Origin of the sequence: Roseobacter sp. MH60115 (assembly GCF_015644665.1) — a bacterium.
Classification (GTDB): domain Bacteria; phylum Pseudomonadota; class Alphaproteobacteria; order Rhodobacterales; family Rhodobacteraceae; genus Roseobacter.
In genome coordinates this window covers 568,928-626,598 of record NZ_JADOBQ010000002.1, presented here as the reverse complement: position 1 = coordinate 626,598, position 57,671 = coordinate 568,928, and the positions used below count along the sequence as shown (strand labels likewise).

General features: G+C 58.1%; 51 protein-coding genes (2 of these 51 running past the window's edge). 23 read left to right on the top strand and 28 right to left on the bottom strand.

Going from position 1 to position 57,671, the window contains the following annotated elements:
• The 3 genes in view from ISX84_RS08655 to ISX84_RS08645 are tightly spaced (each overlapping or abutting the next) and all read left to right on the top strand, a layout consistent with a single transcriptional unit that may run on beyond the window.
• Positions 1-1,044, top strand: partial view of a recombinase family protein gene (locus tag ISX84_RS08655; protein WP_326838728.1) — the 3' portion only. It extends 501 nt beyond the left edge of the window; 1,044 of the gene's 1,545 nt are visible here — the last part of the coding sequence; its start codon lies beyond the left edge, outside the window; it ends in the stop codon at positions 1,042-1,044.
• Positions 1,044-1,949 carry a plasmid partitioning protein RepB C-terminal domain-containing protein gene (locus tag ISX84_RS08650; protein WP_195819934.1) on the top strand — a complete coding sequence of 302 codons (906 nt, stop codon included), beginning with the start codon at positions 1,044-1,046 and terminating at the stop codon, positions 1,947-1,949. The genes ISX84_RS08655 and ISX84_RS08650 overlap by 1 nt, the downstream gene beginning before the upstream one ends.
• Positions 1,940-2,839 (top strand): plasmid partitioning protein RepB C-terminal domain-containing protein, encoded by a 900-nt coding sequence (locus ISX84_RS08645; RefSeq protein ID WP_195819933.1) that lies wholly within the window; start codon positions 1,940-1,942, stop codon positions 2,837-2,839. Before ISX84_RS08650 ends, ISX84_RS08645 begins: the two co-directional genes overlap by 10 nt.
• Before the next feature lie 292 nt (positions 2,840-3,131).
• Here ISX84_RS08645 and ISX84_RS08640 read toward each other — a convergent pair whose 3' ends face one another.
• The 7 genes from ISX84_RS08640 to ISX84_RS08610 all read right to left on the bottom strand — a co-directional run bounded on the left by ISX84_RS08640 (position 3,132) and on the right by ISX84_RS08610 (position 10,850).
• Positions 3,132-3,920, bottom strand: coding sequence for a metallophosphoesterase (locus tag ISX84_RS08640; protein WP_195819932.1), 789 nt, complete (start codon positions 3,918-3,920; stop codon positions 3,132-3,134).
• Positions 3,917-5,710, bottom strand: coding sequence for a TniQ family protein (locus ISX84_RS08635; protein ID WP_195819931.1), 1,794 nt, complete (start codon positions 5,708-5,710; stop codon positions 3,917-3,919). Before ISX84_RS08635 ends, ISX84_RS08640 begins: the two co-directional genes overlap by 4 nt.
• 50 nt (positions 5,711-5,760) lie before the next feature.
• Positions 5,761-6,762 carry a TniB family NTP-binding protein gene (locus ISX84_RS08630; RefSeq protein WP_195819930.1) on the bottom strand — a complete coding sequence of 334 codons (1,002 nt, stop codon included), beginning with the start codon at positions 6,760-6,762 and terminating at the stop codon, positions 5,761-5,763.
• Positions 6,759-8,900: a Mu transposase C-terminal domain-containing protein gene (locus ISX84_RS08625; protein WP_195819929.1), complete on the bottom strand. Its 2,142-nt coding sequence runs from the start codon at positions 8,898-8,900 to the stop codon at positions 6,759-6,761. Before ISX84_RS08625 ends, ISX84_RS08630 begins: the two co-directional genes overlap by 4 nt.
• Positions 8,897-9,670: a TnsA endonuclease N-terminal domain-containing protein gene (locus tag ISX84_RS08620; RefSeq protein WP_195819928.1), complete on the bottom strand. Its 774-nt coding sequence runs from the start codon at positions 9,668-9,670 to the stop codon at positions 8,897-8,899. The genes ISX84_RS08625 and ISX84_RS08620 overlap by 4 nt, the downstream gene beginning before the upstream one ends.
• A 180-nt stretch (positions 9,671-9,850) precedes the next feature.
• Positions 9,851-10,084: a helix-turn-helix domain-containing protein gene (locus tag ISX84_RS08615; protein WP_170674715.1), complete on the bottom strand. Its 234-nt coding sequence runs from the start codon at positions 10,082-10,084 to the stop codon at positions 9,851-9,853.
• 220 nt (positions 10,085-10,304) lie between these two features.
• Positions 10,305-10,850, bottom strand: a complete 546-nt coding sequence (locus ISX84_RS08610) for an RNA 2'-phosphotransferase (RefSeq protein WP_195819927.1) — start codon at positions 10,848-10,850, stop codon at positions 10,305-10,307.
• A 497-nt stretch (positions 10,851-11,347) separates the two neighbouring features.
• On the opposite strand from ISX84_RS08610, the gene ISX84_RS08605 reads away from it, so the two are divergent.
• The 7 genes from ISX84_RS08605 (at position 11,348) to qatD (ending at position 19,417) form a co-directional block, all read left to right on the top strand.
• On the top strand, positions 11,348-12,370 hold the full coding sequence (locus tag ISX84_RS08605) for a hypothetical protein (RefSeq protein ID WP_195819926.1): 1,023 nt from the start codon (positions 11,348-11,350) through the stop codon (positions 12,368-12,370).
• A gap of 621 nt (positions 12,371-12,991) precedes the next feature.
• Entirely contained in the window at positions 12,992-13,183 is a 192-nt protein-coding gene (locus ISX84_RS08600; RefSeq protein ID WP_195820303.1) for a hypothetical protein, read from the top strand.
• 22 nt (positions 13,184-13,205) lie between these two features.
• Positions 13,206-14,543 (top strand): reverse transcriptase domain-containing protein, encoded by a 1,338-nt coding sequence (locus ISX84_RS08595; RefSeq protein WP_195819925.1) that lies wholly within the window; start codon positions 13,206-13,208, stop codon positions 14,541-14,543.
• A gap of 331 nt (positions 14,544-14,874) precedes the next feature.
• Entirely contained in the window at positions 14,875-16,635 is a 1,761-nt protein-coding gene (locus ISX84_RS08590; RefSeq protein WP_195819924.1) for a KAP family P-loop NTPase fold protein, read from the top strand.
• A complete protein-coding gene (locus ISX84_RS08585) occupies positions 16,635-17,393 on the top strand; it encodes a hypothetical protein (protein WP_195819923.1) in 759 nt (252 codons plus the stop codon). The genes ISX84_RS08590 and ISX84_RS08585 overlap by 1 nt, the downstream gene beginning before the upstream one ends.
• Positions 17,386-18,702, top strand: coding sequence for a Qat anti-phage system QueC-like protein QatC (qatC, locus tag ISX84_RS08580; protein WP_195819922.1), 1,317 nt, complete (start codon positions 17,386-17,388; stop codon positions 18,700-18,702). The genes ISX84_RS08585 and qatC overlap by 8 nt, the downstream gene beginning before the upstream one ends.
• Before the next feature lies 1 nt (position 18,703).
• Positions 18,704-19,417 carry a Qat anti-phage system TatD family nuclease QatD gene (gene qatD, locus ISX84_RS08575; RefSeq protein ID WP_195819921.1) on the top strand — a complete coding sequence of 238 codons (714 nt, stop codon included), beginning with the start codon at positions 18,704-18,706 and terminating at the stop codon, positions 19,415-19,417.
• 204 nt (positions 19,418-19,621) lie between these two features.
• Here the strand turns inward: qatD and ISX84_RS08570 are convergent, their stop codons facing one another.
• Positions 19,622-21,916 carry an adenosylcobalamin-dependent ribonucleoside-diphosphate reductase gene (locus tag ISX84_RS08570; RefSeq protein ID WP_195819920.1) on the bottom strand — a complete coding sequence of 765 codons (2,295 nt, stop codon included), beginning with the start codon at positions 21,914-21,916 and terminating at the stop codon, positions 19,622-19,624.
• A gap of 145 nt (positions 21,917-22,061) precedes the next feature.
• On the opposite strand from ISX84_RS08570, the gene ISX84_RS08565 reads away from it, so the two are divergent.
• On the top strand, positions 22,062-22,493 hold the full coding sequence (locus ISX84_RS08565) for a DUF1489 family protein (RefSeq protein WP_195819919.1): 432 nt from the start codon (positions 22,062-22,064) through the stop codon (positions 22,491-22,493).
• A 3-nt stretch (positions 22,494-22,496) separates the two neighbouring features.
• Here ISX84_RS08565 and hisG read toward each other — a convergent pair whose 3' ends face one another.
• The 3 genes from hisG to hisS are packed head-to-tail and all read right to left on the bottom strand — an operon-like array spanning position 22,497 to position 25,872.
• Positions 22,497-23,189: an ATP phosphoribosyltransferase gene (gene hisG, locus ISX84_RS08560; RefSeq protein WP_195819918.1), complete on the bottom strand. Its 693-nt coding sequence runs from the start codon at positions 23,187-23,189 to the stop codon at positions 22,497-22,499.
• On the bottom strand, positions 23,186-24,265 hold the full coding sequence (locus ISX84_RS08555; protein WP_195819917.1) for an ATP phosphoribosyltransferase regulatory subunit: 1,080 nt from the start codon (positions 24,263-24,265) through the stop codon (positions 23,186-23,188). The genes hisG and ISX84_RS08555 overlap by 4 nt, the downstream gene beginning before the upstream one ends.
• The gene (gene hisS / locus ISX84_RS08550; RefSeq protein ID WP_195819916.1) at positions 24,262-25,872 is read right to left on the bottom strand and encodes a histidine--tRNA ligase; all 1,611 of its coding nucleotides are present in this window, start codon (positions 25,870-25,872) and stop codon (positions 24,262-24,264) included. Before hisS ends, ISX84_RS08555 begins: the two co-directional genes overlap by 4 nt.
• A gap of 105 nt (positions 25,873-25,977) precedes the next feature.
• On the opposite strand from hisS, the gene ISX84_RS08545 reads away from it, so the two are divergent.
• On the top strand, positions 25,978-26,172 hold the full coding sequence (locus ISX84_RS08545; protein ID WP_195819915.1) for a SlyX family protein: 195 nt from the start codon (positions 25,978-25,980) through the stop codon (positions 26,170-26,172).
• 15 nt (positions 26,173-26,187) lie between these two features.
• Here ISX84_RS08545 and dnaE read toward each other — a convergent pair whose 3' ends face one another.
• Positions 26,188-29,739 (bottom strand): DNA polymerase III subunit alpha, encoded by a 3,552-nt coding sequence (dnaE, locus tag ISX84_RS08540; RefSeq protein WP_195819914.1) that lies wholly within the window; start codon positions 29,737-29,739, stop codon positions 26,188-26,190.
• 223 nt (positions 29,740-29,962) lie between these two features.
• Between dnaE and xdhA the strand changes: the two genes are divergently transcribed.
• The 7 genes from xdhA to ISX84_RS08505 all read left to right on the top strand — a co-directional run bounded on the left by xdhA (position 29,963) and on the right by ISX84_RS08505 (position 39,103).
• Complete coding sequence (gene xdhA, locus ISX84_RS08535; protein ID WP_195819913.1) at positions 29,963-31,336, top strand: xanthine dehydrogenase small subunit; 1,374 nt, start codon at positions 29,963-29,965, stop codon at positions 31,334-31,336.
• Positions 31,333-33,630, top strand: coding sequence for a xanthine dehydrogenase molybdopterin binding subunit (xdhB, locus tag ISX84_RS08530; RefSeq protein ID WP_195819912.1), 2,298 nt, complete (start codon positions 31,333-31,335; stop codon positions 33,628-33,630). Before xdhA ends, xdhB begins: the two co-directional genes overlap by 4 nt.
• Positions 33,627-34,385, top strand: coding sequence for a xanthine dehydrogenase accessory protein XdhC (gene xdhC / locus ISX84_RS08525; RefSeq protein WP_195819911.1), 759 nt, complete (start codon positions 33,627-33,629; stop codon positions 34,383-34,385). The genes xdhB and xdhC overlap by 4 nt, the downstream gene beginning before the upstream one ends.
• Positions 34,382-35,896, top strand: a complete 1,515-nt coding sequence (locus ISX84_RS08520) for an ABC transporter ATP-binding protein (protein ID WP_195819910.1) — start codon at positions 34,382-34,384, stop codon at positions 35,894-35,896. Before xdhC ends, ISX84_RS08520 begins: the two co-directional genes overlap by 4 nt.
• Before the next feature lie 72 nt (positions 35,897-35,968).
• Entirely contained in the window at positions 35,969-37,051 is a 1,083-nt protein-coding gene (locus ISX84_RS08515; protein WP_195819909.1) for an ABC transporter permease, read from the top strand.
• Entirely contained in the window at positions 37,051-37,971 is a 921-nt protein-coding gene (locus ISX84_RS08510; protein ID WP_195819908.1) for an ABC transporter permease, read from the top strand. Before ISX84_RS08515 ends, ISX84_RS08510 begins: the two co-directional genes overlap by 1 nt.
• 52 nt (positions 37,972-38,023) lie before the next feature.
• Positions 38,024-39,103, top strand: a complete 1,080-nt coding sequence (locus ISX84_RS08505; RefSeq protein WP_195819907.1) for a BMP family ABC transporter substrate-binding protein — start codon at positions 38,024-38,026, stop codon at positions 39,101-39,103.
• Positions 39,104-39,219: 116 nt separating this feature from the next.
• Here the strand turns inward: ISX84_RS08505 and ISX84_RS08500 are convergent, their stop codons facing one another.
• From ISX84_RS08500 to ISX84_RS08480, 5 genes are all read right to left on the bottom strand, one after another.
• Positions 39,220-40,137 (bottom strand): LysR substrate-binding domain-containing protein, encoded by a 918-nt coding sequence (locus ISX84_RS08500; protein ID WP_195819906.1) that lies wholly within the window; start codon positions 40,135-40,137, stop codon positions 39,220-39,222.
• A 272-nt stretch (positions 40,138-40,409) separates the two neighbouring features.
• Positions 40,410-41,780, bottom strand: coding sequence for a glutamate--cysteine ligase (locus tag ISX84_RS08495; protein ID WP_195819905.1), 1,371 nt, complete (start codon positions 41,778-41,780; stop codon positions 40,410-40,412).
• A gap of 67 nt (positions 41,781-41,847) precedes the next feature.
• Positions 41,848-42,375 carry a hypothetical protein gene (locus tag ISX84_RS08490; protein WP_195819904.1) on the bottom strand — a complete coding sequence of 176 codons (528 nt, stop codon included), beginning with the start codon at positions 42,373-42,375 and terminating at the stop codon, positions 41,848-41,850.
• Positions 42,372-43,229, bottom strand: a complete 858-nt coding sequence (locus ISX84_RS08485; RefSeq protein WP_195819903.1) for a GNAT family N-acetyltransferase — start codon at positions 43,227-43,229, stop codon at positions 42,372-42,374. Before ISX84_RS08485 ends, ISX84_RS08490 begins: the two co-directional genes overlap by 4 nt.
• Positions 43,226-43,945, bottom strand: coding sequence for a 16S rRNA (uracil(1498)-N(3))-methyltransferase (locus ISX84_RS08480; RefSeq protein WP_195819902.1), 720 nt, complete (start codon positions 43,943-43,945; stop codon positions 43,226-43,228). Before ISX84_RS08480 ends, ISX84_RS08485 begins: the two co-directional genes overlap by 4 nt.
• 24 nt (positions 43,946-43,969) lie before the next feature.
• On the opposite strand from ISX84_RS08480, the gene ubiA reads away from it, so the two are divergent.
• The 3 genes from ubiA (at position 43,970) to ISX84_RS08465 (ending at position 47,220) form a co-directional block, all read left to right on the top strand.
• Positions 43,970-44,932, top strand: a complete 963-nt coding sequence (ubiA, locus tag ISX84_RS08475; RefSeq protein WP_195819901.1) for a 4-hydroxybenzoate octaprenyltransferase — start codon at positions 43,970-43,972, stop codon at positions 44,930-44,932.
• A 61-nt stretch (positions 44,933-44,993) separates the two neighbouring features.
• Positions 44,994-46,901, top strand: a complete 1,908-nt coding sequence (locus ISX84_RS08470; protein WP_195819900.1) for an OmpA family protein — start codon at positions 44,994-44,996, stop codon at positions 46,899-46,901.
• Positions 46,894-47,220, top strand: a complete 327-nt coding sequence (locus ISX84_RS08465) for a hypothetical protein (protein ID WP_195819899.1) — start codon at positions 46,894-46,896, stop codon at positions 47,218-47,220. The genes ISX84_RS08470 and ISX84_RS08465 overlap by 8 nt, the downstream gene beginning before the upstream one ends.
• A gap of 2 nt (positions 47,221-47,222) precedes the next feature.
• Here ISX84_RS08465 and ISX84_RS08460 read toward each other — a convergent pair whose 3' ends face one another.
• From ISX84_RS08460 to ISX84_RS08410, 11 genes are all read right to left on the bottom strand, one after another.
• Entirely contained in the window at positions 47,223-47,669 is a 447-nt protein-coding gene (locus ISX84_RS08460; RefSeq protein WP_195819898.1) for a universal stress protein, read from the bottom strand.
• A gap of 80 nt (positions 47,670-47,749) precedes the next feature.
• On the bottom strand, positions 47,750-48,193 hold the full coding sequence (locus ISX84_RS08455) for a molybdenum cofactor biosynthesis protein MoaE (RefSeq protein WP_195819897.1): 444 nt from the start codon (positions 48,191-48,193) through the stop codon (positions 47,750-47,752).
• A gap of 5 nt (positions 48,194-48,198) precedes the next feature.
• Positions 48,199-48,444 carry a molybdopterin converting factor subunit 1 gene (gene moaD, locus ISX84_RS08450; protein ID WP_195819896.1) on the bottom strand — a complete coding sequence of 82 codons (246 nt, stop codon included), beginning with the start codon at positions 48,442-48,444 and terminating at the stop codon, positions 48,199-48,201.
• Positions 48,445-48,450: 6 nt separating this feature from the next.
• Positions 48,451-49,116, bottom strand: a complete 666-nt coding sequence (pgsA, locus tag ISX84_RS08445) for a CDP-diacylglycerol--glycerol-3-phosphate 3-phosphatidyltransferase (protein WP_195819895.1) — start codon at positions 49,114-49,116, stop codon at positions 48,451-48,453.
• A 162-nt stretch (positions 49,117-49,278) separates the two neighbouring features.
• Positions 49,279-51,162, bottom strand: coding sequence for an excinuclease ABC subunit UvrC (gene uvrC / locus ISX84_RS08440; protein WP_195819894.1), 1,884 nt, complete (start codon positions 51,160-51,162; stop codon positions 49,279-49,281).
• A 283-nt stretch (positions 51,163-51,445) separates the two neighbouring features.
• Entirely contained in the window at positions 51,446-52,225 is a 780-nt protein-coding gene (locus tag ISX84_RS08435) for an SDR family oxidoreductase (RefSeq protein ID WP_195819893.1), read from the bottom strand.
• Between the two features lie 12 nt (positions 52,226-52,237).
• Complete coding sequence (locus ISX84_RS08430; protein WP_195819892.1) at positions 52,238-53,182, bottom strand: calcium/sodium antiporter; 945 nt, start codon at positions 53,180-53,182, stop codon at positions 52,238-52,240.
• Positions 53,183-53,360: 178 nt separating this feature from the next.
• Entirely contained in the window at positions 53,361-54,158 is a 798-nt protein-coding gene (locus ISX84_RS08425; protein ID WP_195819891.1) for a S49 family peptidase, read from the bottom strand.
• Positions 54,159-54,227: 69 nt separating this feature from the next.
• Complete coding sequence (locus ISX84_RS08420) at positions 54,228-54,989, bottom strand: ABC transporter permease (RefSeq protein WP_195819890.1); 762 nt, start codon at positions 54,987-54,989, stop codon at positions 54,228-54,230.
• A complete protein-coding gene (locus tag ISX84_RS08415; RefSeq protein ID WP_195819889.1) occupies positions 54,986-55,924 on the bottom strand; it encodes an ABC transporter ATP-binding protein in 939 nt (312 codons plus the stop codon). Before ISX84_RS08415 ends, ISX84_RS08420 begins: the two co-directional genes overlap by 4 nt.
• A gap of 140 nt (positions 55,925-56,064) precedes the next feature.
• Positions 56,065-56,574, bottom strand: coding sequence for a CoxG family protein (locus ISX84_RS08410; protein ID WP_195819888.1), 510 nt, complete (start codon positions 56,572-56,574; stop codon positions 56,065-56,067).
• 122 nt (positions 56,575-56,696) lie between these two features.
• On the opposite strand from ISX84_RS08410, the gene ISX84_RS08405 reads away from it, so the two are divergent.
• Positions 56,697-57,671, top strand: partial view of a DMT family transporter gene (locus ISX84_RS08405; protein WP_195819887.1) — the 5' portion only. The gene runs 3 nt beyond the window's last position; the window shows 975 of its 978 coding nt (coding positions 1-975); the start codon lies at positions 56,697-56,699; the stop codon falls past the right edge of the window.

The following is a 57,671-nucleotide window of genomic DNA, read 5'->3' as shown; positions in this document are numbered from 1 at the left end:
CCTGGGTTCGGGCTGCGACGCATGTTGATCGATGAAGCGGGTCTTACCAAGGGCATCCTGTCGCGAGGAGAGCACAAGAGTATTCAAACCGACCGGGTTACGCTTGTTCCGGGTCCGGCTGATGAAGTCGCTATAGTAAACCAGATCTTCTTGAGGTTTGTGAATGATGGTTGGTCTGAAGCTGAGATTGCGTCAGACCTGAACCGACGCGGCATCCGAACTGATCTGGATCGGGACTGGTCACCAGCGGTTGTACGTCAAATTCTGACCAACGAAAAATACATCGGGAACAATCTCTGGAACCGCCACTCCTTCAAACTCAAGAAACGCCATGTCCAGAACGATCCGGAAAACTGGGTCCGCGCCGTTGGTGCCTTTGAAGCAATTGTTGACGCCAACCTGTTCAACGCTGCCGGAGCAATCATTGCAGCTCGTTCACATGTGTTGTCCGACGATGAAATGCTGGATCGGCTAAAGGAGGTACTGGAAGAAAACGGCTACCTCTCAGGCTTTGTCATCAATGAAGCGCCAAAGCTTCCATCAAGCGGCGCCTACCAGAACAGATTTGGTAGCCTGTTGCGCGCTTACAGCCTCGTCGGCTTCAAACCTGACAGAGATTACCGTTACATTGAGATCAACAGACGATTGCGCAGCCTGCATTCCGACATCGTCCGGGACATCATCGCCGGGGTCGAAGCCGTTGGCGGAAACGTCGCTCAAAGCCACAATGCAGATACTCTCATCATCAATGACGAGTTCACCGTTTCCATTGTCATCGCACGCTGCATGCAAACAGACGCGGGCGCGTATCGCTGGAACATTCGCCTGAGCACCGGCCAACTTCCGGACTTGTCCATCGTCGTCAGGATGGGACAGGCCAATACCGCGCCCCTCGACTACTACTTGCTGCCCACCTTTGACATGACCAAATCAAAGCTACGCTTGGCGGAAAACAACGGCTTGTCCCTGGATGCATTCCGCTTCGACAACCTGGCGCATTTCTTCGACATGGCTGCACGTGCGCCGATACTGGAGGTAGCGTGATGAACTACGCCCCAGTCGAGCACACTGTTCTTGTTCCCGTCGATGCAATCACTGTGGTCAACCCAAGGCTCAGGAACAAAAAGGTGTTCGATGAGATCACTGCGAACATTGCAGAGCTTGGGTTGAAAAGACCCATTACGGTTGCGGCGCGTGAGACTGAAGACGGAGACAAGCCGGTATACGAATTGGTCTGCGGCCAGGGCCGACTGGAAGCATTCAAGGTTCTTGGCCAATCTGAAATCCCGGCAATCGTCATCAATGCCAGCAGCGAAGACTGCCTTGTAATGAGCCTGGTAGAAAATCTGGCGCGCAGGCAGCACCATTCGCTGGATTTGCTCCGAGATATTGGGCGCCTCAAGGAAAAGGGATACTCTGAAGCTGAAATCGCCGCCAAGACCCAGCTGTCCAAGAAGTATGTCCACGGCGTTATTAAGCTTCTGGAAAGTCATGAACATCGCCTGCTGCGTGCAGTGGAGAGCGGTAAGATTCCGGTCAGTGTTGCCGTTGACATTGCGGACGCGGATGACGTCGGCGTGCAACGTGTTCTCCGGCAGGCTTATGAGAAAAAGCTCCTGCGCGGCGGAAGACTCCTTGCAGCCAAGCGTCTTGTTGAAGCGCGCCAGAAACACGGCAAGGGTCGCGCGAACAGTGTCGAACGGCCACGCAAGAGTCTATCTGTCGAGACACTGCTTAAGACCTATGAAAACGATGTCGAGAAAAAGAAGGTGCTGCTGAGAAAGGCAGGCGCAACGCGGAGCGAATTGCTTTTTCTGACACAAGCGCTCAAGACGCTGATGGCTGACGAAAACTTCGTCACATTGCTTCGCGCCGAAGGGTTGGCCAGTCTGCCAAAACAAGTTGCAGACCGCCTAACTCAGTCCGAGGAGGCGTCCGCATGTCGGTGACCCGGGAAGAACGGACGGTTGCAGCTGCTTTTGAACAGGAGCTGGTAACGCTTCCATTCGAGGAGATCGCGCCACTCTACGTGGTCACCCCGCAAAAGAAGGCCAGCATTAAGTTCAAACAGATCGCGGCATCTGTTCTGGAAATTGGCCTTGTTGAACCTATTGTCGTGTCCCGCGACCCTTACAACGCTGGTCAATATACATTGCTTGATGGGCATCTGCGCCTTGAGGTTTTGAAGGACCAGGGTCAGACACATGCGCGATGTCTTGTCTCCACCGACGATGAAGCCTTCACCTACAACAAACGCATCTCTCGTCTCGCGACCATTCAAGAGCACAAGATGATCCTGAGAGCCCTCTCTCTTGGCGTGCCGGAGGCCCGTCTGGCGAGCGCGCTCAATGTCAACATCAAGACCCTGAAACAGAAACGCCAGCTTCTGGATGGTATCTGCGACGAGGCGGCGGAACTGTTGAAAGATAAACAAGTGGCTTTGACTGGGTTTCAGATTCTGAAGAAAATGAAGCCAATTCGCCAGATTGAAGCGGCGCAACTCATGGTCGCCATGAACAAGTTCACGATCAACTACGCCCGATCGCTTCTGGCCGCGACGCCCGAAAACCAGTTGGTGTCGGCAGCAACGCCGAAAAAGATCAAAGGTATTTCGCGCGAGCAACTGGAGCTTATGGAGCGCGAGTCTGCCAATCTGGAACGCGAGGTCCGCCTTGTCGAAGATAGCTACGGAGCCGATCATCTCAATTTAGTCCTGACCCGTGGTTACATCGCGAAATTGATGCGCTGCGAGCGGATCACACGTTACATATCGCTGCACCATGACGCGTTCTTACCCGCATTTGAAAAGATCACCGAGAACGAAGCCTTCACATCATGATCTCTCGCGGCTGATTGAAACGGCTATTGGGGACCCGGACCCATCAAGCGCGGGGACCGCAGGAGACGCCGCACTGTGGGGCGGATCGAGTGCGGCGATGGGAAGGACGGCGGACCCGTCGGGGCCCATCATGCCGGGCCAGACGCCCGGCGAAGCGACATCAATCAGTCTGCGCGCGCTTCTTTTGGTGGGCGTGCGCAGACAGCTTTTGGTTGAAGCACTACATCGTAACGAACCGGGAACGTCGTTGAACGGGTGTTATGTAAACCGACTTCAGGTTGAGTTCAGCCATTCAGATCTCAAAAATCAGATCTCTGATCCGCGCTGCAGGGTCCACAATTTCGTCGGGATATCCGAGGGACACATTGATCAGCTGCGTATCGCCAACACTTGAATTTCTAACCCCGTGACAATGGCCGAAGAACCAGCGTTCAGGTCGATGCTTCAGAATAATCTCACTCAGATCGCTGGCATATGCAGCAGCGATGTTGCCGTCCTGGTTCTCAAGCACGGAAGGATGAGGGGCGTGATGGGTTGCCACGAAGGTTTGTCCGTCAAAATCCTCGCCGAGAGCGCCGCTCAGCCAATCGAGTTGATTGCGATGGGCTAAAACAAGGTCGGACGGCCTCAGCTTTCGATATCCCTTGGAAGCAACGCGAATGTGCCTAAAGTCATTCATTCGTGCGGAGGCGTGACTTTCGTTGATGGTTCTACCTGCTCCCAACTCAAAGTCGGTACAAAGTGTTGCACAAAGAACACGTGTATCGCCAAACACAAGCTGCTTCTTTTGCACATACCCGACCCCAAATGCGGAGGCGATTTGTTCCAGACGGTCCTCGCCATCGAGGCGAAAATCATAGAAGCCGTGGTTGCCTGGGAAAATCGAAACTCTTTCAAGCGGCAGCAGCTTCGACAATCTCTCAAACGCGTACTTCCACCGCACCTTTGGCTTGTTGGTAAGATCGCCCGCGATCAGAAGGTGGTCGAGCCCGCCAATTTGATCCTCGATGCCTTCAAAAGGATCACGGTCGGCATCCACCCAGAAGTCATCGTGCAGGTCTGAAAGGAAAAGCAGTTTCAAAGGCTGCCTCCTGTATTATTATTTGAGCCATCCAAGCCCATTAACTTGTTTCCAGGTAGCACGTCTTCACGCCGAAAAAATCTCCCTCGGCACTTTTCCGGCACTGGCAATTCATACAAGCCAGCCCCTTTGATCAGATAGCTGAGATTGCGTGCTGAAATTTGCATTTCCTGGGCCAGGTTTCTGAGGCTGACGTAGGTTTCAGAAAACCGTTCAACGCTGGAAATAGTTATATATGAGCGCACCTTTCGAGACTGCCTGCATCGGGTTCGGAACTCATCAAAGTGACCTTCACGCAGCAGGAAGGCCAGTGTTTTCCCACAGACACCGAAATGCTTCAGAAGCTCTTCCCGTGTCATTGCATCGGTAACTTCCCGGTAAGCTGGCAGTGCCTCAAAAACCTCGGCGGGATCGACACGTATAGCATCAAAACCTCGCACGCCTCCAACAAGACCGACGTCGTGAAGTTTCCCGGAAGTCAGTAGTGTTACGACTTCACTGATACTGCAAACAGATTGATTTGCTGCCTTATAGACCGGCACAAGATCCGCGCTTTCTCCCGATAATACGCGAGCGTTTTTACACATCGCGTCCCGCAGGTGTTTCAGTTCATGAAGACAATACATGTATTGCCCTCTACAGGCTGGGTTAACTGGCGCAATCAATCCGGAATCCTGAAGGCTCATCAAGTGCCGCCAGGGCAGCCCGAGGAAACTCAACGCATCCTTTGTGAGTACCGAGGATGATAGCTTTCGAAGCATCTCTTCCGCTGGTTCTGCTTCGATCATAATGGGATCTGACGCAGATATCTCAGCCATAAGACCTGCCGACCTCAGCACATTTGCAAGCTTCACAGGATGTACACCGGTCAGATCGGAGGCGGACGTAAGGGTGTGAAACCTTCGTGTCGTACACACCTCGCCAAGTAGTTTGTCAACCGGGTGTATTACGAAATTCTCAAGAATCACGTCTCTGAGAACAGCCCGGACCATTGGGATTGCGTCACCCATTTTCCCATCCATAAGATGAAAGAACACGCCGAAAGTTTTGCGCAGGCTGGATCGACCGCGTTGCTCTATGAGTTCTTCCAACACGCGTCGCAGAGATTCCGGCCCATTTGAAATCACTGCAAAGCCAACATCTGCCAGCCGGGCTAGTTCTTGACGACTTAACTGCCTGGCAGATCTGAATCCCTCAATTATGCAACCCAGTCTTTCGCTCGCACGGGACACTGCATAGGCACTGCTGCCCGCCAGCCAGGTACTGTCAGTGTTCCCGGAGAATGAAGCGATAGAGAATTCATCCACTCTGGTTGGAGCATGTGTCATCAGACCAACCAGCGTCTCTCTCCCAATCTGAGCCTGCGACAAACGAGCCGTAAAATCATATGGAAACCAGCCGACCTGCTGCTCTGGCATTGGGATCAGCAACAATCCGTGTTTCGGGCAGGTTCGCACAAAATCAAGATACCAAAACACATCGGGGGGAACATGATACCATTCGCGATCATCGGCGGCTTCCAGAACGCATTTTGGGCAGATGTACTGGGTTTGAATCTTGATATCTTTGTTCGGAAATATTTGACCTCTAAGAGTACGTGTGGCGCGTGTATTTGTCCGAATAGAGAACCGCGCCAAATCCGCGACGACTATACCCGAAAGATCTGAAAGGCGGCTCAGTTCCTCTGGGTCAGCGCGTGAGAGCTTCAAAGCGGAAAGACCCACCAGACTGCAGAACGCCCAGAGACTGGAGCAGCCATTTAAGGCAGCCAACCGAGAGGCGTAAGCCACTGCTGGTTCATTTCGCCCGATTGGAAGAGTTAACCCTAGTCTTGCTCGCCTCATGACAATGCCCAGGGCTTATTGTGCCCCCCTTTCCTGACCAGCTTCCCTTCCAGAACGACCCGCGTATTGATGCTTTTGAAATCGGTCGCAACAAACGGGTTAGCGCCATCCACGGCTCCGGTACGATGTTGATAGACCTCTTTGAAATCACCTGTCTCCAGGGTTGTTCTACCGGCGTCGAAGACAAGCTGTATTGCTTCCAGAATAAACTCGAAAACCAGACCAAGCTGCCCCGAAGCAGAGACTATCAGCCTTGCCAAGAAATCGCTCATCTCCGTGGGCGGCTTAAACTCCAGCTTCGCAGCACTAAGATATTGTGACAGGATGTGTTGAACATCATCCAGGTCGGCTTCTGGTGCCAGATTTTCAAAATGGACGGGTGGAAGCCGCCGTCCAAGCTGAAAGTCACTGTCCAGAATATCGGCCAGAACGGTATTACCTGACAATATAACCGAAACCGGCCAGGTCTCAGATTGGGTCAGGCTCTTGATCGTGTTGATCACGCTGCTCGCTTCACGGCCAGACTGGTTTAGAATGAAGTCCTGAGCCTCGTCAAAATGCAAAAAGAACACCTTGTGCTCGGCGAGATGATGGCGCACCAACTTCCAAAGTTCAGGCGCACTTAGTTTTCCCACAATTTCAAACTGCAGGGCTTCCAGTGTTGCGATGCCGGTTGACTTCAGAGTTGCCGGTGAAGGTGTTTCGACCGTCACAAACTCACCGACGCGTTCATCGGGCGCGTTTTTGCGCGGTACACAGTAGTTTTGACGAATTTTCTTAAGTGCTTCTGATTTTCCCGCACCAGACTCGCCGATCACTGAGAGCCCCTTCTGCCTCCTGATCTCCCCAAATTTGAGTTCAGCACGCCGCTGCCTGGCCAAGGCAGCAATACGATGTTCAAGATCAACAAACCGATCATGGCGCACAAACAATTTGCCGAGCTGAACCATGCGATCAGCGCTGTTTGCCAGAGTTTCCTCTCTGCTCAAGTCGCTCATTCTCCGCCCTCCAGAGTCCATTTGGGTTTCAGGCCTGACGGCTTTGGAGCTTCGACGATCGGAGACTCTAGGTCATTCTCACCCTGTTTGGGTTGACCGGTTGGCATACCGCCAGTGAAAACCTGACCAACATCAGGAACTGGCTCCGGATCGCGCCATGGGATGACTTCTTCACCATTGAAGAGCTCCTCTTCCAACTGGTTTATGTAATCCGCAGTCAACCTCTTAGGAGTTAGACCCACCAGAGCTGCAGCATCCCCGTTGATCTTTCTGATGGCTGCAATTGCTTTTCGAATGGCTGGCAGGTCGCGTTCAAACTGCACCTGCCCCTTTCGTTTTTTCGCGAGATTGGCCTCAGCCCATTCCTCGGATGTCACCCCTTCAAGATCAGGAATGGTAGAATATGCCGCAATCCAGTTGTCATCGACGCGAACAACAACCCAACTAATGTCGTAAGGATCAACACGAATATCGACGTCACACATATAGTTGTCGATGAAGAATTTTCTTAGCTTCGGACTTGTGTACCGAATCCCATTCACAAGGACACCGGTACCGTCAACCTGACGGGTGATCATCTCTCCAAATGCCGCACGCATCCGGTAGCCGTCCGGCGGCGCAGATGTCCCTACCTCCTTGGTAAGCTCGGCCCATTTGACTGAGGGAGCAACGTACCCGATACCTGCGTGAGGGGTCCGGTGATAAATATCGACAACATACCAAATCAGAATCCGCAGAAGTTGTTCCGGCGTTAAGGCGGCGGTCGAAGCCGGATCAATGTCGCCCCGCTCAAAGATATTTCCAAAGGTGCGGCCACTCATCATCGGGGTGATCTTGGTTGAAAAAATCCCAAAGAGCCTTTCATTGACACCCCTAAGAGATGGGGCGGCAGCAGGGTTTCTTTCGTACGCACCGAGCGCTGAAATTGCTGCCGTCTCGAATTGCTCATTTGCAAATTCACTGCCCTGATCGGAAACGACGGTTGAGAATCCGCCTCCTTCAACCCAATTAGAAGTCGTGCCGACGGCATCAGATATCGCCGTCTTGTCGCGGGTTGCCATCTCGAGGGCACGGACTGTTTCATCTGCACTGCCTTTCAGCACAACACGAAGCCCGACAACACAGCGTGTGGCATGATCGATGACGACATAGACCCAGACTCGGCTTCTGGGCATTCTCTGTAAAACTTCGGGCGGCAGTGTACTTGATATTCCTGCATCATGAAGCAGAAGCATTACGTCGCCTTTCCAGCCGTCCATCTCGAAACGCTCACATGGCAAGAGTGTTTCAAGACCAGTCGACGAGCAGTTGAAAATGCCTCGTGCGCGATCTATGCCTTCGCGTTCGCATTTTACAAGGAAGGGTGGAAGCTCGGAAATATACCGCTCGATCTGCCTGGCGCAGGGCCGACCGAGTTGGTTTTGGCCCGCCTCAAGACGAGCTTCGTTCATGTCATCGATTGCAAGCTGCGTCTCAAAGGCGACTTCATTTGCATAACGCCTTTCCGGAGACGCATATGCCAGAATCTGGGTGTCTATGAACGCATATGTTTCATCACAGAACTTTCGGTTGTGATTGCCTGAATTGCATCTGCCATCCTTGAGACTGAGAGGGTTGTAGCCCGACTTCTCATACTTCCTGACCCACCTCATCAGGGTATCAAAGGACGGGCCAAAGGTTACCTCTACAATTTGTCCGGTTTGCCGTTTCTTGTGCTGAAGCGTCCTTCCAATACATCTTTTCATCATTTCGATATCTAGTGCAGTGATGAATGGTTTAGCGTTGAGCGGAGTGCGCTTCACTCTCCCCGCATCTTCTTCGGTGAACCATCTTTGAATACAAAACAGCCGGTCCCGGATTTTTTGCTGCTGCCAGAGAGGCTGATCAGCGATCAACTCCTCTGTTCCCAGTGCCCGAAGACGGGCCGAACTCTGGGAATAGTGCCCCGGCCAAATCTTAAAATGCGGAGCCTTTAACAGGCGCCGCAACTTTTCGTGGGATATGGTGTCAAACACCTCGGGATTGTCACTGCAGCGAAGTGTGACGCCGTTAGGACCGTGCGCGAACGCTCGCCACGTTGCTCCGTTGTAGTCCACCTTGTCATGCGGATAGATGCGGAAAATGGGTGCAACCTTCATGCTGCTGCCTCCGCTTTGAAAACAGAGCTGCTAGCGGTTAGCGATCCCGCCTTTGCCCGTTGGATTTCACCCCGAAAAACGGCACGAAATGCTGCCCTGAAGCCTCGGCCAGCCAGGTCAATCTTCCCCGCCAGTGCTCCCAAAGTGGTCGTACCACTCAGGCGATCGATTACTTCGCGGATCGCGTCATCCGCTTCAGGGTCAGGATGCTTTTGAAACTCATGCAGGCGGCGCGCATCGGCGACGAGCCACTTTGGGCAGCTCTTTTCCGTGAACAACGTAACCTGATTGGCAAAGTCAGCCGGCACAAATTCCGCAATCCGCGTTAGCTTGAGTTCCGTTTGGCGTTTAATCGCGATCGCAGAAGGCTTTGTTTCAACCAGTACTTTGAAGCCGGATCGGTATTCGATCAGTGCATCTGCGGTGTATTCTGCTTTGCGACCATCCCATTCATAGTATTTCACCGATTTGGGCTGATCCCAGATGTGCACAACATTCGGATCCGCCATTGCGACATAGTGACAAGCCCCCTCCAGATGGCTTTCAGTTTTCAGAGTCACATATTTTTTCAACTTTGGGCTAAAGTATGGGATACCTCCCCGGCTACTTTGACGCGATCTCTTGCTGAGCTTTCTGGTTCCGGCACTGCCCATTGGAACCCTCACGATTCCTTGGGAGCAATCGACATAGGATTGCCGTGCTTCAAGTTCCGATTTCGGGCTAGATTGTTGTTGATCGTCGGCCACAGGGCCAGATTCTGGTGACGACATCATGCGCCTCCTTCATTTTACGTAAAAACAATAGCCAGCGCCGCCGCAGAGCGGCGTCGCAGCTTGACTTTTGGCGTATGAGAAGGGAAGTTCGTCAGAGGTGGCCTAGAAATCTACCTACTGAGAGCCCTCGATCGTCATTGACGAAAGAGGGTTTTCGTCTTCCCGGGGGTTGCTTATTTATTCATCCGGGTTCTCCTTTTTTGGTTTATCCGTGCCAAACAGTTCTTCGACCGACGTCCCGAGCTGTTTCGCAATGAATTCTTGAACCGGTTCTGAACTCCGGCTGCGATGGATCACTTTGCTTACGAGGCTACGTGAGACACCGACGCTCTCGGCCACATCAGCCAGCGCAAGTCCAGCCATCTTGAGCTGGTACTTCAGAGTTTCTGCATCCGTGCGCTGTTCATCCATTGAATTGTTTGCCTCAGAAATCAGCCGTCTTCTCGGTACATCAGATCTGGTGTCACCTCGTGTACACAATACAAACCCAGGTGAGGCGCACAAGATAAATCAGGTGCAAAATTCCCAATTAATATCGTTATTTCAAATGGTTAGTTAATAATCAAAACGATTATTAACTTATTGCATCTGCGCATGTGGCTTCTGCGACCTCTCGTAAAACCGCCTGGTTCTACTGTTCTGAAATCTGACCAAAGCCCAAATAGCGTGCAGGCACCGCATCGGTAAGCCAAACACCGTTGTCGGCGCGGAAAAACTCAAAACCGTCGTCAAACATCCGCTGAGCTTCAACGCGCAACACAACTGGCCGACCATGGCGCTGCCCGACACGTTCAGCGGTATCCGGATCAAGAGACAGATGAACCTGTTGACGCTTCCCCGGCACCAGACCATTTGAAAAGATCGCATCCAAGTTCGCGCTGGCCGTTCCATGATACAACTCGCATGGAGGCTGTCGCGGCTTCAAGCCAAGATCGACTTCAATCGAATGGCCTTGTGCCGCTCTGATACGCCTTCCGTCCTCAGACAGTGTAAAGCGTTTCTTGTCGCTCATTTCAACAATCTCAATGAGCTCGTCGTGACTGAGTTTCCGACCGGATTTCTTAAGCTTTCGCAGCAACTCGTCAACGCGAGCCCATCCATGCGTATCGAGCTGAAGATCAATTTCTTCAGGTTTGTGCCGAAGCACCAGACTTAGAAATTTGCTCTCTCTACTCATGTTAAGCACAAACAAACTTTTTTGCTGCCTCTTATGCCGGCTCAACCTCTTAGGAAATATACTGGCCATTGATCAAGCTTTATCTTCTCAAGAATTCAGTTCACTGAATTGCAACGTAAGGAATATCCAAACTCGCATAGTGCGCAACATGTTTGAAATCTTTGCGGTCATCGGAGCCAGTGTAGAGCCCATATTTTGGATGAGGGAGACCGATTTTTGGGAACGGCCAGCAGCTGCCGTTCATACCTTTGGGTTTTCTGCAACGCGGCTTCCCCGAAGCGGACGTCTTTGGACGTCGACAATGTTGACTTTCGGAATGCACCATCAACAGGTCTTCGATCTGCCTGATGTCTGTTTTTTCCGGTTGTACTTAATGCCAAATTCGGTGGAAGCTGGATCAGCTAGTGCTCTGCCAATTGGCTTCAAATATCATGCGTATAAGTGTGACAGCTGTTCGAGCCAACTCACATTGGCTTCGTAGTTTTTGAGAAAATGCAATGATCCTTTACAAGACAATCGCGCTAAAGTTCGGTCACCATCTCGAGAACGAGCAACCCGTGGACATACGTGGCCCCGATGGGAAGTTAGTCCAGTCTGAGGAAATCCGTCAGCACTGGCAAAGGGTTCTTAGCGATCTCTCTTCGGCAAGGATCTATTTGCTAGACCACAATGCAGCGAATTATCTCGATTCCTTGAGGATGGATGTCCAAGGGATGCCATGGGAGAACCGGCCAGAGTCCGACATTCAAGGCTATGTCCGTGACGTCGACCTGCCACGTGACCTCATTTGGATCGAATACGACGACCGCAAGCTGTGGGAAAATCGTGTTGCGAGAGGAATAACGACCCTAAGTGAAGAAGAACTGAGCAACCGGCATCAACGAGGGTTCCTCTTTGATAACCGGTCTTCGGACAAGCTGACCGTGCGCCTTTTTTCAGCAATGACAGACACCGTTTTTTTTGATGCGCCCTTTGTTCTGGAGATATCAAAATCACAAGATGGTCGGCCTGACTTTAACGGAGCGAGTTGGCAACTCAAAAGGACCGTAATTGCGGGATTTATGAGAGCGGGACTATTACGCGATGAAGCTTCGTTGAGAGAATATTTCGGGGAACATAAAGGGCAACTCACCTACGAGATGGTGATCGGGTTTATGCTCTTTGCAGCTCTTGCAGCGCGTGAAGACGATCTTCTGTCGCAAGAGGTTTCGAGCCTATCGACATCTCAGGCCAAATCAGCACGGAAATTTGGCAAAGCTTGGATGACCGAAGTTCTAAAATCTCACGTCACCATTCGAATTGGACCTGCAGCTGAACGGCATATGACTGAGCAACGGGCAAGGCTTCGTTTTGAAGAGGCGCAAGCTGCAAGCCGAGCCGCGCCCACAGAACATTGGGTGGCCGAACATGAAAGACGGTATTCGAACGGAAAAGTAGTAAGGGTTCGAGCGCACAAGCGTGGACGATCAACAGATAGGGATTTGCCAACGCGCGTCGTGGGGCCGAGAGTGAAGGGCTGAGTTTTTGACAGTCGCTCTTTAGGGTCGACTGGAGCAAACTGGTCTGGACCGGCCCTGAGCTGCCTTTCGCGCCACGCCGCGTGAATGACTGCCACACCTTCCTCAGCGGGCATTCGTGCTCGCGTAGCAGCACGCTTTGTTCGGCTACGAAAGGTAACCACAGATTGCCCTCAGGTCACCCCACCCGATCCAGAGGTGGGCCTCCAGTCCGCCACTTTCATAATCCCATGGAGCTAATATTTCCGAGCTTCCCTTGAAGTCAGTACGCCAAAGTACCACTATATCTGGTATGTCCATGGGTCCCCATGGCGTCCGACGTGAAGCTGGACCTGTCCATGCGGATCGTGCGCCACGGAGACCTCGCCAAGGTGGCTGTTGCCGCTGAGGTGTCTGTCGTAGCGGCCATGCCGTGCGCGGAGGATGGGCTGAGCCTGACCGTTGGCTTTGAAGCTGTGAATGCTCCGTCTTCTGACGGCCTCCAAGCAGCAGATAAGCATTCAAAGCGGCGGGCCTGGCCGGGGCGAAACGCGCTTGACATTGCTAAAAACCTGTTAAGGTGAAAGGTGACGAAATGTGTGAATTTGCTCCGAAAAACCGGCTCGCCTGAGCTGGATTACCGGCATGCGTGGAATTCTGTTCGCGCTCGCCGTAGCGTCCATGGTCCCCATGGCGTCCGACGTGAAGCTGGACCTGTCCATGCGGATCGTGCGCCACGGAGACCTCGCCAAGGTGGCTGTTGCCGCTGAGGTGTCTGTCGTAGCGGCCATGCCGTGCGCGGAGGATGGGTGTCCGTCAACGGTCGGGATTGTATGAGCGGAGGACCCGAGCGAAGAATATGACGAAATCACTATTTGAAGAAGTTAGAAGCGAACAGAATATCTTTTCAGCTTGGCGACACGTGAAACGGAGCGCTTTGAGCTCGGGTAATTCTGACATTCGGGGTAAGGCCTCTGAATTCGAGCATGCCCATCAGCGCCACCTTAAGCGCATTATCACTCAGCTACGCACGGACAAGCTTTCCTTTGATCCCGTTGAGGGCGTCTTAAAGGAGAAGCGAAAACGTCTTGCAGCAGGAAAGGACCCACGGCCCATAGCAATCTCAACAATTCAGAACCGGGTTGTTCAGAGGGCTATTCTACAAGTATTACAGCCGAGGCACGCTCGCAATTTGCGTGACCCAGACACACGCTACGAGACCGTTCGCGATGATAGGCTTGGGTGCATCAATGATGTAAACTGCTCCAAGTATGGTGTCGGCGGCCTGATCTACCCACATGGCGGCGTCCGCCCCGCCATCGAAACAATCATGTCAGCCATCGACAGCGGCGCAATGTTCTACTTCCAATCTGACATCCGGGCCTTCTTCACCAAAATTCCGACGGAAAAGGTGGTCGATTTCGTTCGGCGCGAAACTGCGGACGAAGCGTTTACTGAATTATTCGCGAAGGCCCTTGAGGTTCATTTAGGGAACAAAGATGAGCTTGTTGGCTACATGCACCTGTTTCCAAAAGGCGGTATTGGCGTTGCTCAAGGATCTTCGCTGTCGGCTTTTGCCGGAAACGTGTTGCTCTACGAAATGGACCAGAAGTTAAATTCTATGGGCGTGACTGCCGTGAGGTACATCGACGACATTCTCATGGTTGGAGAGGATCTGGCATCCATTGACGCAGCAAAAGAATATGCAGAGAGAACCCTCACAGACTTCGGCTTTGGCCTTTACACACCCGCAGATGGCCCCGACAAAGCCGCGCAAGGAGAGTGCAGCAAGGCTATCAACTTTCTCGGCTGCACGCTTCAGCCCGGGCGGTGCGTTCCGAGCGCGAAATCTATCGATAATATGAAAGAGGGTGTTCGTGAGACGCTCGCAGCCTCCAAATCCGCGATCAAGGAGGCTCTCAGCAAGGGTGCCTCCTTGAATTCCAGGCACTCGCAGAGTGCCACTTTGGATTCACTTGGTCGGCGCATCTATGGGTGGCAAAAGTCCTTCGCTTTCTGCAATCGACGTCAGCCTTTCGAGGACCTCGACATTTTTGTCTCAGGGCGGGTGGCGGACTATCACGGCTTCATCGTGCGTCAACTCGGCAAGGCTGACCAGCGGAGCAAAGCTATGATACTTGGCATTCCTTCCACTGCTGCAATGTTCGACCTAGTGAAGGAGAGAACACTAAAATAAGCAGATTTGGCCTTCACCTGGCCAGTTAGCTTTCTTCACGTTTGACTTACCCAGGTCGGCGAGTCGTTTATCGAGTCCTCCTCATATCGGACTTTCGCACGATGTGCTGCGAAGTTCTGCTGCCAGCCCAATCTGCCAGCACCGCCATTCGTGGAGCACTCTCTTCCCGATCCTTTTACCGAAAGCCACGGCGTATCGGCGGGCAACGTAACATTTGCTTTGACGATCCCGGTAATGGTGCAAGCCCAAATCCAATGCGGGTCGCAACCTTTCTACTTTCATCTCCACACTTTTTAAGCGAACCTGCGGGCATCTTTATTAGGAAATTTCTATGTGGTCCGACAACGAAACTGACATTGATTATCTCAACCATTCTGAAGTTGCTGAAATGATCTGCGACATGATCTCAGATGATACGTTATTACCACTATCAGTGGGGGTCTATGGTGGATGGGGTGTTGGAAAATCCAGCATCCTACAACTGGTAAACAAACGGCTCGCTGACGGTGGGAATACTATCGTAATTGAGTTCGATGCTTGGCTGTATCAAGGTTTTGACGAAGCAAAATCGGCCCTTATGACCGTCATTTCTCAAACTCTCATAACGGAGGCGCCCGAAAACCTAAAAGAGCAAGCAAAAGGTCTGTTTCGTCGGGTGAACAAACTCAGACTCCTAGGCCTTGGCGCTGAGGCCGGGATGGCCGCGTTCGGATTACCCACGTTCGGTTTTGTGTCCCGAGCCATCGAATCTGGCAGAGATGCACTTTCCGGCGAAGGAGACGCCGAAGACTTAACAGCCATTCAGGATGGTGCGCACACTGCGACCAGTAAATTGAAAGGACTAATTGATCCAAAAGAGGTTCAATCTCCGCCAGAAGAAATCGCTGCGTTTAAAGCGGAGTTCTCGGCTCTGTTGGATGGCCTAGATAAACGCATGGTTGTCTTCGTCGATAACCTTGACCGCTGCCTTCCGAAGACCGCAATCGAAAACCTCGAAGCAATGCGATTGTTTCTTTCCCTGCCGAACACCGCATTTGTCGTTGCAGCAGATGTCGATATGGTTCGTCACGCTGTTGCCACTCATTTTTCGGGCGCCTCGAAGAAGCATGTCGAAGACTATCTGGATAAGCTGGTGCAATTCCCTGTGGCAGTTCCGAGGCTAGGCATGCAGGAAGTACGAGCGTTCCTTTGTATGTTGGTGTTGTCTCGCTCTTCGACTGTAGATGCGATGGCTTTGGAAAGCGCCCGAAATTACCTGTTGGAAACAATTCAAAATTCTTGGTCAGAAAACGGAGAGTTCTCGTTGGATGAACTTTCTAAGTTAGTTTCTGCCAATGCGGACCTGAAAACCCAAATCGAGAATGTCCTCAGAATTGCGCCCACGCTTGCGCAATCAAAGGCAGTTTTGGGGAACCCGCGCATAATTAAGAGAATGATGAACACCGTACGAATGCGGCATGGCCTTGCCACTAGGAGAAAGATGAACCTGGACGAAGCCGTCATTGCGAAGGTTTCTCTGTTTGAAAGGTGCACAAGCGACAGAGCTTTCGGCGATCTGCTCAAGCTTGTGAACGCTTCTCCGAAAGGAAAGGCTAAGGGGTTATCTTCTAGCAGCTTGGAGAAAATCGAAAACTCTACATCTGGATTTCCGGAGAGCTGGCATGACCATAGGGACTTCATCGCCGAGTGGGGACAGTTGCCGCCTGATCTTTCAAACATAGACTTACGGGCTGCTGTTTACCTGGCAAGGGAAACTCTACCCCTGCAGATCAAAAACACTGCGCTTTCCGCCGATACGGTCAAGGCGATTGAAGCGCTCCTAAAGGTTCCCACACGAGCTTCAAAGGCTGCGGAAACCGCTATTGATCTTATTCCGCCAGATGAACGATCATCTGCGATGAGTGAATTGATCAATACACTGCGCCAAGATGGCGACTGGTCTCGCAAACGTCCAGATATCAATGGCGCTGTAGCACTAGCGACTAAACACGCTGAAACTAGAGATGAACTTTTGCGCTTCTTGTCAGGCGTCCAGCAGCCCGCCGCTTGGCTGAAGAGTCTGATCGAAACACTGCGGAAAGGTAGCCAGTAATGGGAACCTCTGCTTCATCCAAAGGTGGACGTGGCCGTAACCCTTTGGTTCCTGAATGGGCGGATGACCAGCCCGGAGCTCCGCTACCGGCATCCGACCCAAATCGATATAGGTCTTTTCGCAAGAGTTTTGGTGATTACGTTTCAGGTGGAGGCGGTAAGGCACCTCTCCAGAAGTCACTAGGCAGATTTGCGCGACAAGCTTCGGGAGGAGCAAATATCGGCCCGAGACGCTTGGGCCGAGTAATCTCGTCCGGCGGTACATTCGGCGAAACGCTGAAAAGTATTGCCGATGGCAATGATGTCGAGGGGTTAGATGCTGGGCGCTATACAGGAAAAACAGTAGATCAGTTTGCCCAAGCGATCGCCGAACATGTAGGTGGCGACAGCCCCGATACGGACATTATCAATGTTGCTGTTCAAGAGGCAATTGAGCAGGTGCTTGACATTGACGCTGATTTTGATCCGAACTCACTGACTGACGATAACATTTCGCAAATAATGATTGAGTACCTCGCTCAGTCGATTTTTCAGATCGTTGTAAATGAAGCCGGAAATTCTTGGAACCGGTCTGATGATGTAGTGACAAACGCTAAATGTGAGACAGAAATTTTGGACCTGACGAGAGAACACGTTGAGCAGTCCTTTGCGTCACAGGTGCAGCAAACGGGCATCAAACTAGGTTCAGATGCGGTCGAAAGATATATGCGCACAGCAGCACAACACGTTTGGCAAACTTGGGAGCGCTTCGATGACTAAATGCATTGTGCACTTCCAAACCGAAGAAATCTCCCCAACTGTGACCATTGCGGACAACTCTCGCATAGTCAGACTTTATGGAACTTGCCACCATATTGATAAGGCAGGCTTCATTGGCAAAACCCTATCGGACAGAGTCGAACGTCTGGGGGCGCCGACGAGCACTGCCGCGTTCGATTTTCTTACGATTTCGATGGCGGTCACTGCTGCGGACACTTTTTTTCGTAGAGAAGATGTGTCGGATAATGGTTGGGCGCGAGATTTCGAACTGCATGTACCTGTTGTACAACCAGCCAAATGGACAGCCGCAAAACCGTTGCTACAGAGACTACTGAACTTCCTGACGGGAGATCACTGGCAGTTTACATTCCTGCAGGATGGTCCATCCAAACCAAACGCGATTGGTGGCCGCCTTCGAAAGAAGTCGAACCTGTTAGGCGTTGATAGTGTCTGTTTGTACTCGGGAGGTTTGGACAGCTGGCTTGGTGCAAAGCACCTTATCGCAAAGGGCAATAACCCAATCTTAGTCAGCCACTCCTATCCGCAAGACGCGCAACGGCAGAACTATCTGTACGATCGCTTGGGGCAAGCTCTTCAACGATTTGCTTTCAATGCAAGCCCAAGACAATCTGGAAGTTCAAACGACACGACGATGCGAGGACGAAGCTTCAATTTTCTGGCAATGGCAGCAGTCTGTGCTGATGCAGTCGCCGAGCTCAACGGGCTAAGCCACGTGCCACTATACATACCGGAAAATGGCTTTATTGCTTTGAACGCGCCGCTAACGCCACGACGAATAGGGTCGCACAGCACTCGTACAGCCCATCCAAATTACTTGTCCCAGATGCAAGAATTGTTTTCACGCGTCGGCATCAAAGCAATCATAGAAAATCCTTTCTGGACCATGACCAAAGGCGAAATGATGATCGATGCAGCGCTAAACGCGAGTGATCAAAGATACGCCAGCCAAACTGTGTCCTGCGGTAAATGGAAACGAAAGAGTGAGCAATGTGGCCGCTGCCTGCCTTGCTTGATTCGCAGAGCTTCTTTCCACAAAGCGGGTATCTCTGACAACACAGCGTATACTTATTCAATACCCCAAAACTTCGCTGAACTTGATGGTACAAAAAAAGATGACCTGATGGCCGTGGTTCGGGCTGTTCAGCCAAAAACAAGAAAGCAGAGGCTCATAAATGCATTAAAGTCTGGCCCTCTACCTATCGATGTCGTCGAGCGAGAAAAGTGGCTTTCCGTCTACGATCGTGGTCTCAAGGAACTAAGAGATTTCCTTAAAAGCCAAGGCATCTAATGTGATTGATTTCCATTGTCACCTCGACTTGATGAAAGACCGAACCCGCACCGTGCGGGAACTGGAAGCTGCGCAAGTATACGTGCTGTCGGTGACGACCGTTCCTAGGGCATTTCCAAAGACATCACGGCTAGTAGAAAAGGATGGTCGTATTAGAACTGCTCTCGGTTACCATCCACAGCTTATTGGCGAACGACCCAACGAGTTGCCGCTGTTTGAAAGAATGCTCGGTGAAACCCGATATGTTGGTGAAGTCGGCTTAGATGGTGGAAAAGATTTTGAGAGTTCGAAAGAAGCTCAGGCCAAGATTTTCGGCAGAATTCTTTCATTTTGCAGGAATGACGGATCCAAGATCATCTCTATTCACAGTCGACACGCTGCGGACGCAGTGCTTGATAAGATCGAAGAGCACCCTGGATGTGGTATTCCGGTCTTACATTGGTTTACGGGGAACCGCTCCGAACTGGAACGAGCGATCAAGCTTGGATGTTGGTTCTCCGTTGGTGCTCCAATGTTGCGAAGTGCGAAAGGCAAAGCTGCGGTATCTTTGATGCCACGAGAGCGTGTTTTGACAGAAACCGACGCACCGTTTGCAACCAACGATATTCTTTCATCATTGAGCAAGGCAACCCGTGGGCTCTCTGACATTTGGCGCATGGACACCGTACAAGCAAAAAGTACTTTGAAATCAAACCTGGCAAGACTGGTCGTCTGAACAAAGCTGCAAGATACTATTGGCAAGACGTCAAAAAAGGTGGTCGTGCAGGTACAACGAATGACTACTCCCCGCCAACACAAATAATGGTGTACGCAAAAGGCTGCTTTGAAGGTTGCAGGTTAGACGCCGAGAACTGGCAACTCGGCGTCAATAAATGTCACCTTATTTGTCGTTCCACAGTCCACATGCGTTTCTTCCAAATCAACTACACTTAGAGTACCCACAATTCCCGCACGTCATACAGCCTTCCACCATCCGCAGATCATATTGACCACAGCTGCTGCAGGCCTGTCCACGCGGCGTATCCAGCCCGACAACCTGCGCTTGTGGATCGGATTTCAGCCCCATGCCCTCGCCCGCGATGAACCCTGTCGCGATCATGTGCTGCTCAATCACACCGCCGATAGCGGCAAGAATGGACGGGATGTATTTACCCTGCATCCACGCTCCCCCGCGCGGGTCGAAGACAGCCTTTAGCTCTTCAACGACAAAGGATACATCGCCGCCACGCCGGAAAACCGCCGAAATCATCCGCGTCAGCGCAACGGTCCAGGCAAAATGCTCCATATTCTTGGAGTTGATGAAGACCTCAAAGGGGCGCCTGTGCCCATTCAGCACAATGTCATTGATGGTGATGTAAAGCGCATGCTCGCTGTCGGGCCACTTCACCTTATACGTGTTACCTTCCAGCTCATTGGGCCGGTCCAGCGGTTCGGACATGTAGATCACGTCACCATGAGGCAGTTGCGGTTCAGTATCCGACGAGGTGATCACTTCGGGCGCGTCTTGAGCCGGCTTTTCTTCCGAAACACTCAAAACGGATCCCGTCACAGCATTCGGCCGATACGTTGTGCACCCTTTGCACCCTGTATCCCAGGCCTGCATATAGACGTCCTTGAAGGCGTCAAAACTGATGTCCTCCGGGCAGTTGATTGTCTTCGAAATCGACGAATCCACCCATTTTTGCGCCGCGGCCTGCATTTTCACATGATCGGATGGCGCCAGTGTCTGCGCGTTGACGAAGTACTCCGGCAACGCCGCGTCACCGAATTTCTCACGCCAGAGCTGGACAGCATAATCCACCACCTCTTCCTCCGTGCGCGAGCCGTCCTTTTGTAGGACCTTGCGGGTGTAGGCATAGGCAAACACAGGTTCGATCCCCGACGACACATTCCCGGCATAAAGACTGATGGTGCCCGTGGGCGCGATTGAGGTCAGCAGCGCGTTGCGAATACCATGGGCACGGACCGCGTCACGCACGTCTTCATCCATCATTTGCATGGTGCCGGACGCAAGATACCCCTCCGCATCAAAAAGCGGAAAGGCCCCCTTCTCCTTTGCCAAATCCACCGACGCCAGATACGCGGCGCGGGCGATCCGGTGCAGCCAGTCCTCCGTCTGACGCGCCGCCGCGTCGGACCCGTAGCGCAGGCCAACCATCAGCAATGCATCGGCCAGACCCGTCACCCCCAGCCCGATACGCCGTTTTGCCTGCGCTTCCGCCGCCTGTGCCTCTAGAGGGAACTTGGAGGCATCCACCACATTGTCCATCATCCGAACGGCTGTGGAGACCAGCTCATCCAAGGCGTCTACATCAAGTGCCGCGGTCCCTTCAAAGGCATCTTTGACAAGGCGCGACAGGTTGATGGACCCGAGCAGGCAGGCACCGTAAGGCGGCAAGGGCTGCTCGCCGCAGGGATTGGTCGCGGCAATGGTCTCACAATAATTCAGGTTGTTGGCGGCGTTGATCCGATCAATGAAGATAACGCCTGGCTCCGCATAATCATACGTCGCCTGCATGATCCGGTTCCACAGATCCAGCGCGCGCACGGTCCGGTACGTCTTGCCGTCAAAGGATAGCTCCCAATCCGCATCCGCCTTCACCGCATCCATGAAGGGATCCGTGACCAGCACAGACATGTTGAACATCCGCAGCCGCGCCGGATCTGACTTGGCCGCAATGAAGTCCTCGATGTCCGGGTGGTCACAGCGCATCGTCGCCATCATCGCGCCGCGACGGGACCCCGCGGACATGATCGTGCGGCACATGGCGTCCCAGACGTCCATGAAACTCAACGGGCCAGAGGCATCCGCGGCCACCCCCTTCACGTCCGCGCCTTTGGGCCGGATCGTCGAGAAATCATAACCGATTCCACCGCCCTGCTGCATGGTCAGCGCGGCCTCTTTCAGCATGTCGAAGATACCCCCCATGCTGTCGGGCACCGTCCCCATGACAAAGCAGTTGAAGAGGGTCACAGACCGTGCGGTCCCCGCCCCCGCCGTGATCCGGCCCGCCGGCAGATACTTGAAATCCTCAAGCGCGTCGTAGAACTTCTCTTCCCAATGATCGGGCTTTCTCTCGACCCGCGCCAGATCCTTGGCGATCCGCCGCCAGGTGTCTTCGATAGTCACATCCTTTGGCGTGCCGTCGGCCTCCTTGAAACGGTACTTCATATCCCAGATCTGTTCGGCAATCGGGGCGGAAAAGCGGGTCATCGACGATATCCTCTGTGGGAAGCAGGTCGGTAAACTACCGCAGATTCGCGCTGTTTTCCACAAGAAGTTGAAGGCGGGAACGGTCAAACTAATATATATAGTGTAGGGTGGAAGAGATTCTGGGGTTATGTCAGTGGGAAAACCTGTGGATAAATCAGTCAATCTGATCAAGCTCTCCGTGGGCTCGGAAAGCGTGGACACCCTGATCGCATGGCAGGCGACCAAGCGGGCACAGGGGCCGGACGGATTGCCCCGCCACATCACTCGCATGTGGCCCAAACGCGAGGCTGAAATCCTGAACGGCGGCTCCATCTACTGGGTGGTCAAGGGCACGCTGCAGTGTCGCCAGCGGATCATCCGCCTAGACGAGATGATCGGCGAAGACGGTATCCGCCGTTGCGCCATCGTGCTCGACCCGGAAGTTATCCGCACCCAAAGCAGCCTCAAACGCCCGTTCCAGGGTTGGCGTTACCTTCCGGTCAGCGACGCCCCACCTGACCTGCCCAAGGGACGTGCATCCGAAGACCCGCTGCCGGTCGAGCTGAACCGCGCGCTGGCGGAGATCGGGGTGCTCTGAGCCTTAACCCGCCAGCTGCTTCGTCAATGCATCAATGACCTTGCGATCCGCCTCCGATGCCGGCGCGAGGCGGCTGCGCCACAGCGTGGCTTGCGAGCGCAAAATAGGGTCGTCGCCCAGGACTTTCAGGTGGTTCGCGCGCAGGGTCTCGCCGCTGGAGGTGATGTCGGCAATGGCCTCCGCCGTTTCATTGGCCACCGTACCTTCGGTTGCGCCCTGGCTGTCGACCAGCGCGTAATCGGCAACGCCCCCCTGGCGCAGGTGCTCGCGCACCAGCCGGTGATACTTGGTGGCAATGCGCAGGCGCATATCATGCGCGGCCCGGAACGCCGTTGCCGCCGCATCCAGATCATCCAGCGTATCCACATCCACCCAGGCTTTTGGCACTGCCAGCACCAGATCGGCGTGGCCAAAGCCCAACTCCTGTACCGGTTCGATCTGCTGTTCCCAGAGCGGCAGTTTTTCCTGCACCAGATCGGTACCCGTCACGCCGAAATGCAGCCGACCCGTTGCCAGTTCGCGAGGTACTTCCCCCGCAGAGAGCAGCACCAACGACACCCCCTGAATGCCCCCCACGGCACCGGCATACTCACGCTCCGACCCGGTACGGGTCAGGCGCACACCGCGCTGGCTGAACCAGTCGAAGGTCTTTTCCATCAACCGGCCCTTGGAGGGCACGCCCAGTTTCACGCTCATGCCTGCGCCTCCAACTCCAGCATCAGACCAGGGCGCAATACCCCGCCCACCGCCGGGATTTCTGCGCCCTGCCCCAACCGGCGCGTCAGCGCGTCATAGCGGCCACCGGTCGCAAGGGCCGGTAGATCGGCACGGTTCGGGCTGAAGAAGCCAAAAACGAAACCGTCATAATATTCCATCGATGTGCGCCCGAAACTGGTCTCGAACGGCAGGTTTTCCACGTCGACGCCCCGCGCCGCCAAAGCCTCCGCCCGCCTCGATATGCCATCCACCGCCGAAGAGATTGATGGCAGATCAACCGCGATGTCGCGCAGCTGCTCCAGTGCGAAGGGCAGTGTCTCCCGCACCCCCAGCAGCGCATCCAGCAGATCCACCTCGGCGGCGCTCACCGGCGGTGCCTTGGCATCGTCGCGCAGCGTCTGGATGCGGCGGTCGATCTCTGTCTGTGTGCGTTTACCCACCAGCGGCGCGTCGCAGGCGACATCGCCTGCCAGCAGTTGTTCGCGACGGGCGGACACAGGCGTGCGCCCCGAGAACCGGTCCAAAAGCGCCCGAAACCGGCGCGGTCGCCAGATGTGGCGTAAAAGGGCGGCCTTGCGCGGCTCGGTGGTTTTCAGCCCCCGCACGGCGGCGGTCAAAAGCCCGATATCCCCCGTTGTGGCGCGCAGGTTCAACGGCGCCACGGCCTGCGCGATCAGGGCAAACACCTCTGCATCGGAGGCGGCAGGATTGGCGCGATCAAACACCTCATAACCGACCTGAACATATTCATTGGCGCGGTCCGGGTCGTGCTCCTGACGGCGAAACACCTCGCCGGAATAGGTATAGCGCGCAGGCTCCGCCCCGTTGGCCATGTGCATCTGCACCACCGCAACGGTGAAATCCGGGCGCAGCATCTGTTCGCCGCGCAGCGCATCGGACGTCACATAGGCGCGCGCGCGGATTTCCTCGCCGTAAAGATCGAGCAGAGTTTCCGCCGATTGCAGAATGGGCGTCTCCACCGGCAGGGCCCCGGCTGCTTCAAAGCGCGCGCGCAACTCTGCCGCCCGCGCCAGCGTTTGGGCGCGCGTGATCATTTGTCAGCGCCACCGCCCGGCAGATCATGTTGCGCGAGGATGTCCCGCACCTTGGCGACCAGGTCATCGCGCGGCACTTCGAACTGGCTGGGCCGGTCTTTCCATTCCTCCAGCGTGGCACTTTCGGCGATCTGCGCGCCCAGGATCAGGTCCTTGATCTGGATGACGCCGCGCTCTTTCTCATCGCCGCCTTCGATCACGGCCACGGGGCTGCCGCGTTTGTCAGCGTACTTGAGCTGGTTGCCGAAGTTCTTGGGGTTGCCCAGATAGACCTCCGCCCGGATGCCTGCCTGACGCAGCTCGGCAACCATTTTCTGATAGTCGGCCATGCGGTCCCGATCCATGACGGTCACAACGACAGGGCCCGCTTCGCTGGAGTGCATCCGCCCCTTGGCCTGCAGGGCGGCGAGGAGCCGGTCAACGCCGATGGAGACACCCGTGGCAGGCACCTCCTGCCCGGTGAAGCGCTTGACCAGATCGTCATAGCGCCCGCCACCCGCGACCGAACCAAAGTTGCGCGTACGCCCCTTCTCGTCCTGAATGTCGAAGGTCAGTTCGGCCTCATAGACCGGGCCGGTGTAGTAGCCAAGGCCGCGGACAACGGAGGGGTCGACGACGATGCGGTCAGGGCCATAGCCACCTGCGTCTAGCAGACGAGCAATAGTTTCCAACTCATCTACACCCTGATTGCCCACCGTGCTATCCCGCACAATCGACCGAAGGCTCTCGCAGATAAAGCCGTTCCACTCAGCTTGAGTATAAATTAGTAAGTTATCGTTGTTCTTCTTGAACTCTGCCTCGTCTTCCACTGTGTGCGGTTCGCCGACTGATCCCAGCTTTTTGGCCACACCTAGAAAATCGACCAAAAGCTTGACTTGAAACTCGCTAAGTCCTGCGCCTTCTGTGAAGTCTCCACTCTCGTCCTTGCGCCCCTCACCAAGAAGGGCATGCACGCCTTCGGGACCCAACCGATCCAGCTTGTCGATGGCCCGCAGCACAATGCCACGTTCGCGTTCTTTGTCGTCGCCTGCGAGGCCTGCAACTTCGAGCACGCCGTTCAACACCTTGCGGTTGTTCACGCGGATCACGTAGTCGCCGCGCGGGATGCCGACCTCTTCGAGGCAATCGGCGAGCATCGCGCAGATTTCGGCATCCGCCGCAACAGACGGCGCTCCGACGGTGTCCGCGTCGCATTGATAGAACTGGCGGAACCGCCCCGGTCCGGGCTTTTCGTTGCGCCAGACGGGTCCCATCGCATAGCGACGATAGGGTTTGGGCAGGTCGTTCTGATGCTGCGCGTAGACGCGCGCCAAGGGGGCCGTCAGGTCATAGCGCAGCGCCAGCCAGTCGCCCGGCTTGTCGGCATCCGCATCCTCCTGCCAGGCAAAGACGCCCTCGTTCGGACGGTCCACATCCGGCAGGAATTTCCCCAGGGCCTCGACGGTTTCCACGCCGGAGCTTTCCAGCGCGTCAAAGCCGTACCGATGATAGACCGCCGCGATCTTGCGCAGCATTTCGGTGCGCTGGGTGACCTCAGCGCCGAAATAGTCACGAAAGCCCTTTGGCGTTTCCGCCTTGGGCCGCGGGGTCTTTTTGGGTTTGGCCATGGTTCGCCCTCTGGCTTGTCGGTGTCGCGCGCGGTCTAGCCCAAGGGGCCAAGGGGGGCAAGGCGCGGTCTTTATCAGATCGCCCGCGCGTGCTAGGCGCAGGCCATGGAAAAACTGGAAGAACAGATTGCGCATCTGACGCGCACGGTTGAGGAACTGTCCGATGTGGTGGCCCGTCAGGAGACGGAGATTGCCACGCTGACGCGCCGGGTCTTCATGCTGATGCAGCGCGAAGGCGAACGCGAGGCGCAGGCCTCGGGCGGTGTTGTGGTCGGTGACGAACGCCCGCCGCACTACTGACACGGACGCAGAGGGTCAGATATCCTCGACCTCAAGCACGCCGGTCAGCGATTTGATGGCGCCCTTGATCTGCGGGTTCACGACGAACTCCTGCCCAAGCTCGACTTCCACCTCGCCGGGCAGGCCCGGGTCCATCAGGCAAAACTCGATGGGGCCGCGCCCCGCCCTTTTGGCTGAGGCCGCGGCCCCTTCCAGCACGCTGGCCACAGCGGAGATTGCCTCCGGCGCGTCGATGAAGATCTTGAGCCCACCGCCGCCCGCATCGGCCACCACCGCATCCGCAGGCCCCACAGAGCGGCCCAGCAGTTTAAGCTGATCCGCCTCCATCGTCGCCTCGACCGTGACAATCACCTTGGAGCCGGTTTCCAGATGCTCGCGCGCCGCCTCCAGCGTGTCAGAGAAAAGCGTGACCTCATAGGCTCCCGTAGGGTCGGACATCTGCGCAAAGGCAAAGCGATTGCCGCGTGCTGATTTCCGTTCCTGTCGGCCCGCGACAATCCCGGCAAGACGCGCATTCATGGCACCGTGATCGGTGACCTTGGCCGTCAGCTCATCCAGCGTCAGGAAAGGCACACCGCGATCGTTCGACGTTTTGCGTTTCAGCGGGGCCATGTAGTCGTCGAGCGGATGGCCAGAGAGGTAGAAGCCCACGGCTTTGAACTCTTCGCCCAACCGTTCGGCGGGCAACCAGTCCTGAACCGGGTGCAGCCGTGGCTCTGGCAGGTCTTCTCCGGCCTCGCCAAAGAGCGAGACCTGGTTGGACGCCTTCTGCTCGTGGATGGCGGCGGAATAGCTCACCAACGCATCCAAGGCGTCGAAGACCCGGTGCCGGTTCGCATCCAGCTGGTCAAACGCGCCCGAGCGCGCCAGCATCTCCAGCGGGCGCTTGCCCACACGTTTCAAATCCACCCGGCGGGCGAGGTCAAAGAGCGTGGCAAAGGGTTTGTCGGGGCTGTTCTCTGCGCTCGGGTCCGCGCGACGCCCGTCGGTGATCAGCTTCATCGCCTCCAAGCCGACGTTCTTCAACGCGCCCAGGGCGTAGACCAGCGCGCCATCCACCACCTTGAACGTCGCGTCCGAGCGGTTCACGCAAGGCGGCACCCAGGGCAGTTGCAGCTGCTTGCGCACCTCTTCGAAATAGACCGCCAGCTTGTCGGTCAGATGGATATCGCAGTTCATCACCCCGGCCATGAATTCCACCGGGTGGTTCGCCTTGAGCCAGGCGGTCTGGTAGCTGACCACCGCATAGGCCGCCGCGTGGGATTTGTTGAACCCGTAGTTGGCGAATTTCTCCAGAAGGTCGAAAACCTCGGTGGCCTTTTTCTTGTCCACCCCGTTTTCCTGCGCGCCCTTTTCGAACTTCGGGCGCTCCTTGGCCATCTCCTCGGCGATCTTCTTGCCCATCGCACGGCGCAGCAGGTCGGCGCCGCCAAGGCTGTAGCCCGCCATGACCTGCGCGATCTGCATCACCTGTTCCTGATAGACGATAATGCCTTGCGTTTCCTTGAGAATATCGTCGATCAGCGGGTGAATGGATTCCAATTCGCGCTGCCCGTTTTTGACCTCGCAATAGGTCGGGATGTTCTCCATCGGGCCAGGACGATAGAGTGCCACAAGCGCCACGATGTCCTCGATGCAGGTGGGCTTCATGCGCTTGAGCGCGTCCATCATGCCCGAGCTTTCCACCTGGAACACGGCCACGGTCTTGGCGGAGGCGTAAAGCTTGTAGGAGGCCTCGTCATCCAGAGGGATGGTGCCGATGTCATCTTCCAACCCATCGGGGGGCGCAAAAAGCTCGGTCCCATCTGCGGCGATGTGCAGATGCCGCCCCGACGCCTTGATCTGATCCACCGCGTTTTGGATCACGGTCAGCGTTTTCAGGCCCAGAAAATCAAACTTGACCAGACCGGCCTGCTCTACCCATTTCATGTTGAACTGGGTTGCCGGCATGTCCGAGCGCGGATCCTGGTAGAGCGGCACCAGCGCATCAAGCGGCCTATCCCCGATCACCACGCCCGCCGCGTGGGTGGAGGCGTTGCGCAAAAGCCCCTCGACCTGCTGGCCGTATTCCAGCAGCCGGGCGACCACTTCCTCGTTGCGGGCCTCTTCGCGCAGGCGCGGCTCATCCGCCAAGGCCTTTTCGATGCTGACGGGTTTCACCCCTTCCACCGGGATCATCTTGGACAGACGGTCCACCTGCCCGTAAGGCATCTGCAGCACCCGCCCAATGTCGCGCACCGCCGCCTTGGATAAGAGCGCACCAAAGGTGATGATCTGCCCGACCTTGTCGCGGCCATATTTTTCCTGAACGTAGCGGATGACTTCCTCGCGCCGGTCCATGCAAAAGTCGATGTCGAAATCCGGCATCGACACCCGTTCGGGGTTCAGGAAACGTTCAAACAGCAGGTTGTAGCGCAGGGGATCAAGGTCGGTGATGGTCAGCGCATAGGCCACAAGCGAGCCCGCGCCCGAGCCCCGGCCCGGCCCCACGGGGATGTCGTTGTCCTTGGCCCATTTGATAAAATCCGCAACGATCAGAAAGTAGCCGGGAAACCCCATCCCTTCGATAATGCCAAGCTCGAAATCCAGCCGTTTTTCATATTCCTCGACGCTGGTCGCGTGGGGAATGACGGCCAGCCGGTCCTTCAGCCCCGCGTGCGATTGCCGCCGCAGCTCTTCGATCTCGTCATCGGCGAATTTGGGCAGAATGGGATCGCGCCTGTAGGCCTGAAACGCGCAGCGCCTTGCGATTTCCACCGTGTTTTCAATCGCCTCCGGAAGATCGGCAAAGAGCGTGACCATCTCGGATTGAGACTTGAAGTAATGCTGCGCGGTCAGACGGCGCCGCGCATCCTGCTGGTCGACATAGGCCCCTTCGGCAATGCAGATCAGGGCGTCATGCGCCTCGTACATGTCCGATTTGGGGAAATAGACGTCATTGGTCGCCACCAGCGGCAGGTCCATGGCGTAGGCCATCTCGACAAAGCCGCGCTCGGTCAGACGCTCGGCTTCGGGCTGCCCGGCTTCCGTGGGATGACGTTGCAGTTCGACATACAGCCGATCCCCGAAATCCGATTTGAGCCGGTCCATGATCTCTTGGGCTGCGGGTTTCTGCCCCGCCTGCAAAAGCATGCCAACCGGCCCCTCCGGGCCACCGGTCAGACAGATCACATCCGCCGCATACTGTCCCAGTTGATCCAGCGTCACCTGCGGCAGCGCCCCGCCCTTGTCGATGTACAGACAGGAGTTGAGCTTCATCAGGTTTTCATACCCCGCCTCGCTCTGGGCCAGCAGCACCACCGGCGCGGGCAGACGCGGCTTTTCGCCCGGGCGTGTCTCGACATAGGTCACGTCCACCTGACAGCCGAGGATGGGCTGCACCCCCGCTCCCGACATCGCCACGGAAAATTCCAGTGCGGCAAACATATTGTTGGTATCGGTCAACGCCAGCGCTGGCATCTCCGCGTCACGGCACAGACCAGGCAGTTTTTTCAGCCGCAGCGCCCCCTCCAGCAGTGAATACTCGGAGTGGCTGCGCAGGTGAATGAATCGGGGGGGTTTACTCATGCTCTGACCCTAATTCAGCAGGCGCACCGCCGCCAGCAGGAACACCCCGCGATGTCATTTTTTGAGCGCGCCAGCCAACCGCCGAGACGTCACCTCGCCTTTCTCCTTGCAAATCCAGGCAGCCACCGCTTAGCCTCTGGTCCGTTACTGCTCGCCCCTCGTTCTACGCCGCATCGAACGACTGGCATAAGGAGCCCTTTGGTACCGCGGCGGATCTGACGGAATGGACATTGCGTTTCGCCTGAACGGAGAAACAGTGGCGCTGCAGGATGTAGCCCCCACCACCACCCTGCTGGACTGGTTGCGCGAGGACCGCGGCCTGACCGGCACCAAGGAGGGGTGTAATGAGGGCGATTGCGGCGCCTGTTCCGTGATGGTTACGGATGACACCAGCGCGCAGGCGCTCAATGCCTGCATTCTGTTCCTGCCCCAGCTCAATGGCAAGGCGGTGCGCACGGTGGAGGGGATTGCAGCGCCGGATGGCAGTTTGCACCCGGTGCAACAGGCGATGGTAGATCATCACGGCAGTCAGTGCGGATTTTGCACACCGGGGTTCATTGTCTCGATGGCCACAGCCCATCTGCAGGGCAAGACGGATCATGACACGCAATTGGCCGGCAATCTCTGCCGCTGCACAGGCTATGCGCCGATCATCCGCGCCGCCGTTGCCGCCGAAGACGCCCCTGTTCCAGCGCATATGCACGACGAGACGGTGGAGAAAGCGGCGTCTGATCCAGGCGGGCTCTCCGTGCAGCCCCGCTCTGCGGATGAGTTGGCGGCATGGTATCTGAACCACCCGGAGGCCACGCTGATTGCCGGGGCCACGGATGTCGGTCTCTGGGTCACCAAGCAGTTTCGCAATCTGGGGCCCGTCGCCTTTCTGAACGGATGCGCCGATCTTACGGGGATCGAAGAGAGCGCAGAGGGCCTACGGATCGGGGCCATGACCACCCTGACGGACATGGAAACGCCGATTGAACCGCTCTACCCGTCTTTTGCGGCGATGATCCGGCGATACGGCTCCGTGCAGGTGCGCAATGCTGCGACCATCGGTGGCAATATCGCCAATGGCTCGCCCATCGGGGACGGCCCGCCTGCGCTAATCGCGCTGGGGGCGACATTACATTTGCGCCAGGGCCAGACACGGCGCAGCCTGCCTCTGGAGGATTTCTTTCTTGACTATGGCAAACAGGACCGGAACCCCGGTGAATTTATCGAAGCCATCACCATTCCGCATCAGCCGGACAGGTTGCGGTGCTACAAACTGTCAAAACGGTTTGATCAGGACATTTCCGCCCTCTGCGCCTGCCTGTCGGTCACCGTGGACAGCGGTCAGGTCACCCGCGCGCGTCTTGCCTTTGGCGGCATGGCGGGCATCCCGAAACGCGCGGTGGCGGCAGAAGCCGCCTTGGCTGGCGCCCCGTGGTCCGAAGATACTGTGCGGTCTGCGATGCAGGCGCTGGCAGAGGATTTTCAGCCCCTCTCGGACATGCGGGCCAGCGCGGCCTATCGCCTGAAAACCGCGCAGAACATGCTGTTGCGGTACTGGCATGCGGATCAGGGCACCATGGTCAACCCGCTGGAGGTGACCCCATGAGCGTCGCCAAATCGCTGCCCCATGATGCCGCGTTGCTGCACGTCACCGGCGCGGCGCGCTATGTGGATGACATTCCGGTGCCCAGGGATGCGTTGCATCTGGCCTTTGGTTTGTCCACGGTTGCTGCGGGTGATCTGACCGGTATGGATCTGTCCCGCGTACGCGCCGCGCCGGGGGTTGTTGCGGTTCTGACGGCGCGGGATTTACCGTTCGAGAATGACGTCTCCCCCTCCAACCATGACGAACCACTGCTGGCCACAGGGTCTGTGCAGTACGTCGGCCAACCCTTGTTTGTCGTTGCGGCCACCTCGCATTTGGCCGCGCGTCACGCCGCCCGACTAGGCGATGTGGACATCACGCCCAGCGACCCAATTCTGAGCATCGAGGACGCGCTCGCGCGTAACAGCCGGTTTGAAGACGGGCCGCGCATTTACGGACGCGGGGACGTGGATCGGGCGCTGCAGGCCGCGCCGCATAACATCAGTGGCCAGCTTGAAGTTGGCGGACAGGAGCATTTCTATCTCGAAGGGCAAGCCGCCCTCGCGCTACCGCAGGAAGGTGGTGACATGGTGGTGATGAGTTCCACCCAGCACCCCACCGAAATCCAGCACAAGGTGGCCGAGGCGCTTGGCAAGCCGATGCATGCCGTCCGGGTGGAAACCCGACGCATGGGCGGCGGCTTTGGCGGCAAGGAAAGTCAGGGCAATGCGCTGGCCGTGGCTTGTGCCGTTGTCGCGCAGGCCACCGGACGCCCTTGCCGCATGCGGTACGACCGCGATGACGATATGATCATCACCGGCAAGCGCCATGATTTCCGCATCGACTATACTGTCGGTTTCGATGACGACGGCGGCGTGTTGGGGATCGATTTCACCCATTATGCCCGCTGTGGATGGGCGCAGGACTTGTCCCTGCCGGTGGCGGATCGGGCCATGTTGCACGCCGATAACGCCTATTTCCTGCCCGCCGTGCGCATCACCAGTCACCGACTGAAAACCAACACGCAGAGCGCGACGGCTTTTCGGGGGTTCGGCGGGCCGCAGGGTATGCTGGGCATCGAACGGGTGATGGATCATATCGCCAGCCATCTCGGGCGCGAACCACTCAGCGTGCGACGCAAGAACTTTTATGCCTCCGGCGGGGATACTTCCGGCCAGAAGAAGCGCAACATGACGCCCTATGGCCAAGCGGTTGAAGATTTTATCCTGCATGACATGACGGACGCGCTGGTGGCTTCCAGCGACTATGAAACACGTCGAGCATCGGTGGTCGCATGGAATGCGCAAAACCCGATCCTCAAGAAGGGGATCGCGCTGACGCCGGTGAAATTCGGCATCTCCTTCACGCTGACCCATCTCAATCAGGCAGGCGCGCTGGTGCATGTCTATCAGGATGGCTCGATCCACCTGAACCATGGCGGCACCGAGATGGGGCAGGGTCTGTTCCAGAAGGTGGCGCAGGTGGCAGCGGCCAGATTTGGCGTTGACGTGTCGCAGGTTAAGATCACCGCGACCGATACCGGCAAGGTACCGAACACCTCCGCAACCGCCGCCTCCTCCGGCAGCGATCTGAACGGCATGGCGGTTCAGGCGGCTTGCGATACCATACGAAAGCGCATGGCAGTTTTGTTGGCCGAACGACATCAGTGTTCCGCTGCCGAGGTTGTTTTTCAGGAGGGCACGGTTGAGGTCGCGGGCGCGTGCTACAGCTTTGCAGAGGTCGCGCAGATGGCCTATTTCGCCCGCGTCAGCCTGTCGGCGACAGGCTTCTACAAGACACCGAAAGTAAAATGGGACCGGATCAAGGGCGAGGGCCGTCCGTTTTTCTACTTTGCGTATGGCGCGGCCGTCACGGAAGTCGTGATCGACACGTTAACTGGCGAAAACCGCATCCTGCGGGCGGACATTCTGCATGATGTGGGAAGCTCGCTGAACCCAAGCCTCGACATTGGACAGATTGAAGGCGGCTATGTGCAGGGCGCGGGCTGGCTGACCACGGAAGAACTGATTTGGGATGATAAGGGCCATTTGCGCACACATGCACCTTCGACCTACAAGATCCCCGCCTGTTCAGACCGACCGGATGTCTTCAACGTCGGGCTCTGGGAGGGCGAAAACCGGGAGGAGACGGTTTATCGCTCCAAGGCTGTGGGGGAGCCGCCACTGATGCTGGGCATTTCGGCCTATGCCGCGCTCTGCGATGCGGTGCAGGCCTGCGGGCCCGGCTATGCCAACCTGCAGACCCCCGCCACAGCCGAAGCCGTATTGACGGCTGTGCAAAGGACCCAACCGTGAGCGCGCTCTACGTCGAAGTTCTCGCAACCAAGGGCTCGACACCGCGCGATGCGGGCACGGCGATGAAGGTGACGAAAACCGAGGCGTTCGGCACGATCGGTGGGGGCGCACTGGAGTATGACGCCATCGCCCGTGCACGCGCCATCCTCGCGGCACGGGGACCGGAGGAGACACAGACCCTACCCCTTGGTCCAAACCTCGGGCAATGCTGTGGTGGCTCGGTGACCTTGCGGTTTACACGTACGCCCCGTCCGACAGACCAGATAGACACGGTGCGGCAGCCAATCTGCCAGGCCCCATCGCATCCGGCCCCTCTGTGGATTTGGGGGGCGGGGCACGTGGGCCGGGCGGTTGTCAGGGCCTGCCCCGCCCACGCCTTCAACATCACCTGGATTGATAGCCATGCTGACCGCTTTCCGACGCGCGTTCCCAAAACCGTAGCCGTCACACCTGTGAGGGACATGCCGATGCTTGCGGCACGTGCGCCGATCCACGCGCACCACCTGATCTTTACCTACGCACATGACATAGACCTTGCGCTTTGCGCCGCCCTGCTCAAACGCGGATTTGTGTCCTGCGGGTTAATCGGCTCAACCACCAAATGGGCGCGGTTCCAAAAACGCCTCAGGGTGGCAGGGCTTGATCCCACTCCAATCATCTGCCCCATCGGCGACAAATCCCTCGGCAAACGCCCCGACGCCATCGCCAGTGGCACCGTGGGTATGCTCCTGTCACACCTCAAGGCTCCTGTATGACCCCTCTTCTATCTTTGACCGGTCTGACCAAGGCCTATCCCGGCGTTGTCGCCAATGACGATGTGTCACTGCACATCCAACCGGGAGAAGTCCATGCGTTGCTGGGTGAAAACGGGGCTGGCAAATCCACCCTTGTGAAAATGATCTACGGGCTCGTGAAACCGGATCAGGGAGACATGCAGATGCATGGGCGCCCCTTTACACCCTCTGAGCCGCGCGCCGCCCGCGCGGCAGGTGTTGGTATGGTGTTCCAGCATTTCTCTCTTTTTGATGCGTTGACCGTGGCCGAAAACATCGCACTTGGGATGGAGACCGCACCGAGATTGAGAGATCTTGCGCAGCGGATCAGAGAGGTTTCCGACACTTATGGCTTGCCGCTTTCCCCTGATCGGGTGGTGGGCGACCTGTCAGCTGGGGAACGGCAAAGGGTAGAGATCATCCGCTGCCTCTTGCAGGAGCCCAAACTGCTGATCATGGATGAACCCACATCCGTTCTGACCCCGCAAGAGGTCGATATCCTCTTTGAGACCCTGCGCAAACTCAGCGCTGAGGGAACGGCAATTCTCTATATATCTCATAAGCTTGAAGAAATTCGCGCCCTCTGTGACGCGGCAACGATCCTGCGTCTGGGGAAAGTCGTGGGAGAGTGCATCCCCCGCGAGACAACAGCGCGGGACATGGCCGAGATGATGGTGGGCAAGGTGCTGGGCACGCCGACGCGAACCGCCGGTGCGCAGGAAGAAGTCGTGCTGACGCTGAATGGCTTGTCTCGCCCCTCACCTTCGGCGTTCGGGATGCCGTTGCGCGACGTATCCGTCACTTTGCGCAAGGGTGAAGTTCTGGGCATTGGCGGCGTGGCGGGGAACGGGCAGGACGAACTGCTCGCAGCGCTCTCCGGTGAAATGCGCGCACCAGCCGGCATGATCAGCTTCAAGGGCGAAGACATCGGCACCCTTGGCCCGAATGCCCGGCGTACCCGCGGGCTGCTGACCGCTCCAGAGGAACGGTTGGGCCACGCCGCAGTTCCCGATATGTCCCTGACCGAAAACGCCATGCTGACCGGTGCGGCCCGCGAGGGCCTGGAAAAGCACGGGTTTCTGGATTGGTCTGCCGCGCGGGGCCTTGCCGAACGGATCATCGAGGCCTTTGACGTGCGCACCCCGGGGCCCGGGAATGCGGCACGATCCCTCTCAGGCGGGAATTTGCAGAAATTCGTGATCGGACGGGAGGTGCTGCAACGTCCCGACGTATTGGTGGTGAACCAGCCGACGTGGGGCGTAGACGCCTCTGCTGCGGCATCCATCCGGCAAGCGCTGCTTGATCTCGCAACCGGGGGCGCAGCGGTGATCGTGATCAGTCAGGATCTGGATGAGTTGATGGAGATTGCGGACCGCTTTGCCGCGCTGAACGAGGGGCGGTTGTCTGCGCCACAACCCACCAGCGGGCTGAGTGTGGAGCAGATCGGGCTGATGATGGGCGGCGCCCATGGTATGGAGGTGGCGCATGTGTAGCCTGTTGCACCAAAAGAGATTTCTTGCCTTCGGCGAAGATATTTACAGCCAGAAGAAACATGGGGCACCCTCATGATCTGGTTGGAGAAGCGGCCACAGCCGAGCCGGTTTTTTGCTTATATCACCCCCCTGCTGGCGGTATTGGCGACATTTTTGTTTGGCGGGCTGCTCTTTGCGGCGCTCGGCAAGGACCCGGTCCAGTCGATTATAACGATTTTCTGGGAACCGCTCTTTGGCGAGTTCGCCTTTTACTATCGACCGCAGCTGCTGATCAAAGGGGCGCCCCTGGTGTTGATTGCCATTGGTCTGAGCCTCGGGTTCAAGGCCGGCATCTGGAACATCGGTGCGGAAGGGCAGTACATCATGGGGGCGCTGTTTGGCGCTGGCGTGGGGCTGGCTTTCTATCCCGCAGAAAGCGTTCTGATCTTTCCCGCCATGGTTATGGCGGGGGCTTTGGGTGGCTGGCTTTGGGCGATGATCCCCGCTTTTCTGAAGGTGCGTTTTGGCACCAATGAAATTCTTGTGTCTTTGATGCTGGTCTATGTGGCCGAACAGTTTTTGGCCTCCATGTCCCTGGGGTTGCTGAAAAATCCCGAAGGGTTCGGTTTTCCCGGCAGCCGCAACCTGCAACAATACGACAGTGCTCATAACGCTGAGATCATTGCCGGAACCGGCATGCATTGGGGGGTGGTGGCGGCCCTGATCGCGGTGATCTTTGCTTATGTGCTGCTGGCCCGGCACCGGCTTGGCTTTGCCGTGCGGGTCACCGGGGAAGCGCCGCGTGCCGCGCGGTTTGCGGGCGTGAACCCCGGCCGTCTTGTGCTGTTCTGCCTTGGCACCTCGGGCATGCTGGCGGGGCTGGCGGGACTGTTCGAGGTTGCGGGACCGGCGGGTCAGGTCAGCATCGATTTCAACGTGGGCTACGGGTTCACGGCGATCATCGTGGCTTTCCTTGGTCGGTTGCATCCCATCGGGATTGTGCTGGCGGGGCTGTTGATGGCGCTCACCTATATCGGCGGGGACATCGCGCAGAGCCAGCTGGGTCTGCCTGCTGCGGCCATTCAGGTGTTTCAGGGGATGCTCCTGTTCTTCCTGCTCGCGCTGGACCTTTTCACCAACTACCGGCTGCGCCTTGGCCGGGCGGAGACGGCATAATGGATCTTTCTGTGATCAATCCGATCCTTCTAATTGCCGCGCTGATGAGTGCGGCGACCCCTATCCTGCTGGCCGCCACGGGTGAGTTGGTGGTGGAACGTGCGGGTGTGTTGAACCTCGGCGTCGAAGGCATGATGATCCTCGGTGCCATCTGCGGGTTCGCCATCGCAGTCGAGACGGGATCACCTCTGACGGGCTTTGTGGCCGCCGCGATTGGGGGAGCGATGCTCAGCCTGCTCTTTGCGCTGCTGACCCAGGTGGCACTGGCCAATCAGGTGGCGTCAGGGCTCGCGCTGACACTCTTCGGGCTGGGGCTCTCGGCGCTGCTGGGCCAGCGCTATGTGGGCGTCAAACCGCCCCGGATGGGTGATATGAACTTCGGCCCGCTTGCCGACATCCCGGTCCTCGGGCCGATCCTCTTCTCGCATGACCCGATCCTCTACCTCGGCATTGCCCTGGTTGCCGCCGTCTGGGCCACGCTGAAATACACCCGTGTGGGCCTGATCTTGCGCGCGGTGGGGGAAAATCACGATGCCGCCCACGCGCTTGGCTATAAGGTCGTGCGCATCCGCACGCTGGCGATCATGTTCGGGGGCGCCTGCGCAGGCATGGGGGGTGCCTACATCAGCCTGATCCGCGTACCACAATGGACCGAGGGCATGACGGCCGGTGTGGGGTGGATTGCGCTCGCCCTGGTTGTCTTTGCCAGTTGGAAGCCCTGGCGCGTGTTGCTGGGTGCCTATCTTTTTGGCGGGATCACGCAATTGCAACTCAATCTGCAGGGCGCGGGCGTTGCCATTCCCGTCGAATATCTGGCAATGTCGCCCTACATCATCACCATCGTCGTGCTGGTCATCCTCTCTGCGGATAAAAGCGCGGCGCCCGGTTCTCTGGGCCGGACATTCCACGCCTCTCACTAGGGGCCAATCAACGCCTCGACCAAGGGGCGGTTCAACATGGGGAAGATCTGAAATGAAACTCATAACCCTTCTGGCCAGTGCCGCGGTGGCGCTTGGTCTGGCTGGCGGCGCCTATGCCGACGGCCATGAAAAGACCAAGGTCGGCTTTGTCTTTGTCGGACCAATCGGCGACGGCGGCTGGACCTATGAACACAACAAGGGCCGGCTTGCGGTCGAAGAAGCGCTCGGGGATGCTGTCGAGACCGTTTACGTGGAAAACGTCGCCGAAGGCCCGGACAGCGAGCGGGTGATGACGCAGATGGCGCTGGATGGTGCCGATCTGATCTTCACCACCTCCTTCGGCTACATGGATCCCACGATCAACATCGCGGCGAAGTTCCCGGATGTGAAATTCGAACATGCGACGGGCTACAAACGAGCAGACAACGTCTCGACCTATTCCGCACGCTTTTATGAAGGCCGCGCCATCCAGGGCCACATCGCGGGCAAGATGACCAAGTCCAACATCATCGGCTACATCGCCTCCTACCCGATCCCGGAAGTGATCCGGGGGATCAACGCCGCCTATATCCACGCGGCCAAGGTGAACCCGGATGTCGAGTTCAAGATCATCTGGGCCTATACGTGGTTTGATCCGGCCAAAGAGGCGGATGCGGCCCGCGCGTTGATCGAACAAGGTGCCGACGTGGTCCTGCAGCACACAGATTCCACCGCGCCACAGGCCGCCGCTCAGGAAGCGGGCAATGTGGTGACCTTTGGGCAGGCTTCCGACATGGGGCAATACGCGCCCTTCCCGCGTGTCTCCTCGATCATTGACGATTGGGCGCCTTACTACATCGCGCGCACCAAGGCGGTGATCGACGGCACATGGGAAAGCACCGACACATGGGATGGTATTGGCCCGGGCATGGTCGGCATTGGCGAGATTTCCGACGCGGTGCCTGCGGATGTGAAGGAAGAAGCGCTGGCGATGAAGGCTGCCATTGCCGATGGCTCCTACCACCCGTTCACCGGTCCGCTGAAAAAGCAGGACGGCAGCGACTGGCTGGCAGATGGCGAGGTGGCCGATGACGGCACGCTTGCGGGCATGAACTTCTACGTCGAAGGTCTGACCGGCGAAATTCCACAATAAGCTGAGCCAAGAAAGAAACGACAAGGGCCTCGGAGTGATCCGGGGCCTTTTTTTGCATCTAACGGCCTGCGAACAGCTTGAAGACGCAAAGTGGCCCAGAGCCGTTCTCTGCGAAGCTACGCACCGTTCTCCGGGTGTTTGTTCCAATACCTGACAGAGCACGCCAATTCGGTTTCCAGCCAGGATTTGAACTTCCTGACACTCGGGTTCCGCTGGGAGCGCGTGCGGACGGCAAACCAGTAGGTTGCGCCGGTCAAAGACCTGACGTCGAACGGGGCAACGATCTGCCCGCGTTCCAGAGCGTCGCAGGCAAGCGTCTCCCAAGCCATGAACAGGCCCTGCCCGGTCATCGCCGCATCCAAGCACAGGGAGGCGTCCGCATATGTTGGCCCTAGGCTCAGATCGCGCCCCGTCAGCCCCATCTCTGCGAGCCAGGGTCGCCAGCCGTAAAGCAGCTCATTCTCCCGAATAATCGGGACGTTGAAGACATCTTCCGGGGTGGTGATATGCGCTGCAATCTCAGGCGAGCAAACCGGAAAGACCCGTTGATCGAGCAGTTTCGTGGCCCCGGCACCCAAGGCGGGGTCTTCCCCGACACGGATGCCGATATCGACCTCGGAATGATCCAGATCGGCGACATCGACAGCGGGCAAGACCCGCAGGCTGATCTCCGGATTGAGATCGTTGAAGTTCTTTATGCGCCAGATCAGCCAACGGCTTGCAAAGATCGGTGCCACGGTGACGGTCAGCGTGTTCTGTCCAATCGCCTGCACGTCGGACACAACCGAGGACAGCTCACCAATCGCGGCCGTCAGGCGCGGTGATATCTGCGCGCAGATCTCTGTTGGCTGCAGACCTGTCGAGGTGCGCGCGAACAAGACCTGTCCCAGGGCAGCCTCTGCCTTGGCGAGCCGCTGGCTTAGGGCACCGGGGGTAACACCCAACTCATCGGCAGCACCGCGCAACGTGCCGTTGCGTGCGATCACCTCAATCGTTCTGAGAGAGGCGAGTGGGATTGCATTGAGGTTTCGCATTTAGAAAAACTAAACGCGCCCTGTCTCAAAGTCGATTCAGAATTGACCTTTGAGACGCCATCTTGGTCCCATGACACATGCCCTCACCATAAGGCTCAAATGCTTCTGGATAAAAATCCTGCCGACCTCACCGCGCCTGTCCGACGAAACCCAATTTGAACGGGATCCCTTGTCGCATCCGGACATTGCACGCATGTCCGAGCGCGAACGCGCCGATCTGCCGTTTTGTCCCGCACGCGTCAGACCGGAGTAGCGCGTTCCAGCGCTGTCTTTCAGTACGAGTATTCGGCATAAATCCGGTTCAGATCCCCGCCCCACGCGCCGTTGTACTGTTCCAGCAGTTCGTCGGCTGGCACCTTACCGCTTTCGACGCTCTCGTGCAGCGCGTTCAGGAAATGAGTTTCGTCCGGAACCATGCCGCCTGCGCCCGCCCGCGCGCGCGCCTTGAGGCCGCTTATACTGATCGCCACCGCCTCGCGGGCAATGTCGTGCAGCTTGTGGCCATGCACCTCGGCCTGCAGCCCGTCAACGGAGGCCGCGACCCGCATCAGGTCACGGGTGCCCATATCCCAGTCTTTCACCAGGTCCCAGGCCGCATCGAGCGCGGTCTGGTCATACATCAGCCCGACCCAGAAGGCCGGCAGCGCGCAAAGCCTGCGCCAGGGGCCGCCGTCGGCCCCACGCATTTCGATAAACCGCTTCATCCGCGCTTCCGGGAAGGCGGTGGTCAAATGGTCGGCCCAATCGCTCAGTGTCGGGATTTCGCCCGGCAAAGCAGGCAATTCGCCCTTGAGGAAATCGCGAAAGGACTGCCCGAGCGCATCAACATACTGCCCGTCGCGATAGACAAAATACATCGGCACATCGAGCGCATAGTCCACCCAGCGTTCAAATCCGAAGCCGTCTTCGAACACAAAGGGCAACATCCCCGTGCGCGCCGCATCAAGGTTACGCCACGCGACGCTGCGCCAGGACTTGTGCCCGTTCGGGCGGCCTTCGAAAAACGGTGAGTTGGCAAAAAGCGCCGTGGCCACCGGCTGCAGGGCCAGCGCCACGCGCATCTTCTGCACCATGTCCGCTTCGGAGCCGAAGTCGAGATTGACCTGCACCGTGCAGGTCCGCCGCATCATCACGCGCCCCATGGTGCCCACGCGCGCCATATAGTCGTTCATCAGTTTGTAGCGGCCCTTGGGCATCAGATCCATGTCGTCATGGGTCCAATGCGGGGCCGCACCAAGCCCGATAAAGCCCGCGCCGATCCGGTCCGCCACATCCTGCACTTCACGCAGATGGGTATTCACCTCGTCACAGGTCTCGTGGATTGTCTCCAGCGGCGCGCCGCTGAGTTCCAGCTGCCCGCCCGGTTCAAGGCTGATGTTGGCGCCGTCTTTTTCCAACCCGATCAGCACCCCGCCCTCTTCGACCGGCGACCAGCCGTGCGTATCCCGCAGCCCTTCCAGCATCACCCGGATCGACCTGTCGCCCTCATAAGGGAGCGGCTTCAGCGTGTCCTTGCAGTAGCCGAATTTCTCATGCTCGGTACCAATGCGCCAATCCTCTTTCGGCTTGCACCCGTCCGAGAGATATTGCGCCAACTGGTCATGAGAGGTGATCGGGCCGCCACCGGATTGAGGAATGGACATGAAGGAGGCTCCGTTCGTTCGGTAAATGCATTCAAGACATCAGGGATGGGACGATTTGATCAGGCTGTCAATGCAGACTAATCTGTGCAGTTTCGCCGGGCCTGCGTTGCCAGATCACGATGGCGTGTTTCTCGGCGCCCTGCAGCGCGTGCAGCATGCGCTCTGTCCTCAGGCCGGACAGGGTGGCGAAAGCGTCGAACAAGGCTTCCGCACCTTCTGCATTCACGGGGATCAGCAGCGCTGGCTGTCCCGGCTGCCGCAAGTGCCAATGCGCGGGGAAAAGGGTTTTATCCAGGGTCAGTTCGGTCATCTCGCGCAGGGCGATGGCGCCACCGGTCAGCGGACCATAGTAGGTAATTTGCCCCTCGTCGACGCTGACCGCCCCGGGCCCCTGCCCGGCGCTGCGAAAACGTGCGCGCTGCACCCCGACCCAGATGAGGGCTATCCCGGCGACCAGCAAGGCAATGGCCGGCAACACCAGCAGTTGCCCCGGTCCAACCAGCCACCACAGCCCGAGGAGCGCAATGGCGCCCCCCGCCAGCACTTCCCGCCAACGCCACAACGCAGCCCTTGCTTCGGGTCGGAAAAATGTCATGGCGTCTTGCCTGCGGTCATAGGGGTCTCCAGCAAGGCAATGCGGTAGTCCCCGATACGCCGAAATCCGATGCTCTCATAAGCGCGTGCCGCAACCGGGCTGGCAGCAAATAGAATGGCGCTGGTGATGCCGTCGTCTCGCATTTCTGCCAGATGCAACGCCACAATGCGGGCGCCATGGCCCCGCCCGCGATGAAGCGGCGGCACATAAACGCCTCCGACCTGCACCATATCCGCCGTCCGCGCGTTCAGCGCCGACATCGCACAGGGCACACCATCTGCCTCCATCACACGTCCGTCCGGTTTTTCGACGAACCTCAGCGCAGCACGCATGCCATCGTTACCATCGAGCGTCCCCTTGCCGGTATCTTGATGATAGCCGTTAAACCAGTCTGCGAGCCAATCGGCATGGTCAGCCGCGGGCCTGCGCAAGTGTATGTTTTGATCTGAAATTTCAGATAGATCTGACAATCGCAATGCGTACAGCGGTTCATTGTGCTGCAAACGAAAATCTACATCGCGCAAGCCAAGCGCCGTGGTCAACGCGCCGATCTGATCGGGGACGCCGGTCATGCCGACGATGCGCTGTCCTCTCAATACTTCGTCACACGCCGACCAGAATGCGGCCCCTTGATCCGGCGCCTGACACATCAGAAAGCCACCGTTCGTGCGGCCCAAGACACCGGTGATGTCGCCGTCGCGTGTGCGCACATAGAAGGTCGTTCCATTGGCGTGATCCGTATTGCCGACCCCATGCGCCGCAAGATTGCCACGCAAGAACATGGAGGTTGCCGAGTGAGGGTGCAGAAATGCTTCGAGTGCAGCTGTCTCTTCCGGGCGTGCCTCGCGGATCATGTCCAGTCTCCCAACGCCTGCTGCCACAGGGTGATTGCCGCCACCGCCGCCGTGTCTGCGCGCAGAATACGCGGCCCCAGAGACACCGCATGTGCGTGGTCAAGCGCGTGTAACTTCTCTCGCTCGGACGGCGAGAAGCCTCCCTCCGGCCCAATCAGGATCGCCCAAGGCCCTGGGGTGGCAGGTAGGGTGGGCTTTAAGGCCACCTGCGCTTCATCGCAGAACATGATCCGCCGGTCGGTGTCCCACCCCGCCAGCAGCCGGTCCATCCGGACCATCTCCGCCACCTCCGGCACGTAGGTGGCGCCGCATTGCTCCGCCGCTTCCACAGCATGCGCCTGCAGGCGCGCCCTCTGGATGCGCCCGGCATTTGTGTACTGCGTCTGGACCGGAAGGATGCGTGCAGCCCCAAGCTCCACCGCCTTTTCCACAATGAAATCTGTTCGGGCTTTCTTGATCGGCGCAAAAAGCAGCCACAGGTCCGGTGGCATTTGCTGGGGGCGTGTCTGTGAGATCACCTGCAGAACGCCGCCGCGTTTGCCCGCCTCGGCCACCTCGGCCAGCCATTCACCGTTCTGCCCATCGAAGAGCAAGACCTGCGGGCCCACGCCAAGCCGCATCACCCCAAAAAGGTAATGCGCCTGCTCCCGCGACACAGGGACCGATTGCCCCGGCCCCAGGGAGTGTTCTACAAAAAGCCTGATCTTGGCTGTCACCTGTCCGTCCATGGGGAGATACATATGCAAAGCCCACCCGCTGCGCCAGATGGCCAAGTGGCCGATGCGGTAAAAGGCAATTGGGTCGACACAATGGCGCCTGTGTGGTCACGCCCCTACCTGCGGCTCAGCCGGGCGGATCGACCCATCGGCACATGGCTGTTGCTCCTGCCCTGCTGGTTGGGCCTGGCACTGGCGATGATCCATGATCAGCGTGCAGGCTTTGAGGACCTCTGGATCGCCGTGGGATGCGCCCTGGGGGCGTGGCTGATGCGCGGCGCGGGTTGCACCTGGAACGACATCACCGACAGGGATTTCGATAACAGCGTCGAACGCACCCGCTCGCGCCCCATTCCGTCAGGGCAGGTCACCGTCAGAGGAGCCGTTGTCTGGATGTGCGCACAATCGCTGCTGGCATTCTGCATCCTGTTGACTTTCAACATGACAGCCATCGCTCTGGGCGTGCTGGCCCTGCTGCCCGTGGCCGTCTACCCCTTTGCCAAAAGATTCACATGGTGGCCGCAGGTCTTCCTCGGACTTGCCTTCAACTGGGGCGCGCTGCTGGCCTGGGCGGCACATAGCGGCACACTGCATGCTCCGGCTGTGCTGCTCTACCTTGCCGGCATCGCCTGGACCCTGTTTTACGATACGATCTACGCACATCAGGACACCGAGGATGACGCGCTGATCGGCGTCAAATCCACCGCACGCCTCTTCGGCGACAAGACCGCCACCTGGCTGCGACGCTTCCTGGTGGCAACGGTGGGGCTGATGGGCCTCGCCGTGGTTTTCAGTGCCCTGCCGCAGGCAAATGTCCTCGCGATGGTGCTGGCACTGGCGGGTCCCTGGGCGATGGGGTGGCACATGGCATGGCAATTGCGCCAGCTTGACATCGAGGACAGCGCGAAACTGCTCCGGCTCTTTCGCGCCAACCGGGATACCGGCATGATCCCGCTGCTCTTTTTTGCAGCCGCCCTGCTGGCGTGATTGAATCCACCGCCCCGGGGGCGTATCACCTAGACGACTCGTAACCGGACACCAGGGGATCATGGGCCTGTCATCTTACACCCTGACTGCATCTGCCTTTGTCGCTGCCGCGACGGCTGCCCTGATCGCGGCAAACTCTTCCGTACAACTGGTCGAAGATGCCTCTGAAATCGGTGTACGCACGGCACTGGATGAAAACGAACTGACATGGGCCGAAGTCGAGGCAGACGGTCTGCGACTGGTGCTCGCCGGGACCGCACCAACGGAGGCCCTCCGGTTCCAAGCGCTCAGCGTTGCAGGGTCCGTCGTGGACGCAGCCCGCGTCATCGACCAGATGGAGGTTGCAGCGGTCGCCAACATCGCACCGCCGCGCTTTTCTGCCGAAGTCCTGCGCAACACAGCCGGCTTGTCGATCATTGGCCTGATCCCGGAGACGACGGATCGCGACGAGATGATTACCGGCTTCAACGCGATGAGCGACCTGCCGGTGACCGATCTTCTGGAGACGGCAGACTACCCCGCCCCGAGCGGATGGGAGGACGCGCTGGCCTTTGCCATCTCGGCCGTTGAGGACTTGCCCCGCGCCAAGGTATCCGTGACCGCCGGGCGGGTAGAGATCACCGCAATTGCCGACAGTGCCGAGGCGAAATCAGACATGGAAGCGCGCCTGACCCGCGCGGCACCGCCCGCCTTGCGCCTCTCCCTCAACATCACCGCGCCGCGCCCGGTGATCACACCCTTCACCCTGCGTTTCGTCATGGACGGCGATGGCGCACGGTTCGACGCCTGCTCCGCCGATACCGAAGCCACGCAACAACGCATCGTGGCCGCCGCCTTTGCTGCGGGGCTGAGCGGACCGGGGCATTGCACCATCGGGATGGGCGTGCCCTCTCCGACATGGGCAGATGCCGCCGAGACCGCAATTGCGGCGCTGGCAGAACTGGGCGCGGGCAGCGTCACCTTTTCCAATGCCGATGTAACGCTGGTGGCCGCCGAAGGAACGGACCAGCGGCTCTTTGACCGGGTCACGGGCGAATTGGAAAACGCCCTGCCGGACGTCTTCGCGCTTTACCCGGTGTTGCCGGAAACACCGGATCCGTCCTCCGGCCCGGCGGAATTCGTCGCCACGCTGAGCCCGGAAGGGCAGGTTCAGCTGCGCGGGCGCCTGTCGGACGAGAACATGCGCCAGGTTGCCGACAGCTTTGCGCGGGCGAAATTCGGGTCTGACAACGTCTATACCGCCGCCCGCGTGGTATCGGATATGCCCCCGGACTGGTCCGCGCGTGTCCTGACCGGTATTCAGGCGCTGGCCTATCTCAGCAATGGTGCCGTGACCGTAACGCCGGATACCATCACGCTGACCGGCAACTCCGGCAATCAGAATGCGCGTGCAACCGTTGCCCGGTTCCTCGCCAGTAAACTGGGCCAGGAAGCCACGTTCGACATCAACGTGCTCTACGTCGAAGCGCTGGACCCCATCGCCGCCCTGCCGACGCCGGAGGAATGCGAGGCGGATATCGCGGAAATCGTATCCGCGGCAAAAATCAACTTTGAACCGGGCAGCGCCACCATCGACCCCAGTGCGCTCGAAACCATGGACAACATTGCATCGGTCCTGAAGGAGTGCGGCGATATCCGGCTTGAGGTGCAGGGGCACACAGACAGCCAGGGCCGCGAGGAAATGAACCTCTCGCTCAGCCAGGCGCGGGCAGAATCGGTGCTCAACGAGTTACGCGCCCGCCGCGTCCTGACAGGCTCTTTCGTCGCGAAAGGCTACGGAGAAGCGCAACCTATCGCTGAAAACGACAGTGATGCAGGCCGTGAAGCCAACCGACGCATCGAATTTCATCTCATTCGCCCCACCCCTTCACAACCAGAACGCGAAACAACACTGGAAAGCGTCGCAGAATCCAGCGATACAGAGCCATCAATAGATGGTCCGGAGGTTGAAGGAAGCGGGGATGAGTAGGACGGAATTTGTCGTGGCGACGGCCATCATTCTCTTTGTGGCTTTTTGTCTGGGCTGGTTTGCCAATTGGATCGTGCACCGGTTCACCCGTGTGGCGGCCGATGACGTGGCACAGCTTGACCGGATGAGCCAGGAGCTTCATGAGGCGGAAGAAACCCGCGATCAGGCGATCACCTATCTGCAGCAGCGCGAGGCGGAACTGACCAACCAACTGGCACAGACCGAAGCGGAACTGCGCGCCGCCATGGACGGGCTGCGCGATGCCCGGCACGAAGCCGAAGAGCTTCGGGCGCGGGTCAATCACGAACGCATCGGGTAAACTCAGGCCACGGTCAGATGGGCACATTTGGCGAGATGGCCCACCCGTTGGGACGTGCTGCCCAGAACCATACCGGTGAGATTGCCCAGACCCCGACGCCCGGTCACGATGAGATCACAGCCAACCTCGTCAGCATGATTGATAAGCGACTGTGCAGGCTCTCCATCGCCGACATGTGCGACCGGATTTGGACAACCCGCGCTTTCGGCAATGCCACGCGCCCGGGTCAGCACTTTCTGCGCCGCTTCGGCCACTTCTTCTGCGGACGGCATTGTGGTGGCCACATGATAGCCTGCGACGGCACCCATCGCAAAGGCGACCGTTTCCGGTTTGGGGGTGTGTGAAATATGGAGCTCTGATCCGTATTTCCCAGCCAGGTCGCAGGCCAGCCGCAGTGCGTTTTCCGACGGTGCCGATCCGTCGAACCCTACTGTGATTTTGTTGAACATCGCTCCTGTCTCCTCTTTGTCAGGTTCGACAGGAGACTAGGGCCTGTGATCACACCCCGCTTTGATGCACGTCAATTGGCTCACCAGCGGTTGAGCGCGTCTTCGTCTTCCTCTTTTGCGGCCACCCATTCTGTACCAGCCGCCGTCACCTCGCGTTTCCAGAAGGGCGCGCGCGATTTCAGATAGTCCATCAGGAATTCAGCCGCCTCAAAGGCATCCTTGCGGTGCCGGGCGGCGGTGGCAACCATCATGATCATCTCTCCCGGCTGCAGGGCGCCATGGCGGTGAATGACCAGCACATCGCCCAGGGACCACCGGGTTTGCGCCTCCTGCGCGATTTCGGTCAGCGCGGATTCGGTCATGCCGGGATAGTGTTCGATTTCCATGACCTCCAGCGGGGCCTTGTCGCTGTCACGCACCACGCCGGTAAAGGTCACCACCGCGCCGATGTCCGTGTGACCTGCAGTGAACTCCTTGGTCTCCACACCCAGATCAAAGGGCGCCTCCTGCACCGAAATCCGCATCAGGCTCAGCCCCCGGTCATCGGCGGAAAGAAGGCCACCTCGCGCGCGCCCTTGAGCGGCGCATCGAAATCGCTCAACTCCTGATCGATGGCCACACGCAGTGCAGAACGATCCGCAAAGGCCGCCGCATAGCGGTCCTCGCGTGCAACCAACTCATCCACCAGGTCCGACACGGTCTCGGCGGTGCTGTCCACTTCCTCGCGCGGCAGCCCGATCCGTTCACGCACCCAGGCAAAATACAACACATTCATGAGCTTTCATCCTCTCAGATAGGGAGCCGATTTTCGGAAGTAGTCGAACCCGGAGATCAGCGTCAGCGCTGCGGCAATCCACAGCATCCAAAGCCCCACCCGTCCTGACCACACCATCGCATGATAAAACCCGCGCAGACCATTTGTATCCTCGACCTCGCCCCGCATCACCTGCTCAATCAGCGCTGTATCCATCCCATAGCTGTTCATCACCAGATGATGCTCGAAAATCCCACGGGAGAACAGCACCGCAATCGCGACCATCTGTGCGGTGGTCTTCCACTTCGCCAAAGACGTCACCTTCAGCGTACCCGCAGTATCGCCCAGAAACTCCCGCAGACCGGATACAAAGACCTCTCGGAACAGGATGACGGTGGCAGGTAGCACCAGCCAAGGTGTCCAATAGACATCGGAAAACCCGACAATCACCATCAGCGCAATGACCACCATCGCCTTGTCGGCAATCGGGTCCAGCATCGCGCCGAGCTTCGTCTCCTGCTTCCACGCCCGCGCCAGATAGCCGTCAAACCAATCGGTGACAGCGGCGGATACAAACAGCACCAGCGCAAACCAGTCCGCATAGGGCCGCGTGAAGTACAGAAACATCACCGCTACCATGGGCGCGGCCACCAGCCTGACAATGGTCAGAATATTCGGCAAGGTCAGTGTCATGGTCTCACCCTACAACGGGGTAAAACCGGGCGAAAGCGGCAACCGAAGCCCAGCCACCGTTGTGAAGGCCCCACCGCAGCATGAAACGCCGCAAGTCCGTTTCTTCTGGCCAAAAATATCCCCGCCGGAGGCATTGGGTTTTCTTGGAAAAGCCAAATCCGGCTACCCGCGCTCGTGGAAAAAATCGTAGATCTTTTCCGCCAGCGCGCCCGACACGCCCTCCACGGCCTTGAGATCACTCAGGTTCGCCCGCGCCACCGCCTTGGCTGAGCCGAAATGCGCCAGAAGCGCCCGCTTGCGCGCGGCTCCCACGCCCGGAACATCATCAAGCGGCGTTGCGCCAACCGATTTTGCCCGTTTTGCGCGATGGGTTCCGATGGCAAAGCGGTGCGCCTCGTCCCGCATGCGCTGAATGAAATAAAGCACAGGATCATTGTGCCGCAGCGCAAAGGGCTGCTTGCCGGTCCGGTAGAACTCTTCCTTGCCCGCGTCCCGGTCGACCCCCTTGGCCACGCCGACCATCGGGATGTCCCCCACCCCATGCGCCTCCATGATCTCGCGCACCGCACTCACCTGCCCGGCGCCCCCATCGATCAACAACAGATCCGGCCAATGCCCTTCCTTGCGCTCCGGATCCTCCTTGATCAGCCGCTTGAACCGCCGTGTCAGCACCTCTTTCATCATCCCGAAATCATCCCCGGGGGCCAGCTCCTCACCGCGGATGTTGAACTTGCGGTACTGGTTCTTCATGAACCCCTCGGGTCCCGCGACAATCATCGCGCCCACCGCAAAGGCCCCCTGAATGTGGCTGTTGTCATAGACCTCGATGCGCGCGGGCGGCCCCTCCAGCCCAAACGCCTCCGCCACGCCTTTCATCAGCCGCGCCTGCGTCGCCGTCTCTGCCATCTTGCGCGCCAGGCTCTCGCGCGCGTTCCTGAGCGCGGACTCAATCAGCTCCGCCTTCTCTCCCCGCTGCGGCACCAGCAACTCAACCTTGCGCCCAAGCTTGCCGGTCAAGGCTTCGCCCATCAGGTCCGGGTTCTCGATCTCATTGCTGAGGATCAACTGTCGCGGCGGCTCACGTGTATCGTAAAACTGCCCGATAAAGGCCTCCAGCACCTCCGCCGCCTCCACATCCGGCCCTACACGCGGGTAGTAATCCTTGTTGCCCCAGTTCTGGTTGGCGCGGATGAAAAACACCTGCACGCAGGCCTGACCGCCATCCATGTGCAGCGCGATGATATCCGCCTCCGCCACGCTCTGCGGATTGATCCCCTGCGCCGTCTGCACCTGCGTCAGCGCCTTGATCCGGTCGCGCAACGCGGCTGCCCGTTCGAACGCCATCGCCTCCGACGCCGCGCTCATCTCGGCCGCCAGCCGCGCCTGAATATCCGTTGTCTTGCCAGTCAGGAACTTCTCCGCATCACGCACCGTCTGGCCATAGTCCTCGGCGCTGATCTTGCCCACACAAGGCGCGCTGCACCGCTTGATCTGAAATTGCAGACAGGGCCGCGTCCGGCTCTCGAACATGGCATTGGAACAGTCGCGCAGCAGGAACACCCGCTGCAACTGGTTCAGCGTCCGGTTCACCGCGCCCGCGCTGGCAAAGGGACCGTAATACGCCCCTTTCTCCTTCTTTGCGCCCCGGTGTTTCTTGATCTGCGGGAAATCATGATCCGCCGTCACCAGGATATTCGGAAAGCTCTTGTCGTCGCGCAGCAGGACGTTGAACTTGGGCTTGAGCTGCTTGATCAGGTTCTGCTCCAGCAGCAGCGCCTCGGTCTCGGTCCGCGTGGTCAGGAACATCATCGACGCGGTCATCGCGATCATCCGCGCAATCCGCGGGCTGTGCCCGGTAGGCCGCGCATAATTGCTTACCCGCGCGCGCAGGTTCCGCGCCTTGCCCACGTAGAGAACACGGCTTTCCGCGTCCAGCATCCGGTAAACGCCGGGCGATGTGTCCAGCGTTTTCAGGTACCCTTGGATCACGTCCGGGCCGGTCGGCACATCCTTTGGATGAGTCTCATTTGTGTCCGATATATCCATGGGTGTGATTCTTACCCCGGCCTGCAATGGAGTTGAAGCAACTGCAAGGACTAACCTGTCCACGGATCATGTGGATAACTCTGCCGATAACTTCCAGGCATTCGGATTTTTCCTTTGCAATTGGGGTATTTCAGCGATTTGCACAAAAATTAGGCACTTACATAACCTTATGTTTTTAATTGATATTTTCTTATGCACAGTGCAAGTTTTTGAAAACAAAGACATTTTAGTAACGAATTTGTAACACTCATTAAGCCCGTGCAAAACTCTCATTCCGCAGAGCTTATTCGACCCCGAGAACGTCCGGGGTCTGCCACCCCAAATGCTGTCCACCGTCCACGCAGAGCAACTGCCCGGTCACGGCAGGGGCATCCAGAAAGTATCCCAGCGCCGCCGTCATATCGGCCGGGTTCGAGCCACGTTCCAGCGTCGTGGCCGCGCGCTGTTTTGCAAAATGCTCCGCCGATTGACGCCCGCCCTGCAGCGTGGGACCAGGGCCGATGGCGTTCACCCGGATCGCGGGCGCCAGCGCCTGCGCCGAGGTGCGCGTCAGCGCCCAAAGGCCCATCTTGGCCAGCGTATACGTCATGAACTCCGGGGTCAGTTTGCGGACGCGTTGATCGACCATATTCACGATGAGACCTGTCGCCCGCGGCTCGCCTGCCTCATCCAGGGTCGCTTCGATCCCCTGCCCTGCCATCTTCTGGGTTAGCAGAAACGGCGCCCGCAGATTACTCTGCATATGCCTGTCCCAGGTGTCCCGCGTCGCCGTTGCCACCGTGTCATACTCAAAGATCGAGGCGTTGTTCACCTGGCAGGTCACAGGTCCACCGAACGCCTCGACAGCCGCGTCAAACAACGCCTCCGTCTCCGCATCTTCCAAAAGGTTCGCCTGCAAGGCCACGGCGCGGCCTCCGGCAGCCTCGATACTGGATACCGTCTCCTGCGCGCCCTGATGGGAGGAGGCATAGTGCACCGCCACATCAAACCCCCGCCCTGACAGATAAAGCGCGATTGCGCGTCCGATCCGGTGCCCCGCACCGGTTACCAATGCTGTTGCCATGCTCACTCCCTCCTAGCTGAGCACGATCACCAGATAGGACACGTAAAGCCCACTCAGGATCACGCCCCAGAACCGCGTGATGTTCCAGCTTAGATAGACGAAAGGCAGCAAAAGGACAGAGGCCCCCAGCATGACCCAGAGATCGAAAGCCAGGAACCCAGGATCGACAGGGATCGGGCCCACGAAACTGGCGATCCCGATGATGGCCAGCAGGTTGAACATGTTGGACCCGATGACATTGCCCAGTGCAACATCCGCCTGCCGACGCAAAGCCGCCATCACCGTCGTGGCCAGTTCCGGCAGCGAGGTCCCGATCGCCACCAGCGTCAGTCCGATCACGGTATCTGAAACGCCATACTGCTTGGCGATGATGGTTGCATTGTCCACGAGAAGATCGGCCCCCAGAGGCAGGCCGATCAAACCCAGCACCAGAAAGACGACGATACGCCACCACGGCATGTCAGGATCAGCACCCTCAGGCTCGTCTTCCGGTGCGCCCTTGCAGGCCTGACGGTGCAGGTGCGCGTCCCGGAATGCATCGCCGAGCATCAGGGCGAGCCCCAGGAGCAATACCGTGCCCGCGATCCAGTCGAACACCCCGCGAAACGCCAGCGCAATGAACAGCAGGCTTGCCGCGATCATGATGTTGTAGGTCTTGCGCGTGTTGCACTCGGATGTGTGCATGGTTGCCAACAGCGCGGGCACGCCCAGCACCAGCAGGATGTTTGCCGTGTTCGAGCCCACCACATTGCCCAGGGCCAGCCCCGGCGCGTTATCCCGGATGGCCTGCACCGAGATCAACAGCTCCGGGGCCGATGTCCCGAACGCCACGATGGTCAGACTGACGATCAGGGCGGGCACACCCAGACGCAGCGACATGTTCACCGCGCCCTTGACCAGCGCGTCCCCGGCCAGCAGCAGCAGCACAAGGCCGAAGCCACACAGGAGCCAAGGCATGATCATGCAGTCCCGCCTTTACCGCAGGAGCAGGGACCACGCCCGATCTGATACCGCCCACAGTGGCGGCATTTGGCATTCCCAAGACGTTTTCCCCCCAGCCAGTGCATTTTGCCGAACATCGCGAGCACGCCCATGACGACCAGGAAGAGGGTGACAATCTTGAAAATCATAAAACCTATAGTCCGAACTGCGCAAAGGCGCTGCGCTCTTCGATCCCGTGTAGCGCGTCACCCATGATCTGGGCGCCAAAGCGGGCGAGGAAGGGTTTGCGCACGCCGTAGCGGCGGAATTTTACTTTCTCACCGAACCGCTCTTGCATCATCGGTTTCAGATGCCCGATCCCGTCGATCAGCCCCAGGTCAACCGCCTTGCGGGCCAGCCAGATCTCACCGGTGAAAAGGTCTCGGTCTTCCGGTAGTTTGCCTTTACGGCGCGCGGTGACGTGATCCTTGAAATTGACGTGGATGTCTTCCAGCAGCTCTTTCAACCGGGCAACATCCTCGGGGTTTTCCGGACGGAACGGGTCGAGCATGGATTTCGACTTACCCGCCGTGTAAACGCGCCGCTCGATCCCCTGTTTCACCAGAAACTCATGCGCGCCGAAAGAGGCGGAAATCACCCCGATGGAGCCCACAACAGAGCTGTCATCGGCATAGATTTCATCCGCTGCCGCAGCCAGCCAATAGCCCCCGGATGCTGCGACGTCCTCGACAAAGGCGATCACCGGGACGTCTTTCTCTTCGGCCAGCCGCCTGATACGGCTGCCGATGAGCGAGGATTGCACGGGGCTGCCACCGGGCGAGTTCACCTCCAGCACCACCGCTTCCGGTTTGCCGCGTGAGAAGGCTTTTTCGATGACAGGGCCAAGGCTTGCATCATTCAGGGTGCCGCGCCCGGAGGCGCTGATCATGCCCGATAAACGAATGATCGCGACCGTAGGGTCCGATTTTACAAAGGGTATCCAGCGTTTCATGTGACCCCATGTAGAATGGCGACCCCCTGCAAACAAGGAGGGGAGGACGGAGAGTTTTATCCTGCGCCTTTATTGTCGGATACGCCACCCGGTTTTGAAAATCCAACCGATGACCAGCAGGCAGGCGGCGGTGAACCCCGCAATCGCCATCAGGGACAGGGCAATCGGCACATCCGCACTGCCGAAAAACGCCCAGCGGAAGCCGGAAATCAGGTAAACGACAGGGTTGAAATAGGAAATCGTCTGCCAGACCGGGGGCAGCATGGAGATGGAATAAAAGGCACCGCCAAGGAAAACCAGCGGTGTGACCACCAGCAGGGGCACCAGTTGCAGCTGTTCGAAGTTTCCTGCCCAGATGCCGATGATGAAGCCCAGAAGCGCAAAGCTCAGGCAGGTCAGCAACAGGAAGGCCACCATGGCCAGCGGGTGCGCGATGGTCACATCCACAAAGAAAAACGCGGTGATCAGGATGATGATCCCGATGAACAACGCCTTGGTCGCCGCCGCCCCCACATAGCCTGCGACGATTTCCAGAAAATTCACCGGGGCGGACAGCAATTCGTAGATCGTGCCGATAAATTTCGGGAAATAGATGCCGAAAGACGCATTGGAAATCGCCTGCGTGATCACCGAGAGCATGATCAGCCCCGGCACGATGAAGGCGCCATAGCTGACCCCCTCGATCTCCTGAATCCGGCTGCCAATGGCCGCGCCAAAGACCACGAAATAGAGGGAGGTGGAGAGTACCGGAGAGATGAGGCTCTGCGCCAGCGTTCGGAAAAAACGTGCCATCTCAAAGAGATAAATCGCCCTGATCGCGGTCCAATTCATGATGCGGCTTCCTCTTCTTCATGTACGAGACCGACAAATATGTCTTCCAGACTGCTTTGCCGGGTAACCACGTCGCGCAGCACCAACCCCGCCTCCGACACATCGCGCAGCAGCTTGGTGATCCCCGTACGCTCCGCCCGCGTGTCATAGCTGTAGGTCAGCGTGCGTCCATCATCACAGAGCGTCAGATCATATTTTGCGAGTGCTTCCGGCACATCCTCCAGCGGCGCGGAGAGCTGCACATCAAGCTGTTTTTGCCCCATGCGCGCCATCAGGTCCGCCTTGTCCTCCACCAGCAGCAACTCGCCCTTGGCGATCACCCCCACCCGGTCGGCAATCGCCTCGGCCTCTTCGATGTAGTGGGTCGTCAGCACGATGGTCACGCCATCCGCCTTCAACCCCTCGACGATCTCCCACATGTCTTTGCGCAGCTCCACATCCACACCCGCCGTGGGTTCATCGAGGAACAGCAGGCGCGGCTCATGGCTGAGCGCCTTGGCGATCAGCACCCGGCGTTTCATGCCGCCGGACAATTCGCGGATCTGGTTGTTGCGCTTGTCCCAAAGCGACAGCTGCCGCAGGATCTTCTCAATCGCGGCCTCATCAGGTGATTTGCCGAACAGCCCGCGCGAAAAGCGCACGGTGTTGATCACACGCTCGAAGGGCTCCAGATTGATCTCCTGCGGCACCAGGCCGATCATCGACCGGGCCGCCCTGAAATCCCGGATGATGTCGTGCCCCCCTACGGCGACCGTCCCGGAGGTCGCGGTCGTGATCCCACAGACGGTCGAAATCAGCGTCGTCTTGCCCGCCCCGTTCGGCCCCAAAAGCGCGATGATCTCCCCCGGCTCGATCCGCAGGCTGACACCTTTCAGCGCCTCGAACCCGTCACCGTAGGATTTGCGCAGGTCTGCGATGTCGAGAATGGGCTGCATACCGGTCTTTTCCTTTGCCAAGTTCATTGAAACTAGGGCGCGCGCGGGCGAAACAACAGTGTCGAATGACACGAATTCCGGCAGAGATCTGTGCAAAAAACCGCAATCCACTGTGCGCAGAACCGTAAACCCGCGGGCGGTCAGTTTTTGCCAGTAATGCGTTTAAGCCAGCTTTTCTTTTCCTCTTCCGGCGCATCCGCCGCCGGTGCAGGCCCCTCCAGAGCAGTCTGTAAATTGGTGAAAAACTGATCCGCCATCTTCTTGGCAAACCCGTCGATGATGCGGCTGCCCAACTGTGCCAGCTTACCGCCGACCTTGGCCTCAACATCGTAGGAGAGCTCCGTGCCACCATCCTTGGCGGTCATGCGCACCTCTGCGCCCCCTTTTGCAAAACCTGCCGCACCGCCCTTCCCTTCACCGCTGATGGTCAGGGATTCGTCGGGCACCATGTCCGACAGTATCACCGCCCCTTTGAATGTCGCTTTTACCGGCCCGACCTTTTGCACCACGGTGGCCTCAAACCCCTCTTCGGGAGAACCGGTCACATCCTGCGCGCCGGGCACGCAGGCCTCCAGCACCTCGGGACTGAGCAAGGCGGCATAGACCTCTGCAGGGCTTGCGGCAATCTGGCGGGTATCTGACATCTGCATCGGTGGGCTCCTTCTGGCTCGGGTTTCACGAACCTAACGCAGCCCGCGCCGATGCGCCAATCTGAATTGGGCCATGTCGCTTCCGGGCTCGACAGCGCTCTCTAGGCTGATAGGTCTGCGGCATGGCCAATCTTCCCCAAAACCGCGCAGGCCTCGGCATCCTTTTCGTGCTCGCAGGTGTTTTTGCAATTTCTATCAATGACATGCTGATCAAACAGCTGTCAGGGGGCTATCCGCTGCACGAGATCGTTTTTCTGCGCTCGGCCATCGGGCTGATGTTCTCCATGATCATGGTGCAGATGGAAGGCGGCTGGCACATCCTCAAGACCCGCAGGCCGTTTTTGCACCTCATCCGCGGGCTGCTCATCGTGGTTGCGAATATGAGCTACTTCGTCGCCCTCGCCGCCATTCCGCTGGCCGATGCAACGGCGTTGTTCTTTGCGGCCCCTCTGTTCATCACCTTGTTGTCCATCCCCATTCTGGGTGAAAAGGTCGGCCTGTTCCGGATGAGCGCGGTGCTGATCGGCTTTTCAGGCGTGATCATCATGCAGCGCCCTTGGGCGGATGCGGACAGCCTGCAGGCCTCCCGACTTGTGCTGCTGATGCCGGTCCTTGCTGCGCTGACCTATGCGCTCAACCAGCTGATGACCCGCAAGCTTGGCGTGGAAAGCAAGGCCTCCGCGCTCTCGGTCTATATCCAGGCCACCTTCATCGTGGTCTCTGTCGGGTTTTACGTGGTCGCGGGGGACGGGCGGTTTGCAGAAGGTATCGATAACCCGTCGACGCAGTTCTTGCTGCGCGCCTGGGTCTGGCCGTCCAACGCGGACTGGTGGGTGATGCTGGGCATGGGAGCCAATGCCGCCGTGGTCGGCTATTGCCTCAGCCAGGCCTACCGCATGGCCGATGCCGCCACGGTCGCTCCGTTCGAATACGTGGGCCTGCCGCTCGCGGTCTTCTGGGGCTGGCTCATCTTTGCCGAATTGCCGGTCTGGGAGGTCTGGGCCGGCATCGCGCTGATCCTCGGCTCCGGCCTCTTCGTCTTTCTGCGCGAACAGCAAAAGGCCCGCATCGTGGCGCGGGCACCGGTGCGGCGGCGC

Bases quoted from the DNA above. Each gene is read 5' to 3' on its own strand.
- xdhA (WP_195819913.1), top strand. From the start codon at position 29,963: ATGGACATTGCGTTTCGCCTGAACGGAGAAACAGTGGCGCTGCAGGAT.
- dnaE (WP_195819914.1), bottom strand. From the start codon at position 29,739: ATGAGTAAACCCCCCCGATTCATTCACCTGCGCAGCCACTCCGAGTAT.
- ISX84_RS08625 (WP_195819929.1), bottom strand. From the start codon at position 8,900: ATGAAGGTTGCACCCATTTTCCGCATCTATCCGCATGACAAGGTGGAC.
- ISX84_RS08495 (WP_195819905.1), bottom strand. From the start codon at position 41,780: ATGTCCATTCCTCAATCCGGTGGCGGCCCGATCACCTCTCATGACCAG.
- xdhB (WP_195819912.1), top strand. From the start codon at position 31,333: ATGAGCGTCGCCAAATCGCTGCCCCATGATGCCGCGTTGCTGCACGTC.
- ISX84_RS08510 (WP_195819908.1), top strand. From the start codon at position 37,051: ATGGATCTTTCTGTGATCAATCCGATCCTTCTAATTGCCGCGCTGATG.
- ISX84_RS08515 (WP_195819909.1), top strand. From the start codon at position 35,969: ATGATCTGGTTGGAGAAGCGGCCACAGCCGAGCCGGTTTTTTGCTTAT.
- ISX84_RS08465 (WP_195819899.1), top strand. From the start codon at position 46,894: ATGAGTAGGACGGAATTTGTCGTGGCGACGGCCATCATTCTCTTTGTG.
- ISX84_RS08415 (WP_195819889.1), bottom strand. From the start codon at position 55,924: ATGCAGCCCATTCTCGACATCGCAGACCTGCGCAAATCCTACGGTGAC.
- ISX84_RS08425 (WP_195819891.1), bottom strand. From the start codon at position 54,158: ATGAAACGCTGGATACCCTTTGTAAAATCGGACCCTACGGTCGCGATC.
- ISX84_RS08500 (WP_195819906.1), bottom strand. From the start codon at position 40,137: ATGCGAAACCTCAATGCAATCCCACTCGCCTCTCTCAGAACGATTGAG.
- ISX84_RS08615 (WP_170674715.1), bottom strand. From the start codon at position 10,084: ATGGATGAACAGCGCACGGATGCAGAAACTCTGAAGTACCAGCTCAAG.
- ubiA (WP_195819901.1), top strand. From the start codon at position 43,970: ATGCAAAGCCCACCCGCTGCGCCAGATGGCCAAGTGGCCGATGCGGTA.
- ISX84_RS08585 (WP_195819923.1), top strand. From the start codon at position 16,635: ATGGGAACCTCTGCTTCATCCAAAGGTGGACGTGGCCGTAACCCTTTG.
- qatC (WP_195819922.1), top strand. From the start codon at position 17,386: ATGACTAAATGCATTGTGCACTTCCAAACCGAAGAAATCTCCCCAACT.
- ISX84_RS08620 (WP_195819928.1), bottom strand. From the start codon at position 9,670: ATGTCGTCACCAGAATCTGGCCCTGTGGCCGACGATCAACAACAATCT.
- ISX84_RS08570 (WP_195819920.1), bottom strand. From the start codon at position 21,916: ATGACCCGCTTTTCCGCCCCGATTGCCGAACAGATCTGGGATATGAAG.
- ISX84_RS08605 (WP_195819926.1), top strand. From the start codon at position 11,348: ATGATCCTTTACAAGACAATCGCGCTAAAGTTCGGTCACCATCTCGAG.
- hisS (WP_195819916.1), bottom strand. From the start codon at position 25,872: ATGGCCAAACCCAAAAAGACCCCGCGGCCCAAGGCGGAAACGCCAAAG.
- ISX84_RS08590 (WP_195819924.1), top strand. From the start codon at position 14,875: ATGTGGTCCGACAACGAAACTGACATTGATTATCTCAACCATTCTGAA.
- hisG (WP_195819918.1), bottom strand. From the start codon at position 23,189: ATGAGCGTGAAACTGGGCGTGCCCTCCAAGGGCCGGTTGATGGAAAAG.
- ISX84_RS08455 (WP_195819897.1), bottom strand. From the start codon at position 48,193: ATGCGGATTTCGGTGCAGGAGGCGCCCTTTGATCTGGGTGTGGAGACC.
- ISX84_RS08420 (WP_195819890.1), bottom strand. From the start codon at position 54,989: ATGAATTGGACCGCGATCAGGGCGATTTATCTCTTTGAGATGGCACGT.
- ISX84_RS08490 (WP_195819904.1), bottom strand. From the start codon at position 42,375: ATGACATTTTTCCGACCCGAAGCAAGGGCTGCGTTGTGGCGTTGGCGG.
- ISX84_RS08600 (WP_195820303.1), top strand. From the start codon at position 12,992: ATGCGTGGAATTCTGTTCGCGCTCGCCGTAGCGTCCATGGTCCCCATG.
- ISX84_RS08470 (WP_195819900.1), top strand. From the start codon at position 44,994: ATGGGCCTGTCATCTTACACCCTGACTGCATCTGCCTTTGTCGCTGCC.
- ISX84_RS08610 (WP_195819927.1), bottom strand. From the start codon at position 10,850: ATGAGTAGAGAGAGCAAATTTCTAAGTCTGGTGCTTCGGCACAAACCT.
- ISX84_RS08430 (WP_195819892.1), bottom strand. From the start codon at position 53,182: ATGCCTTGGCTCCTGTGTGGCTTCGGCCTTGTGCTGCTGCTGCTGGCC.
- ISX84_RS08545 (WP_195819915.1), top strand. From the start codon at position 25,978: ATGGAAAAACTGGAAGAACAGATTGCGCATCTGACGCGCACGGTTGAG.
- ISX84_RS08555 (WP_195819917.1), bottom strand. From the start codon at position 24,265: ATGATCACGCGCGCCCAAACGCTGGCGCGGGCGGCAGAGTTGCGCGCG.
- ISX84_RS08630 (WP_195819930.1), bottom strand. From the start codon at position 6,762: ATGAGCGACTTGAGCAGAGAGGAAACTCTGGCAAACAGCGCTGATCGC.
- moaD (WP_195819896.1), bottom strand. From the start codon at position 48,444: ATGAATGTGTTGTATTTTGCCTGGGTGCGTGAACGGATCGGGCTGCCG.
- uvrC (WP_195819894.1), bottom strand. From the start codon at position 51,162: ATGGATATATCGGACACAAATGAGACTCATCCAAAGGATGTGCCGACC.
- ISX84_RS08460 (WP_195819898.1), bottom strand. From the start codon at position 47,669: ATGTTCAACAAAATCACAGTAGGGTTCGACGGATCGGCACCGTCGGAA.
- ISX84_RS08410 (WP_195819888.1), bottom strand. From the start codon at position 56,574: ATGCAGATGTCAGATACCCGCCAGATTGCCGCAAGCCCTGCAGAGGTC.
- ISX84_RS08485 (WP_195819903.1), bottom strand. From the start codon at position 43,229: ATGATCCGCGAGGCACGCCCGGAAGAGACAGCTGCACTCGAAGCATTT.
- ISX84_RS08435 (WP_195819893.1), bottom strand. From the start codon at position 52,225: ATGGCAACAGCATTGGTAACCGGTGCGGGGCACCGGATCGGACGCGCA.
- ISX84_RS08650 (WP_195819934.1), top strand. From the start codon at position 1,044: ATGAACTACGCCCCAGTCGAGCACACTGTTCTTGTTCCCGTCGATGCA.
- ISX84_RS08645 (WP_195819933.1), top strand. From the start codon at position 1,940: ATGTCGGTGACCCGGGAAGAACGGACGGTTGCAGCTGCTTTTGAACAG.
- pgsA (WP_195819895.1), bottom strand. From the start codon at position 49,116: ATGACACTGACCTTGCCGAATATTCTGACCATTGTCAGGCTGGTGGCC.
- ISX84_RS08520 (WP_195819910.1), top strand. From the start codon at position 34,382: ATGACCCCTCTTCTATCTTTGACCGGTCTGACCAAGGCCTATCCCGGC.
- ISX84_RS08595 (WP_195819925.1), top strand. From the start codon at position 13,206: ATGACGAAATCACTATTTGAAGAAGTTAGAAGCGAACAGAATATCTTT.
- ISX84_RS08505 (WP_195819907.1), top strand. From the start codon at position 38,024: ATGAAACTCATAACCCTTCTGGCCAGTGCCGCGGTGGCGCTTGGTCTG.